This is a genomic window from Roseomonas aerilata DSM 19363, assembly GCF_000711725.1.
GTDB classification, from domain to species: domain Bacteria; phylum Pseudomonadota; class Alphaproteobacteria; order Acetobacterales; family Acetobacteraceae; genus Roseomonas; species Roseomonas aerilata.
The window spans coordinates 1-53464 of record NZ_JONP01000029.1 but is presented as its reverse complement, the minus strand read 5'-3'; the positions used below and the strand labels follow the sequence as shown (position 1 = coordinate 53464).

46 protein-coding genes, 1 rRNA gene and 2 pseudogenes are annotated in these 53464 nt (G+C 67.6%); 28 read left to right on the top strand and 21 right to left on the bottom strand.

Annotated elements, in window-relative coordinates; genetic code table 11:
- The first annotated feature begins 141 nt into the window (after positions 1-141).
- Together rrf and BO39_RS23150 are read left to right on the top strand one after the other, a co-directional pair.
- Positions 142-256 (top strand): 5S ribosomal RNA (rrf, locus tag BO39_RS23155).
- A 442-nt stretch (positions 257-698) separates the two neighbouring features.
- Positions 699-1661 carry an IS630 family transposase gene (locus BO39_RS23150; protein WP_043838001.1) on the top strand — a complete coding sequence of 321 codons (963 nt, stop codon included), beginning with the start codon at positions 699-701 and terminating at the stop codon, positions 1659-1661.
- Between the two features lie 267 nt (positions 1662-1928).
- Here BO39_RS23150 and BO39_RS23145 read toward each other — a convergent pair whose 3' ends face one another.
- The 3 genes from BO39_RS23145 to BO39_RS23135 form a co-directional block, all read right to left on the bottom strand.
- Positions 1929-2915 carry a Bug family tripartite tricarboxylate transporter substrate binding protein gene (locus BO39_RS23145; RefSeq protein ID WP_043837999.1) on the bottom strand — a complete coding sequence of 329 codons (987 nt, stop codon included), beginning with the start codon at positions 2913-2915 and terminating at the stop codon, positions 1929-1931.
- Positions 2916-3102: 187 nt separating this feature from the next.
- A complete protein-coding gene (locus BO39_RS23140) occupies positions 3103-4035 on the bottom strand; it encodes a dihydrodipicolinate synthase family protein (RefSeq protein ID WP_043838029.1) in 933 nt (310 codons plus the stop codon).
- Between the two features lie 26 nt (positions 4036-4061).
- Positions 4062-4877 (bottom strand): NAD-dependent epimerase/dehydratase family protein, encoded by an 816-nt coding sequence (locus BO39_RS23135; RefSeq protein WP_043837997.1) that lies wholly within the window; start codon positions 4875-4877, stop codon positions 4062-4064.
- A 257-nt stretch (positions 4878-5134) separates the two neighbouring features.
- On the opposite strand from BO39_RS23135, the gene BO39_RS23130 reads away from it, so the two are divergent.
- A complete protein-coding gene (locus tag BO39_RS23130) occupies positions 5135-5851 on the top strand; it encodes a FadR/GntR family transcriptional regulator (protein ID WP_043838028.1) in 717 nt (238 codons plus the stop codon).
- 301 nt (positions 5852-6152) lie between these two features.
- Here the strand turns inward: BO39_RS23130 and BO39_RS23125 are convergent, their stop codons facing one another.
- The 4 genes from BO39_RS23125 to BO39_RS23110 are packed head-to-tail and all read right to left on the bottom strand — an operon-like array spanning position 6153 to position 11635.
- Positions 6153-7082 carry a CobW family GTP-binding protein gene (locus tag BO39_RS23125; protein WP_043837995.1) on the bottom strand — a complete coding sequence of 310 codons (930 nt, stop codon included), beginning with the start codon at positions 7080-7082 and terminating at the stop codon, positions 6153-6155.
- Positions 7082-8557: an amidohydrolase family protein gene (locus BO39_RS23120; RefSeq protein ID WP_043837992.1), complete on the bottom strand. Its 1476-nt coding sequence runs from the start codon at positions 8555-8557 to the stop codon at positions 7082-7084. The genes BO39_RS23125 and BO39_RS23120 overlap by 1 nt, the downstream gene beginning before the upstream one ends.
- Before the next feature lie 4 nt (positions 8558-8561).
- A complete protein-coding gene (locus tag BO39_RS23115) occupies positions 8562-10148 on the bottom strand; it encodes an ABC transporter substrate-binding protein (RefSeq protein ID WP_043837990.1) in 1587 nt (528 codons plus the stop codon).
- Entirely contained in the window at positions 10145-11635 is a 1491-nt protein-coding gene (locus tag BO39_RS23110) for a M81 family metallopeptidase (protein WP_043838027.1), read from the bottom strand. The genes BO39_RS23115 and BO39_RS23110 overlap by 4 nt, the downstream gene beginning before the upstream one ends.
- A 104-nt stretch (positions 11636-11739) precedes the next feature.
- Here BO39_RS23110 and BO39_RS23105 point away from each other — a divergent pair, with 104 nt between their 5' ends.
- The 3 genes from BO39_RS23105 to BO39_RS23095 all read left to right on the top strand — a co-directional run bounded on the left by BO39_RS23105 (position 11740) and on the right by BO39_RS23095 (position 14856).
- On the top strand, positions 11740-12390 hold the full coding sequence (locus tag BO39_RS23105) for a helix-turn-helix domain-containing protein (RefSeq protein ID WP_043837988.1): 651 nt from the start codon (positions 11740-11742) through the stop codon (positions 12388-12390).
- A gap of 40 nt (positions 12391-12430) precedes the next feature.
- Entirely contained in the window at positions 12431-13675 is a 1245-nt protein-coding gene (locus tag BO39_RS23100; protein ID WP_043837987.1) for an NAD(P)/FAD-dependent oxidoreductase, read from the top strand.
- Positions 13676-13767: 92 nt separating this feature from the next.
- The gene (locus BO39_RS23095; protein WP_043837984.1) at positions 13768-14856 is read left to right on the top strand and encodes an alpha/beta hydrolase; all 1089 of its coding nucleotides are present in this window, start codon (positions 13768-13770) and stop codon (positions 14854-14856) included.
- Positions 14857-15113: 257 nt separating this feature from the next.
- Here the strand turns inward: BO39_RS23095 and ggt are convergent, their stop codons facing one another.
- The 6 genes from ggt to BO39_RS23065 form a co-directional block, all read right to left on the bottom strand.
- Positions 15114-16712 carry a gamma-glutamyltransferase gene (gene ggt, locus BO39_RS23090; RefSeq protein WP_245615353.1) on the bottom strand — a complete coding sequence of 533 codons (1599 nt, stop codon included), beginning with the start codon at positions 16710-16712 and terminating at the stop codon, positions 15114-15116.
- A gap of 11 nt (positions 16713-16723) precedes the next feature.
- Complete coding sequence (locus BO39_RS23085; RefSeq protein WP_043837980.1) at positions 16724-17572, bottom strand: alpha/beta hydrolase; 849 nt, start codon at positions 17570-17572, stop codon at positions 16724-16726.
- A gap of 5 nt (positions 17573-17577) precedes the next feature.
- Complete coding sequence (locus tag BO39_RS23080; protein ID WP_245615351.1) at positions 17578-19173, bottom strand: ABC transporter substrate-binding protein; 1596 nt, start codon at positions 19171-19173, stop codon at positions 17578-17580.
- 254 nt (positions 19174-19427) lie between these two features.
- A complete protein-coding gene (locus BO39_RS23075; RefSeq protein WP_052402502.1) occupies positions 19428-20279 on the bottom strand; it encodes an alpha/beta hydrolase in 852 nt (283 codons plus the stop codon).
- 369 nt (positions 20280-20648) lie between these two features.
- A complete protein-coding gene (locus tag BO39_RS23070) occupies positions 20649-22121 on the bottom strand; it encodes a sensor histidine kinase (protein WP_052402501.1) in 1473 nt (490 codons plus the stop codon).
- 963 nt (positions 22122-23084) lie between these two features.
- The gene (locus BO39_RS23065; protein WP_052402500.1) at positions 23085-23633 is read right to left on the bottom strand and encodes a helix-turn-helix transcriptional regulator; all 549 of its coding nucleotides are present in this window, start codon (positions 23631-23633) and stop codon (positions 23085-23087) included.
- A 140-nt stretch (positions 23634-23773) separates the two neighbouring features.
- Between BO39_RS23065 and BO39_RS23060 the strand changes: the two genes are divergently transcribed.
- Entirely contained in the window at positions 23774-23995 is a 222-nt protein-coding gene (locus BO39_RS23060; protein ID WP_052402499.1) for a LuxR C-terminal-related transcriptional regulator, read from the top strand.
- 392 nt (positions 23996-24387) lie between these two features.
- Here the strand turns inward: BO39_RS23060 and BO39_RS23055 are convergent, their stop codons facing one another.
- A complete protein-coding gene (locus BO39_RS23055; protein WP_043837978.1) occupies positions 24388-28443 on the bottom strand; it encodes an ATP-binding sensor histidine kinase in 4056 nt (1351 codons plus the stop codon).
- A complete protein-coding gene (locus tag BO39_RS23050; protein ID WP_043837976.1) occupies positions 28440-28811 on the bottom strand; it encodes a response regulator transcription factor in 372 nt (123 codons plus the stop codon). Before BO39_RS23050 ends, BO39_RS23055 begins: the two co-directional genes overlap by 4 nt.
- A 268-nt stretch (positions 28812-29079) precedes the next feature.
- Here BO39_RS23050 and BO39_RS23045 point away from each other — a divergent pair, with 268 nt between their 5' ends.
- The 6 genes from BO39_RS23045 to BO39_RS23020 all read left to right on the top strand — a co-directional run bounded on the left by BO39_RS23045 (position 29080) and on the right by BO39_RS23020 (position 35074).
- Positions 29080-30045: an alpha/beta fold hydrolase gene (locus BO39_RS23045; protein WP_478212682.1), complete on the top strand. Its 966-nt coding sequence runs from the start codon at positions 29080-29082 to the stop codon at positions 30043-30045.
- A 136-nt stretch (positions 30046-30181) separates the two neighbouring features.
- The gene (locus tag BO39_RS23040) at positions 30182-30832 is read left to right on the top strand and encodes a hydrolase (protein WP_156963836.1); all 651 of its coding nucleotides are present in this window, start codon (positions 30182-30184) and stop codon (positions 30830-30832) included.
- Between the two features lie 51 nt (positions 30833-30883).
- A complete protein-coding gene (locus BO39_RS23035; protein ID WP_043837972.1) occupies positions 30884-31144 on the top strand; it encodes a DUF1427 family protein in 261 nt (86 codons plus the stop codon).
- Positions 31144-33099: an amidohydrolase gene (locus BO39_RS23030; protein WP_084698405.1), complete on the top strand. Its 1956-nt coding sequence runs from the start codon at positions 31144-31146 to the stop codon at positions 33097-33099. Before BO39_RS23035 ends, BO39_RS23030 begins: the two co-directional genes overlap by 1 nt.
- Before the next feature lie 2 nt (positions 33100-33101).
- Complete coding sequence (locus BO39_RS23025; RefSeq protein ID WP_043837970.1) at positions 33102-33491, top strand: DoxX family protein; 390 nt, start codon at positions 33102-33104, stop codon at positions 33489-33491.
- Positions 33488-35074 (top strand): MFS transporter, encoded by a 1587-nt coding sequence (locus BO39_RS23020; protein ID WP_043837968.1) that lies wholly within the window; start codon positions 33488-33490, stop codon positions 35072-35074. Before BO39_RS23025 ends, BO39_RS23020 begins: the two co-directional genes overlap by 4 nt.
- Here the strand turns inward: BO39_RS23020 and BO39_RS23015 are convergent.
- Positions 35055-35975 carry a LysR family transcriptional regulator gene (locus BO39_RS23015; protein ID WP_043837966.1) on the bottom strand — a complete coding sequence of 307 codons (921 nt, stop codon included), beginning with the start codon at positions 35973-35975 and terminating at the stop codon, positions 35055-35057. The two genes, BO39_RS23020 and BO39_RS23015, sit on opposite strands and share 20 nt — an antisense overlap.
- A gap of 76 nt (positions 35976-36051) precedes the next feature.
- A complete protein-coding gene (locus tag BO39_RS23010; RefSeq protein WP_043837964.1) occupies positions 36052-36483 on the bottom strand; it encodes a DoxX family protein in 432 nt (143 codons plus the stop codon).
- Between the two features lie 188 nt (positions 36484-36671).
- Here BO39_RS23010 and BO39_RS23005 point away from each other — a divergent pair, with 188 nt between their 5' ends.
- From BO39_RS23005 to BO39_RS22995, 3 genes are all read left to right on the top strand, one after another.
- Entirely contained in the window at positions 36672-37595 is a 924-nt protein-coding gene (locus tag BO39_RS23005) for a ring-cleaving dioxygenase (protein ID WP_043837962.1), read from the top strand.
- A 48-nt stretch (positions 37596-37643) separates the two neighbouring features.
- Positions 37644-38258 (top strand): alpha/beta hydrolase, encoded by a 615-nt coding sequence (locus tag BO39_RS23000; protein ID WP_043837960.1) that lies wholly within the window; start codon positions 37644-37646, stop codon positions 38256-38258.
- A gap of 142 nt (positions 38259-38400) precedes the next feature.
- A complete protein-coding gene (locus BO39_RS22995) occupies positions 38401-39054 on the top strand; it encodes a response regulator transcription factor (protein ID WP_052402497.1) in 654 nt (217 codons plus the stop codon).
- A gap of 399 nt (positions 39055-39453) precedes the next feature.
- Here BO39_RS22995 and BO39_RS30355 read toward each other — a convergent pair whose 3' ends face one another.
- A complete protein-coding gene (locus BO39_RS30355; protein ID WP_052402496.1) occupies positions 39454-42444 on the bottom strand; it encodes a bifunctional diguanylate cyclase/phosphodiesterase in 2991 nt (996 codons plus the stop codon).
- A gap of 487 nt (positions 42445-42931) precedes the next feature.
- Here BO39_RS30355 and BO39_RS22985 point away from each other — a divergent pair.
- Positions 42932-43186, top strand: a pseudogene (locus BO39_RS22985) (transposase); the annotation flags it as partial.
- Positions 43187-43269: 83 nt separating this feature from the next.
- On the opposite strand, the gene BO39_RS22980 reads toward BO39_RS22985, so the two are convergent.
- Positions 43270-44214, bottom strand: coding sequence for a LysR family transcriptional regulator (locus tag BO39_RS22980; RefSeq protein ID WP_211257531.1), 945 nt, complete (start codon positions 44212-44214; stop codon positions 43270-43272).
- 93 nt (positions 44215-44307) lie between these two features.
- Between BO39_RS22980 and BO39_RS22975 the strand changes: the two genes are divergently transcribed.
- From BO39_RS22975 to BO39_RS22930, 10 genes are all read left to right on the top strand, one after another.
- Positions 44308-45066 carry an SDR family oxidoreductase gene (locus BO39_RS22975; RefSeq protein ID WP_043837958.1) on the top strand — a complete coding sequence of 253 codons (759 nt, stop codon included), beginning with the start codon at positions 44308-44310 and terminating at the stop codon, positions 45064-45066.
- Positions 45067-45101: 35 nt separating this feature from the next.
- Entirely contained in the window at positions 45102-45704 is a 603-nt protein-coding gene (locus BO39_RS22970; protein WP_043837956.1) for an NADPH-dependent F420 reductase, read from the top strand.
- Positions 45705-45735: 31 nt separating this feature from the next.
- Positions 45736-46638, top strand: a complete 903-nt coding sequence (locus BO39_RS22965; RefSeq protein WP_043837954.1) for a LysR family transcriptional regulator — start codon at positions 45736-45738, stop codon at positions 46636-46638.
- A gap of 181 nt (positions 46639-46819) precedes the next feature.
- A complete protein-coding gene (locus tag BO39_RS22960) occupies positions 46820-47398 on the top strand; it encodes an isochorismatase family protein (protein ID WP_169742812.1) in 579 nt (192 codons plus the stop codon).
- Between the two features lie 25 nt (positions 47399-47423).
- The gene (locus BO39_RS22955) at positions 47424-47792 is read left to right on the top strand and encodes a nuclear transport factor 2 family protein (protein ID WP_043837952.1); all 369 of its coding nucleotides are present in this window, start codon (positions 47424-47426) and stop codon (positions 47790-47792) included.
- A 124-nt stretch (positions 47793-47916) separates the two neighbouring features.
- Positions 47917-48744 (top strand): alpha/beta fold hydrolase, encoded by an 828-nt coding sequence (locus BO39_RS22950; RefSeq protein ID WP_043837950.1) that lies wholly within the window; start codon positions 47917-47919, stop codon positions 48742-48744.
- A 102-nt stretch (positions 48745-48846) separates the two neighbouring features.
- Complete coding sequence (locus BO39_RS22945; RefSeq protein WP_084698403.1) at positions 48847-49284, top strand: DUF305 domain-containing protein; 438 nt, start codon at positions 48847-48849, stop codon at positions 49282-49284.
- A 10-nt stretch (positions 49285-49294) separates the two neighbouring features.
- Entirely contained in the window at positions 49295-50752 is a 1458-nt protein-coding gene (locus BO39_RS22940; RefSeq protein ID WP_043837948.1) for a YncE family protein, read from the top strand.
- Positions 50753-50821: 69 nt separating this feature from the next.
- Positions 50822-51340, top strand: a complete 519-nt coding sequence (locus BO39_RS22935) for an RNA polymerase sigma factor (RefSeq protein WP_342666340.1) — start codon at positions 50822-50824, stop codon at positions 51338-51340.
- Positions 51337-52122, top strand: a complete 786-nt coding sequence (locus BO39_RS22930; RefSeq protein WP_043837944.1) for an anti-sigma factor family protein — start codon at positions 51337-51339, stop codon at positions 52120-52122. Before BO39_RS22935 ends, BO39_RS22930 begins: the two co-directional genes overlap by 4 nt.
- A gap of 202 nt (positions 52123-52324) precedes the next feature.
- Here the strand turns inward: BO39_RS22930 and BO39_RS32820 are convergent, their stop codons facing one another.
- Entirely contained in the window at positions 52325-52558 is a 234-nt protein-coding gene (locus tag BO39_RS32820) for a hypothetical protein (protein WP_156963835.1), read from the bottom strand.
- A 388-nt stretch (positions 52559-52946) separates the two neighbouring features.
- On the opposite strand from BO39_RS32820, the pseudogene BO39_RS35335 reads away from it, so the two are divergent.
- Positions 52947-53135 (top strand): annotated as a pseudogene (locus tag BO39_RS35335) (IS630 family transposase); the annotation flags it as partial.
- Positions 53136-53151: 16 nt separating this feature from the next.
- Here the strand turns inward: BO39_RS35335 and BO39_RS22925 are convergent.
- On the bottom strand, positions 53152-53464 hold a 313-nt coding region (locus BO39_RS22925), incomplete at its 5' end, for a transposase (protein ID WP_043837942.1).

Below are 53464 nucleotides of genomic sequence, written 5' to 3'. Positions count from 1 at the left end.
CTAATCGCCCGATCGAACTCATCCCCCACACCGCGTGAGGCCTAAAGCCTCGCCGCACGCAGCACCAACACGCAACCCTCACCAAACCATCCCCCCCTCCCCATAAAGGAGGAAAAACTATCAGACGTTCTGGCCCGGTGGCCTGGTGCCTATAGCGAGTGTGACACACCCGATCCCATCCCGAACTCGGCCGTGAAACCACCCCGCGCCTATGGTACTGTGTCCTAAGACACGGGAGAGTCGGTCGGCGCCAGACCACCAGACCAGAACGTCACATCATACCCCACCCACCTATAAGGTCGGTGGGGTTCGTGCTTGCAGGTCCAGGGAGTGCTGCCTCCCACCTATGGCCGAGTGAACCATCGAACTGCATAACTGATGCCGTTCGCGTTAGGCTCAGGACTTATGGATGCTGCCCTGGTCAATCCGCCCTGAGGCGATTCGGCGCTAATCATCACGGCACCCCCGTCGCGGGACCGGCGCAAGCGTCTGGCTCCGGCTATCAAGAGGGCGTCTCGGCACGAGTGTCAGCAGTTTGGTTTGCCGTCAGCGCATCACGCGGCGCTCAAGCTTGTGCAACGGGTGTCCGGAACCGGCAGCGTGACCTAGAGCATGATCCGAGCATTCGGATTTGAATGTTCTTGCCCGACGCGGTGGCATCTTATTCACCCTCCTGGCTGGTAGGGAGGCCAGCATGGATGGGTCGGACCTTATCGGAGGATCGTCGCAGCCGCGTTGTCGGGGCAGTGGAGGGCGGGCTTTCGCGCCGCGCGGTGGCTGAGCGCTTCGGGGTCGGAGTGGCCACGGCCATCCGCTGGGTTCGGGTGTTCCACACGACGGGCGCGACGAGAGCCAAGCCAAAGGGCGGCGACCAGCGCTCGCGGCGGATCGAGGCCTATCGTGCCGCGATCCTCGGTGCGGTGGAGGCCAAGGTGGACATCACGCTGGTCGAGCTGGCGGGAATGCTCCGGCGTGAGCACGGCGCGCACTTCACCCCGAGCACGATCTGGCGCTTCCTGGACCGCCACGCCATGACCCTCCAAAAAACGGCGCACGCCAGCGAGCAGGACAGGCCCGACGTCGCGGCCAAGCGCCGCGCCTGGTTCAATGCGCAGCCTGACCTCGACCCTGAGCGCTTGGTCTTCATCGGCGAGACTGGCGCCTCGACCAAGAAGGCCCGCCTGCGTGGACGGGCCAGACGTGGCCAGCGCTGCCGTGCCCCGGTCCCGCACGGCCATTGGAAGACCACCACCTTCACCGGCGCCCTGCGGCTGTCAGGCATGACCGCGCCCATGGTGCTCGACGGGCCCATGAACCGGGTCGCCTTCGCCGCCTACATCGACCAGGTGCTGGTGCCGACACTCCGGTCCGGTGACATCGTCATCATGGACAACCTGCCTGCCCATAAGGGCCAGCACACCCGCGCCGCCATCGAGGCCACGGGCGCCACCCTCCGCTACCTGCCGCCCTACTCGCCCGACCTTCGAGGCAGTGCCTCAAAGCCCAACGAGAACGCCTTCGCCAAGCTCAAGGCCGTCCTGCGAAAAGCCGCCGCCCGCAGCCTCGACGACCTCCGGATCGTCATCGGGACCGCACTCCCCCAGTTCTCACCAGCCGAGTGCGCCAACCTCTTCACAGCCGCACGCTGTGAGCCCGGATGAATGGAGTCTGCTCTGGTGCTTTGGCAAGATCGTTGTGGCGCGACAGCCCGATTTGGCCTTTGAGCATCCAAACTCAGAGAGCGGCAGCCAGCGAGGGTAGGGGCATGGGCAAGCAGAGAAGATCAAGACCCTGGCAGTCCCCCAGATGACGGCACGTCTGGTTTGGAGGCTGCCGACTGAGGTGCCGGCGGCTCTGGCTGGTAGGTGTTCAGTCTGGCAGCGCGGCCGCGCCGATGCACATGCAGGGTCTGCGAGCCGAATCGGAGGCTACTCGACGCGGATATCGCGGGCACGAATTACGTCGCGCCATTTGGCACTCTCAGCCGCCAGGTAGGCTGGGAACGCCTCCGGGGTGCCACCGACCGCGTCGATCGAGAGGCCCTGCAGCCGCTCGCGCAGGTCGGGTGTGCGCAGGCCTTCAATGACCGCCTCCGAAATGCGGCGGATGATTGGCTGGGGCGTGTTGGCGGGAGCGAACATGGCAAAGTCGCTGGACGCGTTGAGGCCTGGCGTACCGGACTCGGCCAAGGTGGGCACGTCCGGCGCTTGGGCAGAGCGCTGCTCCGAGCTCACCGCCAGCGCCCGCAAGTCGCCCGAGCGCATGAACGGTAGTGCCACGCCCGTGTCCACGAAGGACATCGGGATCTCGCCGCTTATCACAGCCTGCATGGCCGGGCCGCTGCCGCGGTAGGGCACGTGCTGGAGCTTAACGCCATTGGCGGCGGCAAACATCTCCGGGGCGAGGTGGTTAGCCGAACCGATGCCGCCCGAGCCGAAGCTGATCGTGTCAGGCGCCGCCCTAGCCGCCGCCACGAAGTCGGCTACCGTGCGGAACGGTGAATCGCCGCGCACGCACAGAAAAAACCCGTTCTGGACCAGCAACCCGATCGGCGCGAAGTCGCGCTCCTGATTGTAGGGCAGGCTGCTGTAAAGATGGGGATTGATGGCATAGGTGCTGTTGGGGGTGACCAGCAGGGTGTAGCCATCGGGGCGGGCGCGGGCCACGAAGCCGCTGCCCACCGCGCCGTTGGCACCGGCTCTGTTATCTACCACGAATTGCTGGTTCAGGCGCGCCGATAGCGGCTGTGCGATCAGCCGTGCGATGAGGTCGGTTGAGCCGCCGGCGGCAAAGGGGGCCACGATGGTCACCGTGCGCGTCGGGTATGCCGGCGCCTGGGCGGCAGCCGGTCGGGCCCCCGTGGCCGCAGCGGCCATCAGGCCCAGGGCTGAGATACCGAGTTCGCGTCGGTGCATGATCTTTGTGTCCTGTTCTTGGAACGCTTGCTGATCGTCCGGCCACGCGATGCGGCCGGACGCGTCGAGATGAGGGCCGAACGGTCCCGGCCGATACCATGGTATTCGTTCGGCCTAGCCGCCCTGGCGTCGGCCGCGCTAACGAGGGGCCGCCGCGCCGCGCGGCGGCCGGTTCTGACGCCGGGCCTCAGCCCGTGACCGCGTGCGGCGTGGCGAGCAGACCCCATTCGCCGAGCCGGCGGCGAAGAGCCTTTGCCTGCCTCTCCGTTAGCGGCCAAGCTCCGGGCGGGCGCACATGGCCGCAGTCATTGCCCATCATGGCGAGCGCACTCTTCACGACCGTCACGTTGGTGCCGTTGCCCTCCTCTGCACGCAGCTCTTCGAACGCCCCCATCACGGCGATCAGTTCGTTCGCGCGAGCGTAGTCGCCTGCCGCCAGGGCAGCGTGGATCGCGACCGAGTGCTCCGGCCAGACATTGATCAGTCCGGACGTGAATCCGCGCGCGCCGACCGCGCAGAGGGGCGGTGCCCAGGTCTCGGCCAAGCCACCGACCCAGACGATCGAGGGGTCAGCGCGGCGGATCGCCTCCGCAAGGCGCAGCGGGGTCGGGCTGGCCCACTTCACCCCGGCCACCCCGGGGATGCGACAGAGCTGCTCGATCGCCTCCAGGCCTATGCCATCATTGCGGAGGTAGAGTACGATCGGCAGGCCCTGCGCGGCGTCAGCAATGCGCTGCACATAGCTGATGACACCGCGGGGTGCGACAAAGGGATCGGGCGGCTGGTGGACCATCAGCGCTGCGGCCCCCGCTACCCGCGAGGCGCGTGCGAGCGCCACGGCATCACCTATGCCGCGCCCGACACCGCCGATCAGCGGCACCCGCCCGTCGATCATCTCCGCGGCCGCATGAACCATCCGCTCCGCCTCGGCGGTGGTCAGGCCGTAGAACTCGCCCGTGTTGCCGTTGGCCGTCAGGATGTGCACGCCCGCCGCAATGGCGCGATCGATCACAGGGCGGAGCAGCGCCGGCGCGATCCGGTCATCCTTGTCGAAGGGTGTGACCAGGATGCCGGAGATGCCCGGCAGCGCGGTGAGAAAGTTGGGGTTCGGCGGCGGCATGGCCATTTCCTTGATGGTCGAAAGGTTCAGCGCGAGAGGGAGCGGCGGCGCTCCGGCGGCGTGTAGTCGAGACCGACGAAGCCGCCGCCCTGGAATTGCTGCCCCAAATCGTCCAGCGGGTTCGGCTTCGCCAGGATCTCGGCGGCGTAATCCTCGGCATTCTGGGTGGGGTAATACCCGAGCGTCTCGCAGGAGGTGGGGGTCCACCAACTGCGCGTGTTGGCGGAAACTCCCCAAGCAACCAGGAAGCCGACGGAAGGAGCTTCGATGCAGCGCAAGGTGAACTGGAGCAGGTCGTCGAGGCCGAACCAGGTGCTGAGATGGCGCGGCTCCGTCGGGCGCGGCAGGGCGGAGCCGATGCGGACGCAGACGCTCTCGATGCCATGCTTGTCCCAGTAGAGCCGAGCGAGCCCCTCGCCCCACATCTTGCTCAACCCGTAGAAGCCATCCGGCCGGAAGTCGCAGCCGAGCCCGAGTTTCTCCGTGGCCTCATGCATGCCGATCGCGTGGTTGGAGCTGGCGAAGACGATCCGTCGGACGCCGTGGCGGCGCGCCCCTTCGTAGACCGCATTGAGGCCGACGAGGTTGTTCTCGATGACCTCAGGCAGGGGGCGCTCGACGCTCGTGCCGGCCATGTGGATCAGCACGTCCACGCCCTCCAGCAGGCGGTCCACAACCGCTGAGTCGCGCAGATCCCCATGCATCACTTCCTCGCCGTGCCGCAGCGCTTCGAGGGGAGTGCGTCCACCGGCCGACCGAAGGTCGATACCCCGCTCGGAAAGGGCGGTGCGCAGGAAGCGGCCGATCTGCCCGCTGGCACCAGAGAGTGCGACCTTCGTCATGCGGGAGACCCACTCGCCATGCCGGGCAATCCGCGCTGGACTGTTGGCAAGCTTTGCGTCCAAGGCGCGTCATGGCAGTCCGGCATCGTCTCCCCCCTGGATAGCAGGCGCGGGGGCAACAATGCTCCCCGCTGGGCGCGAACTTGTCATTCAGACTGACAGCCTGTCAACATGTCTGACAAGATGACTGGTGCTGGATGGTGAATATCAGGCGTGCACGGCGCAACACGATCGCTGGTTGAACGATGGAGACGATCATGAGCGAGTTAAAGCTGGTTCGCCGGCAACGAGAGAGGCTCGGCGATCAGCTCTATGGTCAGATCCTGGAGCAGATCATCTCCGGGGCCTTGCGAGAGGGCGACAAGCTGCCCTCGGAGAACCAGATCTGCCAGGCATTCGCGGTCTCGCGCCCAACGGTGCGGGAGGCGCTCATGCGCCTGCATGCCGACGGGCTGGTGATCACCCGCCAGGGTTCGGGCACCTTCGTGCAAAAAAGACCATCCGATCAGCTTACGCGCCTCGTCAAGGTCTCGGACATAGCTGGGATGCTGCGCTGCCTCGAGGTGCGTATCGGGCTTGAGGGGCAGGCTGCTTCACTGGCGGCACAACGGCGTAGCGCCCAGGAAATGGAGCGCATCTTAGATGCGCTGACCGCTCTGCGGGCGAGCTTCGCAGGTGAGGCGGTTCCGGCCCGCACCGACTATGCCTTCCATCGGGCCGTTGCGAAGGCCAGCGGCAACGCCTTTTTCGCCGAGTTGCTGGAGATGCTGAGCGATCCAATCCAGAGTGCCATGACGGTGGCGCTTGGCCTGACCCGCGCCGGCTCGAAGGAGCGCGCCCGGCGAGTGGTCGAAGAACACGAGGCCATCGCCGAAGCAATTCAGGCGGGTGATGCCGAGGCCGCCGGCCTGGCCATGCGCTACCATCTGCATCGTTCACGTCAGCGCGTCACAGATGGGCAGCGGGACGTTTAGGAAAGCGCTGACATGTTAAGCGTATTGCCACCAACTTGGATTTTGTAAATTCGTCTGGCAGGTGGGTAGGGGCGTTCTACGAGGCTGGAGTTCCCAGGCGTGTGGAACAAATGGGCTCTGGCCGCAGCAGGAACTTGCCCTGCTGACGGTACTGGCAAGTTGTTCACCAAAGGTGCGAGCTTGGCCGCCTGACGGAGACGGCAGCAGTATCAGAAAGCTAGTGGACACACGTTTCCTGTCGACCTCGGTGTCTGCTGCGGCGGTACGAATTCCCCGCCCGGAGATCCAAATGGCGGCTGCCTCAGATGCGGCATTCATCGAGCAGTGCATGCACAAGTTCAGGCTGAAGTCGTCCAATCTCGGCAATCAACACGAGCCGCACCGCCGGTGCGTCGAACAAAGGGGAGGGGGCCGCACCGAATGTGGCGCGCTGCCCGACCATCTGGAACAACACCGGACGCTCCTGACCTTCGAAGTGTATGATGCCTTTGGCCCTCACGAGGAACGGTCCCAAGCGGCTGATCGTAAACTGGAACTGCGGCAGCGAGATGGGGCGGTCCGCCGTCCAGCTGACGCTTTCAAAGCCTGGAGTTGCGAAGCGGCTGGCTGTGGGCATCGCCCGATCCGGGAAGACGTTCAGGTCCTCCGAAAACAAGAGGCTGGCCGGCACGCCACCCCACTGGGCTTCCAGAACAGTTCGGCCCGGGAGCAGAGCCGCAAGCCGGTCGCGGATGCCCGCCAGCTGCTCGGCCGGCACGGCATCGGTCTTGTTCAGCGCGATGACGTCGCCCGCCCGGAGCTGGGAGAGCAGCAGCGTGTCCTCTAACGTTTGCGGCCGCTCGGTGAGCGCCTGCGCGTCGGCCACGCAGAGTACGGTGTCGAGCGCGGCTTCCCTCCAGACCACGGGGTCGAGCAGGCTGCGTACGATCTCGGCGGGGTCGGAGATGCCGCTGGTCTCGATCACGATACCATCCAGCGCCGCATCGCGCCGCAGGAGGAGCGAGAGGGTTCGCAGCAAGTCACCCTGCAGGGTGCAGCAGATGCAGCCGTTCTGCAGCGCCACCATTCCCTCGGCGCTTCCGGCCAGCAGCTCCGCGTCGATGTTGATCGCGCCGAAGTCGTTCACCACTGCCGCGAGCCGTTTGCCATGGGGCGCGGTCAGCAGGTGGTTGATCACCGTTGTCTTGCCCGCTCCCAAGAATCCGGTGACAAGCAGAACTGGAACGGCCATCAGCGGCGGACTGGCTTTCCAGGCCGGGCGGCAGTTCCAAGTTCTCCGTCGATGATGACCGCCTCGCCGTTCACCAGCACGTGGCGCATGCCCTTCGCGACAAGGTTCATGTGCCGGAAGTCGGCGCGATCGGTGAGGGCCTCCGCGTGGAAAACAACGATATCCGCGTCGCAACCCGGCTGCAGGCGCCCCTTGCGACGCATCTGCGGCGTGCTTTCCTCGAGTACCCGTGCGGGGATCAGCGTGCACTTGGCAATGCCATCCAGCAGCGACATCGTCCTCCGGTTCAGCACATATTGCCGGAGGAAGCGTGTGAAGGTGCCGGAAGATCGAGGGTGGGAGGATGCTTCCGCCGGCAGCGGCCACTCGTCACCCATGTACACGGAGGCGTCGGGCAGGGTCCAAGGCATGGCGTCCGATGCGATGGCACCACCGGGGTAGAGAACAGAAACGTCCAACAGGTCCCGGTGCCGCGGCTGCACCTCCACGTCGAGGAAGTGGAACAGCACGAGCGAGGCCGGCATTTCCTGCTGCGCTGCCAGAAGTTCGTCACGTGAGGTGAAGCGATGCCCGGTTGAGACCATCTGCACCGAACCGTAGTCACGGCCCGTGCGTTCGGAAAAGGCGGGATCGGTGAAGAAAGCCGCGCCGAGCACGGTGGAACCAGACCCGTAGGGATAGGCCTCCACCGTGATCTTCAGGCCGAGGGACTGCGCCTTCCGCACCAGCTCCGCCGCACGCTCCACATCCAGCAGGCTCGTGCTGTTGAAGTGACAGATGTGCATGTGCGCACCGGTCGAACCGGCATAGCCGACGAGGCGTGTATAGGCCTCGATGGAGCTTTTTGGGTCGACGTTCGACATGTAAGCGATGTGCGTGAAGGTCGGCACCCCGCGCTCCGCGGCGAGGCTGCAGACAAGTGACATCTCCTTCACGCCCGTTCCGGGGGCGTAGGCGCTGGGCAGGCCGATACCGATGCCGCCCTCGTCCAAGCCTTCGCGCACGCGGCGCAGCACTTCCGCCACCTCGCCGTCGGTTGCCACATCGTCCATCCAGCGGCGCTCGCGGGTGGCGCGTCCCATGAAGCCGAGTTCCGGCTCCGGCTCCATGCCCGCCATGGCGGCGATGCGAGCCGAAACCCAGGCGGCGGCCGTACCATAGTTCAGTACGCGACCTGCCTGCGCCTGGCGCTCATACCAGAGCCCGACCGGCAGCACGCCGACCTCCAGCTCCAGCGACGTGGTCACGCCGTCGAACGCCTGCATGCGGTCGGCAGGAATGGACTGACCGTGGGCGTGCAGGTCGATGAAGCCCGGCGCAACGACGAGCCCGGTTGCGTCGATCTCACGCCGCGCCGGTCCCTCCACTACGCCCACGGCGACGATCCGGTCGTCAACGACGGCGACATCGCCCGTGGAGTCCAGGCTCGTCTCCGGGTCAAGCAGGCGTCCGCCACGTATGATGAGGTCGTGCATGAGATCAGGCCTTCCGCAGGTTCCAGAACACCGGCGCGGTACCCGGCAGCACGTCCCGAAGAGTGTTCCGGTAGGCGGTCGGCTGCTGGATGGTCCCGATCGGCACATACGGCACAGTGGCGAAGGCCTGGCGCTCCATCTCCGCGGCCGCCACCTTCTGCGCCGCCTCGTCCCTCGCGCTGAACCAGTCGGCGCGCAGCGCCTCCAGCTTCTCGTCGGTGAACCAGCCGGCCCAGCCCGCCCTGCCGTTCCCGCGCAGCGCGAGGTGAGAGGCCGGGCTCATGAACTCCGGGGCCACGGCGGTCGTGTGGAAGATGTTCCAGCCGCCTTCCTCCGGCGGCTTCTGGGAGGCACGGCGGGCCAGCACCGTGCCCCAGTCGGTGGTCACGAGTTCCACGTTCATCCCGAGGCGCTTCAGAAGGTCCGCCGTGACGTCGCCCATGGGTGCCAGGAAGGGCATGTCGGTAGGGGAGATGACGACCACCTTGCGGCCATCATAGCCGCTGGCCCTCAGCATCTCACGTGCCTTGGCAAGGTTGGCTTCCATCGCCTCTCCGCCAGCGCCGGTCGAGAGCGGCGTGCCGCAGGGAAAGAAGGCCTTGCACTCGCTGAACAAGGACGGGTCGCCCACCATGGCCTGGAGGTAATCCGGCTGGCTCACCGCATGCAGCACGGCCTGACGCACACGCACGTTGTCGAAGGGCGGGAAGAGGTGATTGAATCGCAGCAGCACGTAAACGCCCAGCGGGTCGCGCGTGGTGATGGTGATGTCGCGTGAGCGGCGAAGGATCGGCAGCAGGTCCGTGGGAGCATTCTCGATCCAGTCCACCTGCCCGGTCGAGAGGGCGGAGACGGCGGTGGAGCTGTCGGGGATGACCTTCCACTCGACGCGGTCCACGTTGACGCGCTTCCCGCCGGCTGCGCCATCCGGTGCCTCCGCGCGCGGCACGTAGCCGTCGAACCTCGTGTAGACGGCCTGGCTGCCAGCCACCCATTGATCCCTGAGGAAGCGGAAGGGGCCGGAGCCCACGGCTTCCCGGATCTGCTCCTGCGGCGAGGTTTGGGCCAGCCGCTCCGGCATGATGAAGGGGACGGGGCTGGAGAGCTTGCCCAGTGCTTCCGCAAGAAGCGGGAAGGGCGCCTTCAGCCGGAAGCGCAACGTGCGGTCGTCCACGGCCGAAAGGTCGTCCGTCTGCGCCATGAGGGTCGCGCCGAAGCCGTCCCGCGCGGCCCAGCGGCGGATGCTCGCGACGCAGTCCCGCGCACGCACGGGCTCGCCGTCATGGAACTTCAGGCCATCGCGCAGGCGGATGGTCCAACTGCGGCCGTCATCCGCCACCTCATGGCCTTCGGCCATCTGGGGCTTCACCTGAAACCTGGCATCCATGCTGTATAGTGTGTCGTAAACCATGTAGGCGTGGTTCCGGACCACGTAGCCCGTCGTCCAGATCGGATCGAGCGCGGCGAGGTCGGATTGTGGCACGAAGCTCACAACCTTCGCCCCCTGCGCCAGCGCCGGGCGGCCCAGATTGGGCACGAGCGCCGTGGCGGCGGTTGCACCGAGGAGCGTGCGGCGGGTAGGGGCGTTCATGCGGCGGGCTCCTGGAGAGCGTTGGTCGGCGCGAAAGGGTCAGTCACGCGGGGCCAGTACGGGCGGGTGCGCTTGCTGAAGGGAATGTTCGCATAGTCCGGCGGAATGGCACCGGGTGCGGCCACGTAGCGGATCTCGCGCGCAACTGGCGCGAAGGCGGCGTGGAAGTGCTGGGTGGACTTGACGACGACAAGAGCCTTGTCCGCCAACGAGATGCCAAGGCCGGTGAAGGCGTCCGGCGCGAAGGTCTGCTGGCGCCTGCTGACGAGAACGATGTCGATGCCATCGGCGGAAACCCATGCGCTCGGCCCGAAGCTTGCGCGGCCGCCGCTCAGCCCCGTTTGGGTGAAGTCGGGATCGAGCCTCCGCACCGTGACCATCAGGTCCACAGGGTCGCCGGAGGAGGGGCCGCACTTGCCGCCGATCCGCAGGGGAAAGGTCGCGCCCTCGCCCGCCTCGACGCAGAAGGCGACCGCTTGCGGATCCCAGAAGCAGCCGATCACTGCGTCCTTCACGCCTCGGTCCACCAGCCGAGCAAGAATGGCGGTGTTGTCCGATGGTGCGCCGCCACCGGCGTTGTCCGCCACATCCGCTAAGACCACCGGCCCTCCCTGACCGGAAAGCGAGCGGTCGATCCCTTCGTCGATCGTGTCGTGCCGGGTGGAGGTAGCCTCTCGCATCGCCCAGATCTCGTCGCCCAGGCGCTTCGCCAGCGCTTCGGCCTTCAGCCTGTCGCCGTCGGCGATCACGACCATCTTGGCGCCCACCTCCTCCACGTCGCCCCAGGGAAAGCCGTGCCCAAAGGAGATGGAGAGGATGCCGTCCTTGCCTTCCAGGAGTTGCATGCGCTCGACGAAGGACCGCATCGGCTCCTGCGGCGTCCGCCACATGCTGATCATGCGGCAGTCGTGATAGGCCGTGACCGGGGTCACCTCGCCCCGCGCCGCGCGAGTGCAGAGCGCGTATAACTCCGCCGCACGCTCGGCCATGTCGATGTGCGGGTACTCCTTGTAGGTGATGATCGCGTCCGCGGATCGTCGCATCAGCTCCGTCAGATGGCAGTGCAGATCCAGCTCGATGCCGATCTTCGCCTGAGGGCCGACCACCTCACGAACATGGGCGAGCGTGTCCCCTTCGCAGTCGTCGTAGCCGTGAGCGACCATGGCGCCGTGCATGAAGAGCAACACGACGTCGATCGGCCCGGCCCGGCGAAGGTCGTCCAGCAGCATGTCCCGAAGGCCTTCGTAGACATGGCGTAGGGTGGTGCCGGCAGGCTGGGCAAAGGTGCAGAGGCTCTCGACGACTTCGTGCCCGTCGGCCTCTGCCAGGCGGCGCCAGGTGATCAGCGGCACGTTACCGGCGACGGGCGGCTGGCGGCTGCCGTCGTTGCGGAACCAGACTCGCTGCTCCTTGAAGCCTGACCATCCCGTGGGGATCGGGGAAAAGGTGTTGGTCTCGGTAGCAAGCCCCGCAATGAAGATCCGCACGAACCCGACCTCCGTCTTTCCGACTGGCATCCGCGTTGACGAACACCTACGATACGTCAAAATTTGACCGATAGTGAAAGTCGACGAGCAGGTATGTCAACATAATGGAGGTTCTCGACAACACCGCTGGCCGCCCCTCACTGGGAGAGTCCGTGCGTGCCGCCAGGCAGTCACAGGGCCTGACCTTGAAGGAGGTCAGTGCCCGCTCGGGCCTTGCCGTCTCGACGCTGTCGAAGGTCGAGAATGGCCAGATGTCGCTGACCTACGACAAGCTCCTTGCGCTTAGCGAAGGGCTGCGGGTGAACGTGGCCAAACTCTTTGAAACGCCAGGCGCGCCGCGGCAACCCGTTACCGCGCGCCGTGGCGTCAGTCGCGCCCGGCAGGGCCAGCGGGTTCAGACGGACTGCTACGACTATCTGTACCAATTCGCGGATATCGCGCGGAAACGCATGATCCCGATCGTCGCCGAGATGCACGCCCGCTCTCTCGCCGAATTCGGGCCCCTGATTCGGCACGCGGGCGAGGAATACTGCTACGTCCTCGAGGGACGCGTCGCGGTGCACACGGAATTCTACGCGCCGGACCTGCTGGATCCCGGCGACGGCATCTACCTGGATAGCAGTATGGGTCACGCTTACCTCAACGCGGGGGACGGCCCCGCCCGTGCCGTCGTCGTCTGCTCGGGCATTGATCCGGACCTGGACGCGGCGCTGATCGCGTTGCTGAGCGGACGCCGTAGCGCATCGGAACCATAGGCACGTCGATGCGTGCGCGGCGCGGATGGAGGGGCAAGGCATGACGCGATCGGCGATTGTGCTGGGGGCGGGGATGGTCGGCGTATCGACCGCGTTGCACCTGCGGCAGCGCGGATGGGATGTGGCGCTGATCGACCGGCGGCCGCCGGGGGAGGGGGCCTCCTTCGGCAATGCCGGCCTGATCCAACGGGAGGCGGTGCATCCCCATCCCTTTCCGCGGCGCATTGCGGAGCTCACGCGGATTGCCCGCAACCGCAGCGTGGATGCCGTGTACCATCCTTCGGCCCTGCCTGGTTTGGCTTCGCCCCTCCTGCGCTACTGGTGGCATTCGGCGCCGCGGCGCTACGAAGCTGTGTCCCGGGCCTATGCCCGCCTGATCGTCACCTGTTTGGACGAGCACATGGCGCTCGCGTCCGCGGCCGGCTCAGCAGAGCTTCTGCGGCCGATCGGCTGGATGCGCCTGTTCAGCAACGAGGCGCAGATGGACGCTGCCCGGCTAGAAGCTGACATGGCGCATCGCGACCATGGCGTGGGCTACCGCATGCTGGACGGTGACGCCCTGGCAGAGGCTGAGCCGCACCTGATGGTTCGGCGCGTTGGCGCGCTGCACTGGACGGATCCCTACTCGGTCAGCGATCCCCACGCGCTGACCACCTCGTATGCGCACCTGCTGGCGGCGAAGGGCGGCCGATTCTTCCTCGGTGATGCCACGACGCTGGAGCGGGCCGGCGCCGGCTGGCGTGTCCAGACGGCGGAGGGACCGGCCCACGCTGCCCACGCCGTCGTGGCGCTCGGTGCAATGGCCGGAACGGTGACGCGACGCTTCGGCTATTCTCCCCCTCTTTTCGGCAAGAGAGGCTACCACCGGCACTACGGCATGAGGGGCAACGCAGTCCTGAACCACCCCTTCATCGATGAGGTCAGCGGCTTCTGCCTCGTTCCGATGCGGGCCGGCATCCGACTGACGACCGGGGCCGAGTTCGCCCGCGCCGGTGCGCCAGAAACCCCGCTTCAGCTCGAGCGGGCCGAGCCAATCGCGCGGTCCCTCCTGCCTCTCGCGGAGAGGATCGAGGATCGGCCCTGGATGGGAGTGCGGCCCTGCACGCCGGACATGCTGCCCGTGATCGGGCGCATTCCAGGCCAGCACCAGCTCTGGGGTGCCTTCGGCCATGCCCATCAGGGCCTGACCCTGGGCCCCACGACAGGCCGCATGCTGGCAGAAATAATGACGGGGACGAGACCCTTCATCGACCCGGCGCCTTACGGAGCCGAGCGGTTTAACTGATCAATTTGCCGATCCGCGGCCCTCGCGGTGCCTCGTCATGGCCTCAGGCGGCGTGCAGATTGATGTACGCTACGTGGGAAGGGAGGCGGACGATGAGAAGAACGTTCCTGCAGGGGGCGGCAATGACCGTCGCGGCCGCGGCACTGCCAAAAGCCTCGGGGGCCCAGGGTACCGCACCAGGGAGGGCAGGGGTTGTCGCGCCGGTCCCGCCCGCGGCGCGTGCGCCGATTACCCTCGCTGACTTCGGCTCCTTCCATGTCGGCGGGCGCGACTTCGTCATCGCCGGGCAGCCGACGCGAGAAGTGCTCTTCTCGCCGGGTGGTCAGCCCGCGCGGGTCGATCCCAACGGTACTTACCTCATCGGCGGCATGTATGCGGGCTACATGATTCCTTCGCCCCAGCACGGCCGCTTCCCCCTGCTGATGTGGCATGGCGGTGGCCTGACCGGCGTGACCTGGGAGACCACGCCAGACGGGCGGGAGGGCTGGCAACACTTCTTCCTGCGCCGCGGCTGGCCCGTCTATGTTTCGGATGCAACCGAGCGCGGGCGCTCGGGCTGGACGATGATCCCGGAAGCGACCGGCGGACAGCCGGTCTTCCTGACGCAGGACAATCCTTATGAGCGTTTCCGCATCGGCGATGGGCCCGGCTCCCTCGCGCGCGGCACCGTCCTGCCCGGCAACCAGTTCCCGGCAGACAAGGACAGCTACCGCAACTTCATGCGGCAGAACGTGCCACGTTTTACCACAACGGACGAGCTGACGCTGGAGGCCTACGGCGCCCTGCTCGACCGTGTGGGCCCAAGCGTGGTGATGGTCCACAGCCAGGGAGGGTTCTTCGGCTGGCGCGCGGCTCAGGAACGGCCGGACAAGGTCCGTGCCCTCGTTCTCGTGGAGCCGGCCGCGGTAGGCGATATCTCAAAGGTCGCCGCACTCAAGAACATCCCGATGCTTGTCCTTTATGGCGACTACATCGACGGCGATGCGCGCTGGCCCGCCATTCGCGCGAATGGGATGCGCTTCGCTGAAGCGATCCGCGCCGCGGGCGGTAATGTGGACGTGGTGAACCTTCCGGAGCGCGGCATTCGTGGAAACAGCCACATGATCATGATGGACCGCAACAGCGACACCGTCGCTGAGCTCATCCAGGACTGGCTGGTGAGCAAGGGGATGTGGGCCTGACGTCGCTGTAGAACTGCCTCGATACCACGAAAGGCGGAGGAGCGAGGCAGGCGTGGCTGGCGGCGTGTGCTGGTCAAACCGGGCGCCACAATGAAGTTCAAGGCGACGCCACTTCCTTTGAAGGCGGTCTGCACGGGCACCAAGAAGGCAAGCCAGCGGCGGACGAGGTGACCGAAACACCTCCTTCGCCGACTCACGAAGCCAAAGACCGCACACTCAGCGCGGCCTTTACGATGGCTGCTACGGAATAGGCTGGGTCACGGCACCCGCAGCGCCATGCCGTCGCGCTGCGGGTCGGCACCGCCCTCAAGGCGTCCGTCGATGTTCTGGATGCCGTGAAGGGCGGCGAAGGGGTAGCTCATCGAGCTGCGCTTGATGTCGTAGCCTCGGGCGGCGAGTTCGTCGGTAACGTCGCGGCGGATACGGTTGGAGACGTCGATCGAGTCCGAGACGGCGACGATGCGCGGGGCGGCGACGGCGTCGGACATGGACATGCCGAAGTCCAGCACGTTGGAGATGCCCTGGGCGACGGCGGGCGCGATGTAGCTGCCGCCGGGCGCGCCGATGACGATACGCGGCTGGTCGCCCTTGAAGACGATGGTGGGGGCGGAGGAGGAGGCGCGGCGCTTGCCGGGGGCGATGGAACCGGCGCGGCCGGGGCGCGGGTCGAAGCGGCTCATGGAGCCGTTGTACATAAAGCCCAGCCCCTCGGTGATGACGCCGGAGGGGCTGCCGAGGGTGTGGGTCATGGTAACGCAGTTCCCCTCGCTATCCATCACCGAGACATGGGTGGTGTCGCGCTCGGTCTTGCGTTCGAGGCGGGTGACGCGGAGGCGGCCTCCGCGGCGGATGCCTTCGGCTACGCCTGCGGTGTAGTCGCGGGAGAGAAGTTGTTCGGTCGGCACCGGGACGAAGGCGGGGTCCGACATGTTGCGGTCCTTGTCGATGGTCATGCGCTTCATGGCCTCGGTGAGGATGCGGATGTGCTCGGTGCCGGAGTGGGTGAGCGCGCCGATGTCGAAGTGCTCCAGGATGTGCAGGACCTGGAGCATGGCGAAGCCGCTGCTGGGCGGCGGGTTGGTGGCGATGCGGTGACCGCGGTACTCGCCCCAGATCGGGTCCGCCAATGAGGTGCGGTAGGCGCGGAGGTCCTCCATGGTGATGAGGCCGCCATTCGCCTTGAAGTCGGCGGCCATCTCCTCGGCCATCTCGCCGGTGTAGAAGAGTTCGGGGCCGCCAGCGGCGAGGCGTTCGAGGCTGCGGGCCATGTCGGGGTTGTGGATCGTGTCGCCGAGGCGCTTGAGGGTGCCGTCCTCGCGGAAATAGACACGGCGGCCGGTGGCAGTGAGGCGGAGCTTGTCGATCGTGTTAACCTGACCGCTGGCGGACTGGTCCTGAGACCAGAACCAATGGACATGGGGGCGGACCATCCAACCCGCTCGCGCCTGGGCGATGGCGGGGGCGAAGACGTCGCGCCACTCCATCGTGCCCCAGTTGCGGAGCGCTTCCGCGTAGCCGGCGACGTTGCCAGGGGTGCAGACGGCGAGGTGGCCGGCCTCGCTGATGCCGCCTTCGAGCAGGAAGGCGAAGCCGTCGCGGGACTGGCCGACGAGCTTAGATTCCCACATCTCGGGCGTGGCGGCGAGCGGGGCGCGGGAGAAGAATTCGAGGACCTTGTGCACGCCGCGCCTCGGCAGGAAGACCTGCATGGAGCCGAAGCCGCCGATGCCGACCATTTGCGGGTCCACCACGCCTTGGACGAGGCCGCAGGCGATGGCGGCGTCCACCGCGTTGCCGCCGCGCTCGAGGACCCGGGCGCCGGCTTCCACGGCTTCCGGCTGGGGAGCGACGATCATGCCAGGCACTGTCAGGCGCTCCGCTTCTTCTTCAGGAGGTCGGCGAGGAAGTCCTGCACGCGGTCGATGACGAGCATGCGACTATGGGCGACGCCGGGGACGAGGTCGAACCGGACCTTCACGCCGGCGGATTCGAAGGATTGCTGCAGGGCGCGGAGGCGTTCGGGGCGGGTGCGGCCGGCGTCGTTGGCGCCCTCCATCCAGTAGGTGCCGCCGGGCTTGTGGGTGATCTCCCAGGTCTCGAGGTCGGCGTCGCCGACGAGCATCTGGACGGGGATCTGTGCCAGCGCCTCGCGGTCGAACTCGATGCCGAAGACATCCTGGAGGTTGCGGATGCCGACCCACCAGTCGCGGTTCGTGTCGAGGAGCGTGACGCTGCCGGAGGCACCGATGGAGGCGGCCCAGAGCTTGCGCGGGTGGAGGATGGCGAAGCGGTGGGTGAAGTGGCCGCCGCCGGAGAAGCCGAAGAGGGCGAACCTGTCCCAGTTGCGGCCGTACTTTCTCGCGACTTCATCCACCATGCCGAGGAGGACGCGGTCGTAGCGGATGTCGCCCTCCTGCATGTACTTGTAGCCGCTGCGCGCGCCGTCCCCGAGCGGGCCGATGGGGAAGATGGGGCAGAGGATGACGCAGTCGTTCCAGCGGCCGAACTCGGCGAAGCCGTCGCGGAAGTCGAGGAAGCTCGTGCGCGAGGTGCCGTGGACGCAGACGACGAGTTCCGTGTTCGGGCCGATGCTCGGCGGAACGTAGAGGCAATATTGGAAGCGCGGGTCGATCTTCGCGGAGTAGATGGCGGTCTTGCCGGTGTCGTAGGTGGCGCGCAGCAGCCTTGCCTGGGTGTCTTCGGTGGTGCTGGACACGGGGATCAGGATTCCTTCGTGACGCCGGTGGCGAGCGTGTACTGGTCGGCGCGGGTGACGTAGCCGAGGCCCTTCTTCGCCGCCCAGACGGAGACCTCGTGGTGGAGGGGGATGAGGGCGACGTCGCGGAAGGCGATGCCGCTGGCCTCCGCCAGCAGTGCGTTGCGGGCGGTGTCGTCCATGGTGCGGAGGGCACTCTTCAGGCGGCGGTCCACCTCGGGGTTGGAGTAGCGGCCGGCGTTTGAGATGCCGAAGCCGGCGGGGCGGTCCTCGGTGGCGACGAGGGCGGCCATGGGGTTGCTGGTCTCCCCGGTGTTCACGCCCCAGGCGCCGAGAAAGAGGGACTGCTCGGTGCGCTGACTGTTCTTCCCGGCATAGGTGGACCACGGCATCACCTCGGCCCGCGTCTCGATGCCGATGCGGGTGAGCATTCCGGCCACGGCCTGCACGATCTTGGCGTCGTTGATGTAGCGGTCGTTCGGGCCGTGCAGGGTGACGCGGAAGCCGCGGGGATAGCCGGCCTCGGCAAGCAGGACCCTGGCGCGGTTGGGGTCGAAGGGGGTGGGTTCGAGGCTCTGGTCGGTGCCGGGGCCGCCCGGAGGCAGGAACTGGGTGGCAGCAACGGCTTGGCCCTCCATCACGCGCTCCACGATCGCCTGGCGGCTGATGGCCATGGAGAGGGCCTGGCGGACGCGGTGGTCCTTGAAGGGGTTGCGGTCGAGCGGCTTGCCGTCGGGGCCGGTGACGAAGGGGGAGACGTCGTTCACCTGATCGAGGCCGATATAGACGAAGCGCGAGGAGACGCCGCTGATGAGGTGCAGGCGGGGGTCGACGCGGACGCGCTCGGCATTGCCGGAGGGAACGGCCTCGATGATGTCGAGGTCGCCGGCGAGGAGGGCGGCGAGGCGGGCGGCGTCGTCGGTCGCGACGCGCAGCTCCACGCGCTCCCATGGCGTGGGGCCGCCCCACCAGGCATCGTTGCGGTCGAGGGAGATGCGGTTGCCGGGGATGTATTCGCGCAGCTTGTAGGGGCCGGTGCCGATGGCGGCGCGGCCGGCGTTGAACTCGGCGCTGGGGGCGTCGGTAAGGCGGGCCTGGATGATGCGGACGCGGCCGATCGCGTTCAGCAGGAGGGGATCGGGCCCGTGCGTCTCGACCACTAGGCTGCGGGGGTCGGGCGCGGACATGGCCTTGATGCTGCGCGTGTAGGTGCGGAAGGAGGCGGCGCTGGGGATCTCGGTCGCGCGGCGTATGGAGGCGATGGCGTCGTTGGCGGTGAAGGGGGTGCCGTCGGTGAAGCGGGTGTCGCGCAGGCGGAAGACCCATTGGGTTTCATCCTTACGCGTCCAGGACTCCGCGAGGCCGGGGACGGAGCGCGAGGCATGGTCGTTCACCGTGAGGCTGTCGAAGATGTGGGTGGCCACCGCGTTGTTTGGGGCGTTGCTGAGCAGGTGAGGGTCGAGGGTGGTGTTCGGCGCGGCCATGCCGATCCGCAACACCCCAGCACTGCCCTGCGCTTTCGCCGCCCTCAGCAATCCCGGCCCCACCCAGGAGGCTCCGAGGCTAAGAGCGAGGGTAATAAGGTCGCGCCGTTGGTTCACAATCAAACCTCCTGGCCCGACTGCCATCGAGCCAATGAAAAAAACAGTTCGATTTCGCCCTCAAAGCGCAATGGTACTCTCCGGAAGTGGAGCCGGGAAGGCGCAGGGCGGGTAGTCCCATCTCCAGCAGCCGCTGGCGGCAGGCCGTCCGAGACAGCCGGATTCCTTATGGTTTGCAGTCCACGCAAGGCAGGTGCTGGGTGAACAGCGTCCTACTGGACGACTGTTACTCTGCCCCGAGTTCGGAGCTAGAGCTAGCTCGAGACGGCGTTGAGGACGGGGCTCCCGCCGGCGACGTACTGGTCAAGAATGCTGAAGTGATCATGGCCGGGGATCACCTGCACTGCAGGGTCGCCACCGTGTCGGCGCAGATGGTGCGAGTAGCGGAAGGTTTGATCGATCCAGCGCCACGGCTCCTTCCCGCCGACGAAAAGGCTTACCTGGGCACGTGTCCTCGGCGCGGCCCGTTCATAGTCGTGGCGTGCCACGATCTCCGGCGTGAGGCGCAAGTCCTCGTTGACTGTCGTCAGCATGGCCGGAGCAGGGTCATACACGCCGCTGATCATAGTTGCGGCCCTGAGGAAGGAGGGATCCAGGCCGCGCGCGGTCCAGTCCGTCGCCAGTGCTGCCGCACAGAGATGCGCCCCGGCGGAATGGCCGGAGAGACTGATGGAGGCGGGATCCCCACCATGGGCGTCGCCATTTCGCACAGCCCACTCGATGGCGGCGAGGGCGGAGTCGACAGTGCCGTCCAGCGTGGACCCGGGGCAGAGCTCGTAATTCGGGATCACGGCCATGAAGCCGCGCTGCACCAGGGCCTGGGCGACGAAGGCGAAGCCACTCTTGTCGTTTGCCCGCCAGTATCCGCCGTGGAAGAACACGTGCATCGGCGCGCGCGGACGGGCTGCGGGGTAAATGTCCAGGCGGCGGCGAGGGTGCCCGCCGTAGGCCAGGTCGGCGGTGTGGCGCAAGTTGCCGAGAGCGGCGTCGTTCATGGGTGCCCTTCGCGCCCGGTGCGTGGCGAAGTCGGGAAAGGCGCGCTGCGGGTTGTAGTGGAATTCGTGCTCCTCGGGGTCAGCCGGGGCCGAGGGTGCGGTCGTGGTCATGGGCGGTTCGTCCTCGGGATGATTCCTGACAGGGCGGCGCCCGTCCTCTCCGGAATCCTACAGCCGGCCTCGCTCGATCGGCCAGGGGCACACTGCCCGAGCGGCGAGGTAGGCTGCCCCTGCCGGAGGACGACGTCCTGGAGGCGGCCATAGAGCTGATTGCCGACCTGCCGCTACCGGCGGATCCATGCCTCCTGTCAGCCAAGGGGAGCGCTGCGGCCGTGAAGTGGTTCTTCTGCAAGGCGCCCAGCCTGCCGTACACGGACGACCCGTGCACGATCGGCGTCGACAAGAACCCGGCCTGTTGTCCCTCATCTTTGCAACACAACTGACCAGAACCCGCTGCGGAAGAGCATCTGCTCTCGTTCTTCACGGCTCACCGACAGCTGGCAAGGTGAAGTGGAAAACCGCACCCTCGCCGGGCGTGCTTTCCGCCCAGAGGCGGCCACCATGCGCCTCCACGCAATTCCGGCAAATGGCAAGGCCCATCCCCATACCGTCCGCCTTGGTCGAGAAGAAGGGTTCGAAGATGCGCGAGAGGCCATCTGCGTCGATGCCGGGGCCACGATCCCGCACTTCCACAGATACGCCGTCATTCGTTCGGGACAGGCGAACGATCAGGTCGTGCGGCCCGGGCTGGCCGGCCATGGCCTGCGCACCGTTCAGCATCAGGTTGACCAGAACCTGCTGGATCTGGACGGGATCTGCCATCACCAGGGGCAGATCTCCTCCCGTGTCGAAGTGAACGGATGCGCCACTTGAGCGTAGATCGCGCTCGACCAGGAGGATCGCCTCCCTCGTGAGGCGCGCAAGATCGACGGGCTCGGCGCGACGGACGGCGTTGCCGATGAAGGAGCGGAGGCGGGTCACCACCTCTCGCGCGCGGATGGAATCGCGCACCACGTGGTCCAGCGCCTCGCGCGCCTCAGCAAGGTCCGGATCGGGGCGAGCCAACCATCTGCGGCACGCCTCCGCATGGCCGACTATAGCCGCGAGCGGCGAGTTTACCTCGTGCGCAATCAAGGCGGTAAGCGTGCCGGCAGTGGTGACGCGGGCGCTGCGCGCGATCTCCGCCTCGGCCTGCAGCAGCCGCGCCTGGGTCACCTTGTAGGCGGTGACGTCGACCGCGGTAACGACGATGTCGCGGAACCCCTCCATCGTGTCGGGCAGGTCAGCCGCAAAGAGGCATTCGAGGTCGCTGCCGTCGGGTCGGGTGATGTGCGCCTCCGAGCGGTAAAGAGCTTCGCCGTTGGAGATTGCGACGAGCCACTGCATGAAGGTCTGGTCCGTATCCGGCAGGATGCGGTCCAGCGGGCCGATGAATGCCTCCTTGCCTGGGGCGCCCATCATCGTCGCGGTGAAGCGGTTCACATCCTTGATCTGCACTTGCCGGCGCAGCTGACGCGCCTGGTCGGGATGGGCAGCAAAATAGGCCTGCATGTCGTGGATGCCGGCCTGTCGCAGAGACAGGATCGCCTGAGCCACGGACGACCAGTCCTCGCGCCAAAGAGAGACACCTCCGCGCTCGAACAGCGTTACGTAGTCCGCCTCGGCCTTCAGTAGGCGCGCGAGGAGCCGTCCTCCTGTGAACAGGGCGCTGGCGGCGAGAAGGGCGGCGACCGGCCCCGCCCATGCCGTGTCTTGCAGGATGGCGACGGCAGCCGCGGCACCCCCACCCAAAGCGAGCAGGAGCGGGATCGATGCTGGCCCGGCGGCCGATAGCAGCAGCGCCAGCCGTTCGCTTCGGCTGACCCGACGGGCCCAGCGCGGAAGCGGGCCAGCAGAACTCTGCGGCGCATCCTGCGCATCCGGTGCCGGCCAAAGCGAGAACACCTGCGTCATCGGCGGACCTGGTGGATACTACGCTCGTTCATCGTCTCTCTCCGCGCGGGGGAAGGTGCCTGCGGTGGGGGCTGCTGAAAGACGCTACCGGGCGGCGGCGACCCGCGTGAATGGTCCAAATTTCGTGGCACCCACGCAAGCTACCCGACCGCCCCCTCGCCAGGTTGGCCTGCGGCGTTGTAGCGATGGCGGCGGCAACCATCATCCTTCCGCCGGAGATCGCCCCCGTCCAGCCTCAGATGGCTTCCAGGCGGGGCTTGTTGAGCGTGGGGCGGTGCTGGCTGGGATCGGAGACTGCATCGTCTGCCAAACTGCCCCGGGCCGGGCGCTCGCGACGCCTTTCGGAACGCTCGACGCCACCATCATCACGCCCGACGAGCCGGCGGGTTTCGGGCGGTGGTTGCCCGAAGCCTTCCGGCGAGCGGTGCGGGAAGGCGTGTCGCGCGACGGGCGCCATCTCTACCCCGCGCCGCAAGCTGGAGGGTCGAGGCGCTGACCTCCTATCTCCGCGCTCGGCTGGAGCAGCCACCCCATCTTCCGCTTCGAAGACGTGCCGGACAGCGTCGAGGATCACCTGCTGGGCCAGCCGAGCCAGCCCTTCTTCGGGGCCACAGAAGCACGGCAGGGACCGACCTCGGCGGCGCTCGCGAAAGCATTGGCGGATCCGATGGGGAAGCGGATAAGGGCATCTCAGCCCCTTGCGGGTGAGCCGCGCCATCGGTGCTTCATGAACGGCCCCGGCCGCGGCCTTAGCCGAGTTCGACGCCGAGCCGACCGCCTGGGCGGCGATGGTTGCGCCCGCCATGCTGCGGAGAGGCGACGTGGGCAGTGAAGGGTACGATCTCCGGTGCGACCGTTGAGCAAAGCTCGGCGGCGCGGGAGGCGGGCGCGAGTATCGGCGCGCTCGAGGCCAGCACTGCCAATGCGCGCGCGGCCGCGGGCGAGAACTACTCCTCCTTCCCCCTACTGCGCCGGCGCTTGCTGGTGCTGCCGGCGCCAGGCCAGCGGCGTGCTGCCCGTCAGGCGGCGGAACACGCGGGAGAAGTGCGCCTGGTCCGCGAGCCCGCATGCCAGGGCGATGTCGCACAGGGGCGCCTGGCTCTCCAGCATCAGGGCCTTGGCCCGCTCGATGCGGCGCTCCATCACATAGCTATGCGGAGATTTGCCGAAGCTCTGCTTGAAGGCGCGGCCGAAATAGCCGCAGCTCAGCCTGACCTGGGCGGCGAGGTGCTTGTGCAGGATCTGGCGCTCGAGATTAGCCTCGACGTAGCGGACGGTGCTGACAATCTGCCACCGTGCCAGCCCGCCCGGGATGGCATTCCGGTCGGCGTTGCCCGGCCGCACCGCGTCCATCAGTTGTGTGGCGCGGGCCAAGTTGACCGCTGCCGCGCCACGGTCGCTGTCGAGCAGGTCGAGCGCATCCCGTAGGAGGCGGTGGATCGCCCCCGCCTCACCTCGCCTCCGGGAGTCCTCATGACCACCAGCCCTGATGGCATGCTGGCTAGAGATCATCGATCTGCTCCGTTGTCCGTCGGTTTCTGCTGACGGGAGAGTGAGGGAGCAGCGGGGCGATCGCCATTCAGCACAGGTTCGGGCCGGTAAGCTGTTCGGCCCGTGGAAGCTATACCTTCGTATAGGGGAACCGGGAGACGATGGGCGGCCGGCCCCCAGGTCCTGCGATCCAAGCCGCCATCACTGCCGACGCCGCAGGGCTACAGGAGCGCCGGAGGCTGGCCGCGGTGCGGCAGGCCGATAATGACCTTTCGGCGCGCGAGCGCGAAGTGATGTCGCTCATGGTCGATGGCTTGATGAACAAGCAGATTGCCGGTTGGCTGGACGTCTCGGAGCCGACCGTTAAGGGGAACCGCTTTTAAATCATGCGCAAGATGGGCGTCCGCAGCTTCGCAGACCTCGTCCGCGCCGCCGCCCTGATGGATCCGGGTCGGGGCTCCGCAGGGTGGAGCGCAGGCCAGCCGAGTTCTTGTTCCGCCAGGACCGGAATGGGACCGTCCTTCAGTCGTCGCCCGCTCCCGACGGTTCTCACGGGAGCGGCCTACCTCACTTTCCTGGACATGCCTGACAGCGTAGTGCCCCCGCCCCAATGGGGGACAGGGCGGGGGCAGGAGCCGCCTCAGCCCGGGGGAACGGGGGAGGCTGAAGATGGGCGGATCCCGACCGGCCCCGCGCACGGGCACGGCCGGCGCGGAGGCTGCGGCCATCGCGCTTGTCGGTCTTGTCCGATCCCGCCGGGATCCGCCCTGACGCCTCACGCCGAAGCGGGCAGGCGGATCAGGAAGCGGCTTCCGGAAGGACCCGTTGCGACGCATTCCAGCCACCCGTCATGCGCCTCCATGATGGATCGGCAAATGGGAAGCCCCATACCCAGGCCGGTGGACTTCGTCGTGAAAAAGGGATCGAAGATCCTGGCGAGGTCGGCAGCGGCGATTCCCGGCCCGGTATCCTCGACCGTGAACTCGACCGCGCCGGCCGCAGCGTGGTGGCTGGAGGCAATGACGATGCGGCGCGGGAGGCCGGGTCTGGCCTCGATCGCTTCCGCGGCGTTAAGGATGAGGTTGAGGAAAACCTGCTCCAACTGGACAGGATCGGCGAGGACGCTGGCATCCGGCGCACCTAGCACCTGCTCGAGCGCCACACCCTTCAGCTCAATCTCAGCCGAGACGAGGCCGGCCACCCTTCGGACCAACGCGTCCACCGCGACCTGGCGGCGCTCCGGCGCGGCCTGGCGGGCGAGCGCGCGCAGCGAGCGGACTATGTCGCTCGCCCGCTGCCCGTCATGGAGGATGTCGGCCAGCCCGGCCATGGCCTCCCCGATCTCGGGCGCCGGGCGGCTCAGCCAGCGCCCCACGGCCCCGGCTTGCGCGACGATGGTCGAGAGAGGCTGGTTGATCTCGTGCGCGATCGATGCGGCAAGCTCCCCCATGGTGGCCGCCTGGGCCGCCTGGGCCAGCTCTGTCCGGGCGCGGCGCAGGGCCGCCTCAGTTGCGCGGCGCTCTGTCACGTCAGCGAGGACACCGACGAAAACCTCCGGCTCCGCCGATCCGATCATAAGCTCCACATGCCGCGCCGCGCCGTCCGCAGCAGGGTCGAGAATGCGGAACGCGTGTGGACCGGTTACCCCACCACCCCAGGGCTGCATCATCACTGCCTCGAGGCGCGCTCTGTCCTCGGGGTGCGTGCGCGTTCGCATCTCGTCGAGCGACAGCGGGTTGCCCGAGGGGGCCGCGCCCCAGAGGTGGAACAGCCCCTCGGACCAGCTGTGCTCGTCTCTCGCGCGGTTCCAGCGGAAGCTGCCGGAGCGGCTGATGCGCTGACTGAGGGTAAGAAAGGCCTCGCTCGTCCGTAGCGCGGCGTAGAGGCGGGCATTCTCCAGCGAGATGGCCGCTTGGCTGGCGATGATCTCCAGCAGCACTTGGCGGGATCCGTCAAAGGCATGGGCGGCAACCTCGTTCTCCAGGTGCAGCACGCCGATGAGCGAGCCCTGCTTGATCAGCGGTAGCGCCAGGAGGGAGCGGGCGGGGTGGATGGCGAAGTAGCCGTCGAAGGCGTGTTCGTGCGGTCCGCGCAGATCAGGAATGGAAACCGCGATGCGGCGCTGGATTACCCCGTAAAGAATGGAGAGCGGAAGGTCGCTCACGGAGGGGCTGGTGCGGGCGAAGCGAACGGAGATGTCACCACTGCCGGGCGGACCGTCATCCACGTTGCCGAGCGCTTCCAGCACCGTGCGGCCCTCATCGATCATGACCAGGGCGGCGCGGCTTGCGCCCGCCACCGCCATCGCCTGTCCGAGCAGGCGCTCGACGAGGCGATCCGTGTCGATCTCACCCGAGAGGCTCTGCACGGCCGCCATGGCGGCGCCGAGATCCAGCCCGTCATGGCTCTGCGGGCCGTCGCGCCGTGCGGCCCGGGCGGGGGCTGGCAAAAAGGAGTGCCGGGCCGAGAGCCTTGCCATCCGTTGCACCGCGCCCCAGGCTTCGTACTGGGAATGGGCGCCGCGAAGATGGTGGCGGGCCGCGCCTTCCAGGCCGTGCGCGGCGTAGCATGCGGCGGCCCGTTCATGCGCGATGGCACGCACCTGCGGCCTGTCCGCAGCCGTGGCGGCCGCGACGGCCTCCTCGTACAGGGAGAGGGCGCGCAGCGTGGCGCCCTCAAGCCGCGCCGACTCCGCCTCCAGCAGAAGTGCCTTGTCACGGAAGTTCCCTGGGCTGAGCCCGGCCCAACCGCGCATCTTAGCAAGGTGAGGCGCGAGCCCCGCCGCATCGTCCCGAGCCGCGCGGATCAAGCCGGCAAAGAAGTGGATGCACATCACGTGGATATGCGCCGGCGTGGACCAGGCGAGCGCCCGCGCACGGTCCAGGCACTCCTCCGCCCCGTCCGGATCGTCCTCCGTGAAGGCAAGAATGCCGCGGAACATCCAGTACCAGCAGAGGAGCGGCGTCATTGCACTCCGAGGCGGCTCGGCCGGCAACGCCCCGGTCCCGCGGAGCGCGCCCACGAAGGCATGCTGCACGCCGAGGATGGCTTCCACATCCGCGAAATGGACCTGCCGCGCGAAGGCGAGCCCGCGCGCGATCTCCTCCTCCACCCGGATGAGAGGCACGCCCATCACGATGAGGTCGGAGACGATGTGGTTGCAGGCGTAGCAGGCCATGGCGCTGTCGCCGCTGTCCCTGCTCTCGGCCAGGGCGGCACGGGCGCAGCCGAGGGCGAAGTCGAACGGGCGGCTCCAGGCGCTTACCTGGTCCAGGGCGACAAGCGTGGCGCTTCGTATCTCGGCGCTTCCCGAAACCTCGGCAAGGCGCATACCCGCCTCTGCGAACTCCATCCCGCGCCCGTACTCGCCGAACCGGTGAGCGAGGGCGACGCCGAACCAGGCAATGCCCTGTGCCGAAGCGGGCGCGATCCCGTGCAGGACAGTGAGCCGCACCTGCTCGCAAAGCAGCACGAACATCAGCGCGTCATCGACGAAGTTGGCCGGAATCACGAGGCTTGCGAGCAGGTCCATCCCCTCCTGCAGGAGCGGATCGGTCATGGGTGGCAGATCGGGCAGTGAGGCCGGGCCTCGCGCGCCCAGCGTGGCACGCAGACAGCTGTAGGCAGCCTCGGTCTCGGGAACGCCGTGGCAGGCCGGGAGCCTTATGCCGAGCAGCGGCAGCGCCTCGGCTCCTGCCCGGATTGCGCCCGCGAAGTCTGAACGCAGGCTTCGCAGCCGGATGTCGAGACGGAGCGCGGCGAGGTGCTCCACCTCTCCCTTCGCTTCCTGCCGGAGGCGCGCGATCTCCACGGCGGCTTCCGGAAAGCGGCCTTCAAGGATCAGGCATTCTGCCTGCGATCGCATCCCAACCGAGTCCGATGGCAGGGCTCGCGAGGCGATGCCCCTGCGGGACACGGCGGGCACGGCGCCGTCCCCTGCCGCCTCGCCCGGCTCGAACGGCTCGATAGCCCCCCTCTCCTCCCAGGCCGAGAGGCAGCACCGCAAGTCGCGCTCCAGCGCGGAGGCGGAGGGATAGCGCCGTCCGGGCTCCTTCTCGATCAGCTTCAGCAGGATCGCGTCCAGCATCGCCGGCACTCCGGTGCGGAAGCGGCCGGGCGGGGGCGGCCGTCTCGCGGCGTGGGCGTGAATCCAGCTCAGCGGGTCCTGCGCCTCGAAGGGAAGGCGACCGGCCAGCAGCGCGTAGAGGGTCATGCCAAGCGCGTAGAGGTCGCTGCGGGCGCCGCTGGAGGGATCGGTCCGCCGCGCGCGCTCGGGCGGGGTGAAGGCCGGGTTGCCGAACCCGCTCTCGCCCGTCAGGAAGACTTCACCTTCCGCGAGTGTCAGGCCGAACCCGGCCAGCCGGACCACGCCGTCCGTCCCCTCGAACAGGCTGGCCGGCGTGAGGTCGCGATGGAGCAGCCCGGATGCATGGGCCTGGCCCAGCGCATGGGCCGTGCTGGCCGCAAGGCGGAGGAAGCCGGCGATGTCGCGCACCGCCCCATCCGGCGGTGGCCCACCCCCGTCGTCGCGCTGGATGAGGACCGGCCCGTCCAGGGTCGGAATCAGGTGCAGCGGCAGCACGGCCCAGTCGGGGGAGAGCACGTGTCGCAGCGCGAAGGCGCGGCGGAGCCGGGTTGCCGCAGTGGACTCCTCCGACACCATGGCTCGGGAGATCAGCCAGCTCCGGCCATCCTTCGGGCAGCGGGCGCGAAGGGTTTCGACCAATCCATCGGTCGCCAGGGGCTCGGTCGTGAGGGCCGCGAGCCACTTGGCATCGGGCGAGCGGTCCGTCGGCGTATCGGGCGTCGAGGGCAGCAGGTCCGTCCTCATGGGTCGTCCGCCTTCATCGCCTCCGCGAGCCGTGTGACGAGGAGGTTGGGGTCGCAGGGCTTCTCGAGGAAGAAGCGCGCCCCGCCGCTGATGGCGCGTTGTTGGATGCGCTCGTCGGGGTAGGCGGTGATCAGAATCACCGGCAGCTCGGCGCGGCGGGACCGCACCGCCTGAAGCAGGTCGAAGCCGGACAGCTTCGGCATCTGAATGTCGGAGACAACGCAGTCGAAGGGTGAAAGATCCTCCGCCAGGAATGCGTCCGCCGAGGCGTATGCCCTGGCCCTGAGCCCGGCGGACCGCGCGAGGCTTGTCAGCGCCACCCTGACGCTGTCGTCGTCATCCACGATGGCAATGAGGTGATCTCGCAAGCCGTCCGACCTTCCCGGGACCCCGCACGGGCACGACGGTCCGGTTCAGCTATACCGCGTCGGACCTCGACACGACACTATACGAAAGATCAGGCCTTATCTCCCTGTCCTGCCCTGCCGATTTCGCGCACCGGGCCGCTGACGATGTGCGGATCGTTCAAATCCGTCGATGCCTGACAAGAGGGCTACTACGCCAGCGCCTAGCCTCCGTCCTGTCCGAGCGAGAGCCCCGCGCGTCGTGGTGCCCGGGCACGGCAGGAGAAGCGGCATGGATGACAGATCACCCGCCGGCGCGGCTGCCCGCCGTGGCCTGGTCCTGGGCAGCATCGGCGCCGCGGCTCTCCCGACCCTTCCTGCCGGCGCGCAGACCGCGACGGCGCATCACACCCAACAGCTTCTGGAGCATCGCAGCATGTCCACCTTCACTACGCGGGACGGCACCTCGATCTACTACAAGGATTGGGGCAGCGGCACGCCAATCGTATTCAGCCACGGCTGGCCGCTGAGCAGCGATGCCTGGGAGGCGCAGATGATGCATCTCTCCTCCAACGGATTCCGCTGCATCGCCCATGACCGGCGCGGCCACGGGCGTTCTTCCCAGCCCTTTTCGGGCAACGACATGGACACCTACGCGGACGACCTCTACGCGCTGATGGAGCACCTCGACCTGCGCGGCGCGATGATGGTTGGCCATTCAACGGGCGGCGGCGAAGTGCTGCATGTGGCAGGGCGCCACGGCACATCCCGCATCACCAAGCTCGTGCTTGTCAGCGCGGTCGCGCCCCTCCTGGTGAAGAACGAGGCGAGCCCGGAGGGCGTGCCGCTGGAGGCGCTGGACGGGTTGCGCGCCAGCATGCTGAAGGACCGGTCCCAGCTTTTCCAGGATTTCACCACGGTGTTCTTCGGCGCGAACCGCTCTGGCGCCCAGGTGACGCAAGGCATGCGCGACAGCTTCTGGCTGCAGGGCATGATGGGCGGGCTGAAGAACGAGTACGACTGCATCAGGGCGTTCTCCGAGACGGACCTGACGGAGGACTTGAAAAAGCTGACCATCCCCGTGCTGGTCCTGCACGGCGATGACGACCAGGTGGTGCCGATCGCGGCCACCGGCATGCGCTCCGCGAAGCTTGCGCCACGGGCGACCCTGAAGGTCTATCCGGGTGTCGCCCACGCGCTGCCCGATACGGCGCGCGACCAGCTGAACGCCGACCTGCTCGCCTTCGCCAGGTCCTGAACGGGAAGGGCGCCCGTAGCGGCGCCCCGCGCCTCAATTGCGCGCATGCAATCCTCGTATTGCGGTCGCCGTCATGGCCTTGCGCCCGTTTCGCCGCAATCATCGCACCACACCAGCCACGATAGGGATGGCCGATATGCCCACCGCAACCCCAAGCCCTGGCAAGCTCCTGCTGAACCCTTCCGACCACACGCTCATCCTGATCGACTTCCAATCGCAGATGGCTTTCGCGACCAAGTCGATCGATCCGGTCACGCTGCGGAACAACGCAGCCCTCGTTTCCGCCGCTGCCGCCGGCTTCGGCGTCTCCACCATCCTTACAACGGTAGCCGAGAAGTCCTTCTCCGGTCCGATGTTCGAGGAGGTCACCGCGCCCTTCCCGAACCAGGCTCTGCTTGACCGCACCTCCATGAACACCTGGGAGGATGCGGCGGTGATCGAGGAGGTGAACCGCATCGGCAAGCACCGCATCGTGCTGGCCGGGCTCTGGACGGGCGTATGCATCGTCGGCCCGGCGCTTTCCGCGCTGGACCAGGGCTTCGAGGTCTACTTCATCGCCGATGCCTGCGGCGACGTCTCGACCGAGGCGCATGAGCGCGCGGTGGAGCGCATGATCCAGGCCGGCGCGCGGCCGATGACCGCGCTGCAATACCTACTGGAGCTGCAGCGTGACTGGGCCCGCACAGGAACCTACGACATGACCACCGGGATCGCGAAGAAGTACGGCGGTGGCTACGGCCTGGGCATCATCTACGCCAAGACGATGTTCAACGCCCACGAGGGCTGAGACGGCAACCGTGCGCCGGGACACAGCGCCCGGCGCCCCTCGGAAGTAGCGATGAAGCCCTACCTGCTATCCCTCGGCGCCGGCCTGCTCGTGGGCGCGGTGTACAGCCTGATGGGCGTCCGCTCTCCGGCACCGCCAGTGATCGCGCTGGTGGGCCTGCTCGGCATCCTGCTGGGCGAGCAGGTCGTGCCGGTGGCTCGGCGCCTGCTGGAAGGGCATTCCCCTTCCGCAGCGGTCTCGCAGGCCGGCTGCGCCCGGCACCTCTTCGGCCGGCTGCCCGGCCACGACGCCATCGCAAGGGACCACACGTGATGCCGAATCTCTCCCGCCGCAGCATCGCGGGCGGCCTGACCGCCTTTGGCCTGTCCACCCTTGAACGGAGCCCCGCCATGGCCGCATCCGCGCCCGACCTGATCCTGCACAACGGCGAGATCACCACGCTGGACCGGAGCAATCCGGCCCCGCAGGCTGTGGCGGTCACGAATGGCCGCTTCTCGGCAGTGGGTGACAGCGCGGCGATCCTGCCGACGGCAGGGCCTGGCACACGGGTGATCGACCTGAAGGGGCGGCGGCTTATTCCAGGGCTGATCGACAACCACCTGCACGTCATTCGCGGTGGCCTGAACTTCAACATGGAGCTGCGCTGGGACGGCGTGCGCAGCCTCGCCACCGCGATGGAGATGCTGCGCAAGCAGGTGGCTATCACGCCACCACCGCAATGGGTTCGCATCGTCGGCGGCTTCACCGAGCACCAGTTCGAGGAGAAGCGCCTGCCGACGCTGGAGGAGATCAACGCGCTCGCGCCCGACACGCCGGTCTTCATTCTCCATCTTTACGACCGCGCGCTGCTGAACGGCGCGGCGCTGCGGGCAGCGGGCTATACGAAGGACACGCCGAACCCGCCGGGCGGCGAGATCCAGCGCGCCCCGGACGGCACGCCGACCGGCCTGCTGCTGGCCAAGCCCAGCGCCACCGTTCTCTACGCCACGCTGGCCAAGGGACCGACGCTACCCTTCGACTACCAGCTGAACTCCACCCGCCACTTCCTGCGGGACCTGAACCGCCTGGGGGTGACGGGCGCGATAGACGCGGGCGGCGGCTACCAGAACTACCCGGACGATTACAAGGTGATCCAGAAGCTGGCCGAGGACGGCGAGCTGACGGTGCGCATCGCCTACAACCTGTTCACCCAGAAGCCGAAGCAGGAGAAGGAGGACTTCCTCCGCTGGACGGGCAGCGCGAAGTACCAGCAGGGCGACGACTATTTCCGCCTGAACGGCGCCGGCGAGATGCTCGTCTTCTCCGCCGCTGATTTCGAGGATTTCCGGGTAGAGCGGCCGGAGATGCCGCCAGAGATGGAGCCGGAGCTGGAGGCGGTGGTCCGTATCCTCATCCAGAACCGCTGGCCGTGGCGGCTGCATGCCACCTACGACCAGACCATCTCCCGCGCGCTCGACGTGTTCGAGAAGGTGAACGCCGAGATGCCCATCGGCGACCTGCACTGGATCTTCGACCACGCCGAGACCGTCACCGAACGCAACCTGGAGCGCATCGCCCGCCTGGGCGGCGGCGTGGCCGTGCAGCACCGCATGGCCTACCAGGGCGAGTACTTCGTGGAGCGCTACGGTGCCCGGGCGGCAGAGGCAACGCCACCGGTGGCGAAGATGCTGGAGATGGGTGTGAAGGTCTCCGCCGGCACGGACGCCACCAGGGTTTCATCCTACAATCCCTGGGTCGCTCTCTATTGGCTCACCCAGGGCAAGACCCTCGGCGGCCTTCGCATCACGCCGGAGCGCAACACGCTGGACCGCGAGACGGCGCTGCGGATGATGACAGAGAAGGTCACCTGGTTCTCGAACGAGGAGGGCAAGAAGGGCCGGATCGCGGAGGGCCAGCTTGCGGACCTCGCGGTGCTCGACCGGGACTACTTCAAGGTGCCAGGGAATGAGATTCAGGACGTCACCTCCATCCTTACCATCGTCGGCGGCAAGGTGGTGCACGGGGCAGGGGACTTTGCCTCCTTCGCGCCCGCCCTGCCGCCGGCCATGCCGGACTGGTCACCCGTGCGCCACTTCGGCGGCTACCAGAACCGCCGGGCGGAGAAGCCCGGGGCGGCCGGCGCCTTCGCCCGTGCCGTCGCCCGCTGCTGCGATGCTGCCTGCGGCGTGCATGGGCACGACCACGCCCGTGCCTGGGCAGCCTCCGGTCCGGCGGGCAACGACCAAGGGTTCTGGGGCGCCCTCGGCTGCTCCTGCTGGACCTTCTGAGGGTGAGTACGGCCACGCGCCGCGCACTAACGTTCCCCGGGCTTCTCGCGCTCTGCGCGGCCTACATCCAGGGCGGGGTGAACAAGCTGCTCGACTATCCTGGCGCGGTAGCGGAGGCAGCCCATTTCGGGCTGCCTCTGCCGCGCGCCACGGCCGCCGCCACCATCGCCCTGGAACTCGTGGCCAGCGCGATGGTCCTGGCGGGCCGGCATCGCTGGCTCGGCGCGCTGGGGCTGATGGCTTTCACGCTTGCCGCGGCCCTCATCGCGAACCGCTACTGGGAACTGCCGGGCGGCATGGAGCGATTCATGATGGCGAACTCGTTCTACGAGCATCTCGGCCTGGCCGGGGCCTTCCTCCTCGTCGCACTGTGGGATCGGAGGCCGGCATGAGTGGCACGCCCGGCTCCTTCGCCCCGCTGCGGCAGACCACCTTTGCGGTGGTCTGGGCGGCCACCGTCCTCGGCAACACCGGCAGCTTCATGCGGGATGTTGCCAGCTCCTGGCTGGTGACGGACCTCGCCGCCGGCCCCGCAGCCGTCTCGCTGATCCAGGCGGCGGGCACGCTGCCGATCTTCCTGCTGGCAATCCCGGCCGGCGTTCTTTCCGACATCCTGGACCGCCGGCGGTTCCTGATCGCCGTGCAGGTGCTGCTCGCCGCGGTAAGCGCGGCGCTGATGGTCCTGTCCTCGCTCGGGCTGATGACGGTCACGGCGCTCGTCGCGCTCACCTTCGTCGGCGGCATCGGTGCGGCCCTGATGGCGCCGACCTGGCAGGCCATCGTGCCGGAACTCGTGCCGGCGAAGGAGATGAAGGGGGCTGTCGCGCTCAACTCCCTTGGTATCAACATCGCCCGGGCCATCGGGCCGGCAGCGGGCGGGCTGCTGCTCTCGGCAGCCGGCGCTGCCGTCACCTACGGCGCGGACCTGGCGAGCTACGCCGTCGTGATCCTCGCCCTGCTCTGGTGGAAGCGCCCTGCGAAGGCGGAGGACGCCCTGGCCGAGAACTTCGGCGGCGCCTTCCGGGCCGGCATCCGCTACGCCCGCGCCAGCCGTGAGCTGCACGTGGTGCTGTTGCGGGCCGCCATCTTCTTCGCCTTCGCCAGCGCGGTCTGGGCGCTGCTGCCGCTGGTGGCGCGCAACCTGCTGGGCGGCGATGCCGAACTCTACGGGATCCTGTTGGGCGCGGTCGGGCTGGGGGCCATCGGCGGGGCGCTGCTGCTGCCTCGCCTGCGCACGGTGCTGGACGCGGACGGCCTGATGCTGGCGGCCAGCATCGCTGCGGCAGCTGTCATGGCCGCCCTGGCGCTCGCACCACCTACCTGGCTGGCGCTGCCTGCCCTGCTACTCCTCGGCATCGCCTGGATCGTGGCGCTGACCACCCTCAACGGCGCGGCGCAGGCCATACTGCCGAACTGGGTCCGCGGCCGGGCGCTGGCCGTCTACCTCACCGTGTTCAACGGGGCGATGGCGCTCGGAAGCCTCAGCTGGGGCCTCGTGGCGGAGGTGGCAGGGGTACCGGCCGCGCTACTTGCTGGGGCAGGGGGCCTCGTGCTGGTGTCCTTCGTGCTGCACCGCGTGAAATTGCCGGCCGGGGAGGCGGACCTCGTCCCCTCCAACCACTGGCCGGAGCCGCTGACGACCGACCCCGTGCCCCACGACCGCGGCCCCGTGCTGATCCTCATCGAGTACCGTGTCGCCAAGGCGGATCGCGGCCCATTTCTCCGCGCCGTGGAGGACCTCTCCACGGAGCGGCGGCGCGATGGCGCTTTCGATTGGGGGATCACCGAGGACGCGGCCGACCCGGAGAAAATAGTGGAATGGTTCATCGTGGAGAGTTGGGCCGAGCACCTTCGCCAGCACCACCGCGTCTCCCGCGCTGACGCCGACGTGCAGGGAGCCGTGCGCGGCTTCCACAGGGGGCCGGAGGCGCCGGTGGTCCGCCACTTCCTGACCATCATGCCGGGCCGGGGCTGAGGGGCGACGAGGCGCCTTCGATCAGCGGGCGCTTCGCCGCTATCGCCCCGGCCAGGTGATCCAGCAGCGCGCGTACCCGCGGCGTGTGCCGGAGGTCGGGATGGGTAAGGAGCCAGAGGTCGGAGGCATAGGCCGGGTCGGGCGGTGCGAGCCGCACCAGGCCCGGCCAGGCATCGCCAATGAAGCAGGGCAGGTGCCCGACCCCGATCCCAGCCGCCACCCCGTGAGCAAGCCCGAGCACCGTGTCGAAGCGCGCGGCCAGCCGCCCGGGGGCAACGATCGCCTGGGCGAAACGCACGACCCTCAACCCCGCCAGGTTGTCGCCAAGGCAGACCCAGCGTGCGCTCTCGGCCGGGTCTTGCGGGTGGTCCGCGCCGGCGGCGCCGTAGAGCGCCCAGGCGATGCGTGCGGCGCGCCGGCCCACCAGCGTGTCCGGCGGGTTGTCCGTCGCGCGCACCGCCACGTCCGCGTCGCGGCGGGAAAGGTTCAGCGCCGCGTTGCCGGTCACCACGTCCAGCCGGATCGCCGGGTTCGCTGCGCGGAAGGTGGTCAGCATCGGCAGCAGGAGATCCGACAGCAGGCTGTCGCTGGTGGCGACCCGCACCTCGCCTGAAGGCGCGACGGCCTGGCCGGCCAGGCGGCGCGTGACGGTCGTGATATCCTCGTCCACCCGCGCCGCCAGGGCCGCCATCTCCTCGCCCGCCGGCGTCAGCGTGTAGCCGCTGCGGTGCCGCTCGAAGAGCGACTGGCCGAGTGTCGCCTCGATCGCCTTCAGGCGCCGGAAGACGGTAGAGTGGTCCATGCCCAGCCGGGCGGCCGCCGCGGGCAGGTTGCGCGTGGCGGCCACCGCGTCGATCAGGCGGAAGTCGTCCCAGGCGAGGGTGCGGGCTGGTTCCTTCACGGCGGTGGTCCTGGCGCGCGAAGCCGGCGGCACGGAAAAACCGTGCCGCCGACGGGTTGCGATGATGCTAGGCCGTTCAGGCCGCAGCGGCGAGGGCCCGGCGGGAGGTCGGCACGGGCGTGGCCCGCAGCGCTAGCGCGCCGTCGCCGGCGAGAGCCTGCACCAGCGCGCCGACGATCAGGAAGGCTGGATACTCCCAGCCGCCGTTCGGCGCGTTGAACACCCAGCCGTTGCCGGCATGCACCATCAGCGCGCCGGACAGCACCGGCAGCAGGGCGAGTGAAACGGCACGGGCATAGAGGCCGAGAAGGAGGGCAAGGCCCCCGATTGCCTCCGCTACGATCACGGGCAGGGCAAGTGCGGGCGGGAAGCCGGCCTGGGCCATGAAGCCGGCGAAGCCGGGCACGGTGAACACCGCCACCTTGAGCCAGGCATGGGCGAGGAACATCACGCCGAGCGAGAGGCGCAGCAAGGTAAGGGCGTAGGGCGCGAGACGGGTATCGATCATCGGGGGATCTCCGTTGAGGCGGGTTGACTGCGCAGCAAGGTGGCAGGCCCGAAGTCGCAACGCCATCGCGCAGCCAGCAATGGCAGGATTGCGTCAGTGCAATCAACTTCCTCTGTCCACTTGGCCTTTGGCTGCACAATTGTGGGGCCACCGGAGCCACCGAGGTTCCACCCGACAGGAGACACGACATGAACCGCAACGGCATCCACCACGTCACTGCCATCGCCGGAAGCGCGCAGCGCAATCTCGACTTCTACACCCGCACCCTCGGGCTGCGGCTGGTGAAGAAGACCGTGAACTTCGACGACCCCGGCGCCTACCACTTCTACTACGGCGACGAGGCGGGCTCCCCCGGGACCATCCTCACCTTCTTCCCCTGGGAGCACGCCGCCCCGGGCCGCGCCGGCGCGGGCGAGCTGCAGGAGACGGTGTTCCGCGTTCCGCAATCCGCAACTGGCTACTGGATGCAGCGGCTGGTGAACCACGGCGTGGAGCGCGCCACCCGCTTCGGCGAGACGGTCCTGACCTTCCGAGACCCGGATGGGCTGCGCCTCGCCCTAGTCGGCCTTCCCGGCATCGAGGCGGAGCCGGCCTGGAGCGGCGTCGAGGTGCCCGTGGAGCACGCGCTCCGCGGCTTCCACAGCGTCAGCCTCATGCTGGACCGCACGGAGCGTACCGGCGCCATCCTCACGGATGTCTTCGGCTTCCGAGAGGTGGCGACGGAGGGTAACACCACCCGCTACGCCGTGGAGGGCACCGCCATCGGCGGCATCGTGGACCTGCAGGCAGTCGGCGGCTTTCTGCCGGCGCGGCTGGGCCGTGGCTCCGTCCACCACCTCGCCTTCCGCGCGGCTGACGACGCGGCAGAGATGGAAATGGTGCGCAAGCTCGCCGCCGATCACGGGCTGCACACCACCGAGCAGAAGAACCGCGATTACTTCCGGTCCGTCTACTTCCGCGAGCCCGGCCACGTGCTCTTTGAGATTGCGACCGACATCCCCGGCTTCGCCGTGGACGAGCCCACGACGGATCTCGGCACCGCACTGAAGCTGCCTGCCTTCTTGGATGGGCACCGCGAGGCCATCGAGGCCGCGCTTCCTGTCCTCGCCTGAAATTTCCAATGAGGGCCGCGCCCCTGGCGCGGCCCTGGAGCCACGGCCGTGAACCCTACCACTGACTTCGTTCATGTCTTCGACCCCGGCACGGACACGGCCCGTCCGCCCGTGCTGCTGCTGCACGGCACGGGGGGCGACGAGACGGACCTCCTCCCGCTCGGCCGCATGGTCGCGCCCGGCGCCGCCCTGCTCTCCCCACGCGGCCCGGTGCTGGAGAACGGCATGCCGCGCTTCTTCCGCCGCCTCGCCGAGGGTGTGTTCGACGAGGAGGACCTGCGCCGCCGCACCGACGACCTCGCGGACTTCATCCGGGGAGCGCAGGCTCGTCACGGGATCGCGGCCCCTGTCGCCCTCGGCTTCTCGAACGGCGCGAACATCGCGGCCAGCCTGCTGCTGCGGCATCCCGGCCTGTTGCGCGGCGCCGCCCTGCTGCGCGCGATGGTACCCTTCCGCGAGGCCACCGACGCGCGGCTGGACGGCACAAAGGTGCTGCTGCTCTCCGGTGCGGCCGATCCCATCGTGCCCCCCGCCAACAGCGAGCGGCTTGCCAGGGTCCTCGAGGACGCGGGCGCGGCCGTGAAGCATCACGTATTGCCGCTCGGGCACAGCCTGTCCCAAATGGATCTGGCCCTTACCCGAGACTGGATGGTGGCGCTTTAAGGGCCGCGCAGGTTGGCATGGCCGATCAACCCCGGGCACATTCTTTGTGCCCGGGCAACCGAGCGGTCCAGACGGTATTCACGTTGCTGTGGGCGAGGGCAAGCCGCTATGAACGCGCGCGGCATTTCCGGCGGGAGGTTGGATGGAGGAGGGCAGGAATCCGGATGATGAGCAGGAGCCCAAACCCCTCGTGCTTGTGGTGGACGACGACGTTCGGGTTCGCCACGCGATTGATAGCCTTCTCCGCTCTGTCGGCCATAGCACCCGCCTCTACGAGGTCGCTCACGAAATCCTCGATGCTCCCCTGCCGGAACAGGTTGGATGCATCATCATGGATGTGCGCATCCCCCGCATGAGCGGACTCGAGTTCCAGGCGCGTCTTTCCGAACGCGGAGAACACCCACCCATCATCTTCGTCACAGGCTATGGCGACGTGCCGATGAGCGTGCGCGCCATGAAGGCGGGAGCGGCCGATTTTCTCGTCAAGCCTTTCCGCGACCAGGATATGTTGGATGCGGTCGACGCGGCGTTGGAGAAGTACCGTGAGCGACGCCGCAGTCTCGAGGTGGCCGCCGCTGTTCGGTCGCGCTATGCCACTCTTACTCCCCGCGAGGCGCAGGTCATGGCTCTCGTCGTAGGAGGGTTTATGAACAAGCAGGTTGCCGCCGAACTTGGCCTGAGCGAGATAACGGTGAAGCTCCACCGCGCGAGCGTTATGCGGAAGATGGATGTAAGGACCCTCGCCGACTTGGTGCGAGCGGCGGAGTTGGCCGGGCGGAACCTGCAACGTAGCTAGCCGCATGGTTGTAAGACCTCCTCGGCGTCCTCACCGATAAGGCGTCCGCAGGCGATTTTGTCTGGCCCGGCACGCCATTCGGGTGTGTCGGATTCGGCGCGCCGGCTCCCATCGCGCCCAGAGGCGCTTCTTGACCACTTGATCGGGCGCCTTGCCAGTGAGGACGCGCTGGCGCTGGGAATTGCAGGCGGCGTTGAAGCCCCTTAGCAGCTGCTCGGACTAGGCATGCGACCAGGTGGTGATGCCGAGCACCTAACTGCCCATCCGGCCGCTGCAGCTCTCAACCAAACTCGCCGTCGAGTTGTTGAGAACGGCGGAGGGTGAGTTATCCAATCGCGCGGCCGCTTAGTGCTTTGAGGGTTGGGCTTTCGTCGCGCGCCAGACTGCGGGCTTGCCGGCTCATGTAGCCGCCAAGGTGGCCTGATCGCGTTCAGCTGCGGCAGCCTCGATGCGTGCCAATATAGTCGGAACTTCATCTGCAACGCAGGGCCTGCTGAACAGGAAACCCTGGGCCTCTGTGCAGCCGTTGCGCGCCAGCGCCTGGAACTGCTCCTCCGTCTCGATACCTTCGGCGGTGGTGCTCATATTGAGGCCAGCGCACAATCTGGTCACCGCGCCTACGATGACCTCGCTTTGGCGCGAGTGGTCGAGCCCGTAGGTGAAGCAGCGATCGATCTTGATCTTGTCGAACGGAAAGCGCTGAAGGTAGCTGAGCGAAGAGTAACCGGTCCCGAAATCGTCCATGGCGATCCGGACGCCCAGCGCTTTCAGCCGATGCAGGGTGGCCAGCGTTGCCTCAGTATCCTGCAGCATCACCGTTTCGGTAATTTCGAGTTCCAGCCGCTCCGGGGACAAGCCCGAATCCTCCAATGCCGCTGCGACCGCCTCGACCAAGCCACGATTGGCGAACTGGACGGGCGAAAGGTTGACGGCGATCTTGGGTGCGCCGCGCCAGGTCACCGCCTCAGCACAGGCCTGGGCCAACACCCATTCACCGAGCGGCACAATAAGGCCAATCTCCTCGCAAAGCGGGATGAACGAGTCCGGCGGCACCGAGCCGCGCGCCGGGTGGCGCCAACGCACCAGCGCCTCAAGACCACTGACCCGACGGGAGCCGACGTTGACGATGGGCTGATAGTGCACCTCGAACTCGCCTAGGGCCAGGGCCCGGCGCAGGTCGGTTTCCAGGGCGCGGCGCATCTGCATGCGGGCGTCCATCCCGGGCTCGAAGAAGCGCCACCGCCCACGTCCTTCGGCTTTGGCGGAGTAGAGCGCCATGTCAGCGGCCTTGAGCAGGACATCGGCATCGAGCGAGTCATCGGGCGCGGTCGCGACGCCGATGCTCGTCCCGATCACGAGGTGATGGCCCTCGATGTCGAACGGCTCGCCGAGCACCTCGACCAGCCTGCGCGCGAGCGAGGTGGCCGCGCCTGGCTGATCGACGTTCGCCTGTATGACGGCGAACTCGTCGCCGCCCAGCCGGGCGAGCGTGTCGACTGCTCGGACAGCTGACTGAAGCCTCTCGCTGACAGCACGCAGCAGTGCGTCGCCGATCGGATGGCCAAGGGAGTCGTTCACCTCCTTGAAGCGATCGAGGTCGAGGCAGAGCACGGCAAAGCCCTCGCCCCGCCGTGCCCGCGCCAATGCGGCATCCAACCGGTCGCGGAGCAGTACCCGGTTCGGCAGGCCGGTCAGGGCATCATGGTAAGCGAGGTGGGCTATGCGAGCCTCTGCCTCGCGCCGCTCGGTCAGATCGATGATAACCCCCACTGCCGAGAGCGGACTTCCCTCCCGATCGTATTCCAGGCGTACCCGCGCCTCGACATGGCGGATCCCGGCGTCCGACGGGCGCCGGATGCGGTACTCAACGGCGCCCTCTGGTTCGCGGGCGTCAATCGCACGGCCGATCGCGATCCGGAGCCCCTCTGTGTCCTCCGGCAGCACCGGGTCGAACCATTGCTTCGCGGTGATGGTCTTCTCGCAGGAGGGCAGGCCTAGCATGGCGCAAGTTTCCGGCCCGGGCGTGACCGTGTCGCTGGCAAAATCGTGGCGGAAGCTCCCGATCCGGCCCACCTCCAGGCTCAGCCGCAGCAGTGCCTCAGCCTCGTGCCGCTCGGTGAGGTCCTGCACGATTGACACGAGACGGACTGGGGCGCCCGTCGCGTCGCGCGCCACGACGGCGACGCTGAGGCGCGCCCAGACTGTGGTGCCATCCGGGCGGAGGTAGCGCGTCTCGGCTTCCCAGTTGTCGCGGTTGCGAGCGTGCTCCCATTTATGCCTCATCGTGTCACGGGCGTCCGGGTGGACAACGTCCATCGGGCCCAGCCCGCCGAGAAATTCTGCCTCGCTCCGGCCCGTAATCTCGCAGTAACGTCGGTTGACCCGGACGAAGCATCCCAGGGCGGCGTCGATCTCGGCGAGACCGGCCGTCCCGTTATCGAAGATGGCGCGCAGCGAGGCCTCGCGGTCGGCGAGCACTTGGGCATCGCGAGCATGCGCCTCGGCGATGCTCATTCTCATCTCGGCCTCCTTGCGAGCGTCCTGCAGGCGGCGCACGGCCGCTCGCTGCCGGGCCTGGCGGTTCGTCAGCAGCACGCCAACAAGGATCAGGACGTCCAGCAACACCGCGCCAACGCCCACGCGCCGTGCCTCACGTTGCCAATGCTGTAAGACCTCATCTGTCGCGCGGCTTGCCACCACAACGAGTGGGTAGGAATCGAGAGCTCGCACCCCGAAAATGCGCTCTTCGCCGTCGACACTGCTGCGACTGCGAAGAGTGCCGTTGCTGGCTCTGGGTAGAAGCGTCGTGAACACCTCGCTCCGGGCATTGGACATGCCGATGAGGTGCTCCGGCCAGGGATGACGCGCCAGGAGAATGCCATCCCGGCGCATGAGGGTTACCGAGCTACCGGCTCCGAGCGCCAGCCTGGCGAAGAGGCTCTCGAAGTAGGAAAGATCGATGCCGGCGGCAACAACGCCGAGGAAGCGGCCATCCGGAGTCCGGAGACGCTGGGCGACAAAGATGCTCCACTGCCCATCGACCTGGTTGTGCGAAGGCGCGCTAAGAAAGGTATCGGGCCCGGTCTCCCCGCGCAGCGCGTCGAAGTAGTCGCGGCCTACCGAGTTGATCCCGGGCGCAGGGTACGAGAAGGTGTTCGCTGTGTTACGCCCCTCGTGATCGACCAGGAAGAAGCGGCTTACCCGCGGCAGCGCCGCGACGCGGCCGCGTAGCATATCATGCACCTCCCGCTTCGAGAGCCGGGCGTAGAACTCCGAGGGGTTGTCAACTCTTTCGGCACGCACCCAGTCCGCTATGCCTGCTTCAAGTTGCTCGATCGTGCGGAACCCGTCGCCGATCCAATTGGACAGCGTCAGGGAGAGGTTCTGCATCTCGCGTTCTGCATCACGCAACACCGCCTCTCGCTGGCTGCTCAGGAACCCTGCCGTCCCGATGATGACAGCTATGCATAGAAGGTAGCCGAGGGCTGCCCGCCTGAACGCTGCTTGGCGATCGCCCGTGCCATCCAGCGTCGCCGGACCAGACCTGCCGAGTTTAGCCCGTCTGATCTTTGTGAGAGCAGCGGAAGCAAGGGAGAGCATCGAGCGGATCTGACCCCCAGCATATGACGCTCTCTCCCATAAGGGGCTGGCGCCAAGCAGATCAGCACCGGCTTCGACGGCGGTGCTGAGGCTTACCTACGCCAGCTTGGATGAACGAAGGGTAAGTCTGACTGGTCCCTATTTGTTGTAAGATTTTTGGAAAGATTGCTCTTGAGAGGAGGGATCCTGCGCCGCCTTGGATTTAGGCTCAGGACCCGTTGATTAGGACTAGCGGCTGATCTGGACGGCTGATTCCATAGCCGCCGGAGGTGCTGTCATATCTGACCTGTCCTGGCGCACGAGGGCGCAGATCCGACGGATGGCGCCCCACTCCCCGCTCTCGCACGGGGTGCCCTGCGTCGACGATCAGCGGGTGGTCAGCGGCATTCTCCATGCGATCCGCAACGTGCTGTGCTGGCGTGCTGCCCCGACCGAATACTGGCCGCGCAAGACGCTGTGGAACCGCTTCGTGCGCTGGAGCCGCCTCGGGGTGCTCAACCGCATCTTCGCTAGTCTCGCGGGCCGGGCGGGCAGGCGGTGACAAAGGCCTGTTCCACCTGGAGGGCGGGCGGTGTCCCGATGCATCCCACATGTTTGTGGAGCATGGCGGAATACCTAACCAAAGCTCCCGGCGAAGCGCTCGGCTAGCTGCTGCTTTCCGAAAGCATCGGTCACCCAGTCCACGAAAGCGCGCGTCTTGCCGGGCAACAGGGTCCGCGACGCGTAGTAGATCGAGATCGCTCCCGCATCGGCGTACCAGCGAGGCACGAGCCGCATGAGGGCGCCGCTTTCCAGCGCGGGCACCGCGTCCGCCATCGCCAGCATCGCCACGCCCAGGCCGAGCAGCGCGGCCTCACGCATCGCGACGGGATCGTTGACCACAATGCTTTCTGGCAGGAGCACGGGCAACTCGTGCCCTGTGGCATCGCGCATGGTCCAGTGGCGGACCCTGTTGGTTCGGGTCGAGCGCATCACCACTCCCGCCAGGGACTGAAGCCCGGAGGGATCGGTAGGTCCCACCCGTCCGGCCATGTATGCGGGCGACGCCACGGCAACGATGTGCGCCGGCGCCAGCGCTCGCGCGACGATCCCGGGCGACAAATCGAACCCTCCTCCGATGGCCGCATCGTAGCCCTCCGCCACGAGGTCAACCTGTCGGCTCTCGAAATGCCACTCCGGCCGGATGCGCGGGTAGCGCTCGAGCAGGCCGGGCAGAAGAGGCAGGATGTAGGAGAGACCCAGGGTTGGAGGGAGACTCACCCTCAGCGTGCCGGCTGGCTCCGTACTGCCGGTCGCGGCCTCCGCGATCGCGGCCTGGATCCCGTCCAGCCGGTCTCCCAATCCCAGGCGGAACGCCTCGCCGGCTTCGGTCAGGGTAAGCCGCCGCGTCGAGCGATGGAACAGCCTGATACCGAGATTGCGCTCCAGCATCGCGACGTTGCGGCTGACCGCGGCGGGAGTCAGGGACATCCGCCGCCCGGCCTCGGAAAAGCTGCCATGCTCCGCCGCGCGAACGAAGGATTCCAGATTGGCCAGGGTTTCCACGACCAGAACCTTCAAGTGATCGTTGAAAGACTACCAATCTCAATCCACCTAATCGATAGGGAATGGCGCGCGCATCTTCACTCCCACGAACGCCACGGAGTGAAGACCATGACCAGCCTGCCCCTTCCCCTCGCCGGCAAGGCCGCCCTTGTGACCGGAGGTTCGCGCGGTATCGGCGCGGCGATCGTCCGCCGCCTCGCGCGGGACGGTGCGGATGTCGCTTTCAGCTACGCCGCGTCCCGCGGGCAGGCCGACCAGGTTGCCGCCGAGGTCGAGGCGCTGGGCCGCCGCGCCTTCGCCATCCAGGCAGACCAGGCGGACCCCGCCGCGGTGACCGCTCTCGTGCGCGACGCGCACGCCGAGCTGGGCCGGTTGGACATCCTCGTCAACTCCGCCGGCGTCTTCGTCACCGGCATGGTCGATGACCCGCAAGCCGATCTCGCCGCCTTCGACCGCCAGCTCGCGGTCAACGTGAAGGGCGTGGCCAACGCGGTGCGCGCCGCCGTGCCGCTGATGGCTGATGGCGGCCGCATCGTCTCGATCGGCACGACCGGTGCGGTGCACGTCCCCTTTCCCGGCGCCGCCGACTACATCGCTACCAAGGCGGCGGTCGCGGCCTATACCCGCGGCTGGGCACGCGACCTCGGGCCACGAGGCATCACGGTGAACCTCGTCCAGCCCGGCGCCATCAACACCGAGATGAACCCGGATGACGGACCCTTTGCGGCGACGCTGAAAAGCCTCGCCGCGCTCGGCCGCTACGGCCAGCCCGAGGACATCGCCGCGGCGGTCGCGTTCCTCGCCGGACCCGACGCCGGATACGTCACCGGTGCGACGCTGAACGTCGATGGCGGCCAGTCCGCCTGATCCGCCACAGCTATTCGAAGAAAGGGAACACCACCATGCCCAGCATCGGCATCATCGGCGCCGGCAACATCGGCCGCGCCATCGCGGGCGCGCTCGCCCGCAACGGCATTGCCGCCACTCTCTCGAACAGTCGCGGCCCGGATAGCCTGCGGGACACTGTCTCCGCGATAGGGCCGACGATCCTGGCCGGTACGCGGGAGGAGGCGGCGGCGAAGGACATCGTCTTCGTCGCGGTCAACTGGTCCAAGCTACCCGCGGCCCTCGCCGGTCTGCCGGATTTCGGCGGGCGCATCGTCGTCGACGCCAACAACCCGATTGAGGCACCGCTGTTCCGGCCTGCCGAGTTGGGCGGCCGCGCCTCTTCCGAAATCGTGGCTGAATTCGTGCCTGGCGCCCGGCTGGTGAAGGCGTTCAACCACCTCCAGCCGCCGCTCGTGGCCGGCGATCCTGCCGCGGAGGGCGGGCGGCGCGTGCTGTTCCTCTCCGGTGACGACGCCGGGGCGAAGGCGCAGGTCGGCGCCCTGATCGACCGGCTGGGCTTCTTCGGGATCGATCTCGGGCCGCTCGCGGTCGGCGCCCGGCTCGTCCAGTTCCCGGGCGGCCCGCTCCCGGCTCTCAACCTGGTCCGCTTCGCCTGACGGTAGCTGGCTGCGGGCGGAAGGAGACCCGATGTTCGACCTGGAGGACCTGAGAAGCTTCCTGGAGGTCGCCGCGGCCGGCGGTGTATCGCCCGCTGCCGCGCGGCTTGGCGTTTCGAAGTCGATCGTGAGCCGCAGGCTGCTCCGGCTGGAGGCACAGCTCGGTACCCAGTTGCTCGCGCGCACCACGCGAGGCTCCTCGCTCACCGAGGCCGGCATTACCTTCCGCGAGCATGCCGCGCGGGCCTACGCGGAGATGGAACTTGCGCGGGACCTTCTTAGGCCGGACGGCGAGGTTCGCGGCCGGCTCCGCCTTGCCCTGCCCGTTACCTTCGGCATGACGCATGTCGCGCCGGTCCTGGCTGAATTGGGAAGGCAGCATCCGCTGCTGCAGATACACGCCTCCTATAGCGATGCCTTCGTGGACGTCGTCGGCGGGGGCTTCGATGCCGCGGTGCGCGTGGGACACCTGCGGGATTCCAGCCTCGTGACCCGTCAGATCGCCCCGGTCCAGGGGAAGGTCGTCGCCAGTCCCGGCTATGTCGAACGGCACGGGGCGCCGCGGAGCCCGGCGGACTTGGCCGATCACGAAGCGCTTATGCAGGGCTCCGAGACGTGGCGGCTGCTCGACGGCCAACGAACCGTGGCGGTCCACCCGCGCGGCCGGTTCAAGGCGGACAGCGCGTCGGCGCTGGTGGCGGCGGCCTGTGCCGGGCTCGGCCTGGCCTATCTTCCGGACTTCGTCACCGATCCCTTTGTGGCATCGGGCGCCCTGGTTCCCGTCATGACGCGACACCCCGTTCCCCAGGCCGGTCTTTACGTGGTCAGGCCACCGGGGTCCTACCCGTCGCGCAACGTCCAGGCACTGATCGATGCCATGGTGAGGGCCTTCGGTGAGGCCCGCCCCTTCGCCTCGCTCGATGCAGCCGCGTGAAATTCCGGACGGTCAGCCAGCAAAGCGTTCCCGGTTCCGGGACACAGTTCTCCGACTGGCGCGGCTACCCGGACGCGCCTTTGAATGACCCCATGGCGGCGGACCGGGCGTTCCCGGGCAAACGGCATGGAGCGGTGAGATGGTGGGACAAGGCGTCTTCAGGTACGAGGAAACCGCCCTGGTGGTGATCGACTACCAGCAGGAAATGTTCGACCAGATCAGGTCCGAGACGCCGGCGAGCCTGATCGACCTGAACATCCGCTATCTCATCAGGACGGCCAGGGCCTTCGACATGCCCATCGTGCTCTCCACGGTCGGCGTCGAGCTTGGGGTGAACGGGCCGACCCGGGCCTCCGTCCTCGCCGAGCTGCCCGGGGCACGGGAGATCGACCGCTCCTCCATGAACGCCTGGGAGGATGCGGCCTTTCGCGACGCGGTGCGCGCGACCGGGCGCAAGCGGTTGATCGTCGGCGCACTGTTCACCGAGATCTGCCTTGCGTTCCCCACCGTTGAGCTGCTGCGGGACGGCTATGACGTGGCGTTCCCCGTGGATGCTGTCGGCGGCCTGTCGCAGCTCGCGCACGCGACGGCGATCCAGCGCCTCGTGCAGGCCGGGGCCGTGCCCACCACCGCTCTCGCATTCACCACGGAGTTGTTCCGGGACTGGAAGTCGCCGCTGGCGGACAAGGCTCGCGAGCTGGTCAAGGGCTATCTGGCCGACCTACCCGGCGTCACGAGCTCCCATGTCGAGGGGGCCTGATCGCCACCACGAGGAGAAAGCCCGCATGGTCCATAGCGTTGCGACACTTCTGACCCGCAACCTCCACGAGGTCTTCGGCGAGGACGACCCTGAGCGCCGCCGGGCTGCCATCGACGAGATATTCACCGAGGACGCCGTGTTCTATGAGCCGGAGGGTGTCCATCATGGGCGTGAGGCGATCGACCGGGTCGCGGGTGCGATCCGGACAGCCCAGCCCGGCCTCCGGTATTCGCCTCTTCGTCCGCCTGAGGAGATGCACGGCCTGGCCGGACGCATCCAGTGGGTAGCAGCCCATTCGCGCGAGGCCCCGGCCCATGCGGGCACGGACGTCATCCTTGTCCGCGACGGGCGGATTTCAGCGATCTACCTTTTCTTCGATCCCGTTCCTGCCTGAGTGACCCTGTCCACCTGCGCGATAGGGCTGGAAGGATCACCGCCGGCCGGTAGCAGCAAAACCGGTTCCGGCCGGCGTACAGGCGATCCTCTCCCGCTCTCCCCAGCACCGAGGAACCCTCTACATGAGCTTCATCACCACCACGGATGACACCCGCATCTTCTTCAAGGACTGGGGATCGAAGGACGCCCAGCCGGTCGTGTTCTCGCATGGCTGGCCGCTGTGCTCGGATGCCTGGGATGGCCAGATGCTATTCCTGCTGCAGCACGGCTTTCGCGTCGTCGCGCATGACCGGCGTGGCCATGGTCGTTCCGACCAGCCGGGTCAGGGCAACGACATGGACACCTATGCCGATGATCTCGCGGCGGTGATGGAGGCCCTCGACCTCCGCGACGCCGTCATGGTCGGGCATTCCACCGGCGGCGGTGAGGTCGCCCATTACATCGGCCGGCACGGCACGGGACGTGTCGCCAAGGTTGTACTGCTCAGCGCGGTGACGCCGATCATGGTGTCCACGCCGCGGTGGCCAGGCGGGCTCGACACCTCGGTGTTCGACAGCATCCGTAAGGGCGTGTTCGACAACCGCTCGAACTTCTATCTCGACCTCGCACTGCCCTTCTTCGGCATGAACCGCCCTGGCGTCGCGGTGAACGAGGGGCTGCGCCACACCTTCTGGAACCAGGGCATGATGGGTTCGGTCCTCGGCCACTACGCCTGCATCCGCGAGTTCTCCGAGGTGGACTATACCGTCGACCTCGAAAGGATCGACGTGCCCACCTTGGTGATCCACGGCGACGACGACCAGATCGTGCCGGTAACCCACGCGGGCGCACTGGCTGCAAGGGTGATCCGGGGCGCGACGCTGAAGATCTACGAAGGTGCACCGCACGGTCTCGCTTCGACTCACCAGGTTCGGCTGAACAGCGATCTGCTTGCCTTTGCCCGCGCCTGAACACCTTCGCGGTCCTGGCAGAATTTTTTGGAGCAGGAGGGAATAAGCGGGCGCGGCCGGTGTCTTCCTCATCAGAGCAGGCAGCAAAGGACCAGTGCCGCGATGGAGAACTGGGCATTTGGGCGCTGCCTCGGCGCCGCGGTGGTGGTGCTGGCAGGGCTCGTGGGCGCGCCGGCACTGGCGCATGAGGGACATCATCACCCTGAACCGTCATCGGCCGTCCCCACCCTTGCGGGCGAGGCAGCCTTCCTTGGCGAGAACGAGGCAGCCATGACGAGAATGATGGAGGCCATGGCCGTCCCTCCCACGGGCGACATCGACCGTGACTTCGTCGCGATGATGACCCCGCACCACCAGGGAGCCATGGACATGGCCGTCATCTATCTTCGCCACGGCAGGAACGTGCAGCTGCGGCGCCTGGCGCAGGAAATCGTCGTCACCCAGCAGCAGGAGATCGCGGCCATGCAACTCGCCCTCGGCGAGGCGCCGCCTCCTGCAGCGCCCGCGCCTACCCAGGCCACCCCCCTCCCGATCCGCTAGGACGCCCCTCATGAAATCCCTTCTTCTGGCCACCGCCTGCTTCGGCGGCAGCCTTCTCTCGGCCGTTGCCTGGGCCGGTCAGGCCCCCGATGCCGCATCGGCCCCCGATCGCCCGGTCTCCCACCAGGACCGCGTCTACGCGGCCGAGCAGTTCTCCAACACCGTCTCCGTTACCGATCCCGCGAGCAACACGCTGCTTGGCGTGATCCGGCTCGGCGACCCGCAGCCGGGCAATCTCAGCCCGCTCTACCGCGGCCAGGTGCTCGTGCACGGCATGGGCTTCTCGCCCGACCACCGCACTCTGGCCGTGGTCTCGATCGGCAGCAACTCCGTCACCTTCATCGACACCGCCACCAATGCGGTGAAGCACACGACCTATGTCGGCCGCTCCCCGCACGAGGCCTTCTTCACGCCCGACGGTTCCGAGGTCTGGGTCACCGTGCGCGGGGAGGACTACGTCTCCGTGCTCGACGCGACGAGCTACGCGGAGAAGATGCGTATCCGCGTGCCGGCCGGGCCGGGCATGACGATCTTCTCACCCGATGGGGTCTACGGCTATGTCTGCTCCTCGTTCAATCCGGAGACGGTGGTGATCGCGACCGCCAGCCACGAGATCGTCGGCCATGTGAAGCAGGAGAGCCCCTTCTGCCCGAACATCGCGGCGACACCGGACGGCACCCAGGTCTGGATGACGCTGAAGGATGTCGGTCGGACCATGGTGTTCAACGCCCGCCCGCCGTTCAACGTCATCCACACGGTGGAGACCGGCCCGATCACCAACCACGTCAACTTCGCCAGGACGCAGCGGGGCACCTTCGCTTACATCACGGTGGGTGGGTTGAACGAGGTGAAGGTGCTGCGGACGGATGACTTCTCCATGGTCGCCACTATTCCAGTCGGCAAGCTGCCACACGGGCTCTGGCCGTCCGGCGATGGCAGCCGGATCTATGTCGGCCTGGAGAACGCGGACGCGCTCGCGGTCATCGACACGGCGACGAACACGGTGATCGGCAACGTGCCGATCGGGCAGGCACCGCAGGCGCTGGCCTATGTGCCGGATGCGGTGCCGGAAGGGGAGGGCAGGGCCAACCTTCAGCCCCTGGGCCTGGCCGGCCAGACCGCTCACATCGCCTTGGGCGAGCCGGACAAGACCGGCATGCCGACGAGCGTCTCGCTTTTCGACCAGGGGCTGACGCAGGTGTTGCAGGCTGCCGTGACGGGGCTCGAGCCCCGCAAGGCCTACACGCTGGCCCTGGCGGATCATCCGGACGGGCGCGGCACGCTGCAGCCGCTCGCTGACTTCATGACCAACCCCGCGGGCTCAGCCATCGTCAACACGGTGGGCCCGATCCGCCAGGTGCTGGGGAGCAGCGCGGGGCAAGACGCGCAAGCGACGCGCCGCTACCTGGTCATCGCCCCGAGCAGCGCGGGTGGCCTGGGCGCCCCCGTGCAGGTGCAGCAGCACTGATGCGGCGGGCCCGTCCGATCACCACCGGGTGGGCCCTCGCTCTGGTGGGGCCACCTCTCCATGAATGACATGGCGCAGCTGGTCGAGCCGCTGATCCCCGCCCTGCGTCGCTACGCCCGTGCCCTGCTGCGCGACCGCGTTGCCGCTGACGACCTCGTGCAGGACGGGCTGGAGCGCGCCATCGGTCGCTGGCACCAGCGACAGGCCGACGGCAACGCGCGCAGCTGGCTCTTCGCCATCGTGCACAACCTCGCCCTCAACCGGATGCGCCAATCCGGCCGGCGCGGCCCACACCTGCCGCTGGAGGCCGCCGACGGCGTCAGCTTCGGCACTCCCGCCCAGGAGCAGGGATTGCAGCACAGGGACCTGGTGCGCGCGCTCCAGACGCTGCCAGAGGAGCAGCGCAGCGTCGTTCTCCTTGTCTCCGTCGAGGATCTTTCCTACGCCGAGGTGGCCGAGGTGTTGAAGATCCCCATCGGCACGGTGATGTCGCGGTTGTCCCGGGGGCGGGAGAGGCTGCGGCTGGCCATGGAGGGCGCCGCCGCGGCCGAAGCTGCCGGCGTCCCGCATCTCCGGAGGGTCAAATGAGCACGCGCCCGGTCACCGAGGACGATCTGCACGGGCTGGTGGACCTGCGGCTCGATGCATCGCGGCAGGCGGAGGTTGAGGCTTATCTCACCCTGCATCCCGAAGTGGCGGCGCGTGTTGCCAGCTATGGCAGCCAGCGCGCGGCCCTGCGCGAAGCCCTCGCGCCCATCGCTGAGGAGCCACTGCCGCCCGGGATGCAGATCGGGCATCTGGTCGCGGCGCGCCGCCGCCCCGCCCTGGCCGGTTGGCGCGCGGCTGCGGCCGCCCTGCTGATGCTCGGTGTCGGGGGCGCAGGAGGCTGGGGCCTGCATGGGCTGGCAACGCCGGTAGTCCAGGAGCGAGCCCAGGGCATAGCGGCGCTGTCCCAGCAGGCGGCCGACAGCTACGCCACCTACGCTGCCGATCGCGAGCGCCCGGTTGAACTGCGTGCGGACAGCCGCGCCGAGCTTGTTACCTGGGCCTCGGACCGGCTCGGCCGGCCGGTCACTCCGCCTGACCTCTCCGCCTCCGGCTATCGGCTCATGGGTGGGCGGGTAATTCCAACGCCGCAGGGCCCGGCCGCGATGTTCATGTTCGACGACGACCGCGGCACGCGGCTGGTGCTCCTCACGCGCGGCATGGCGGTGGATCGGGATACCTCCATGGCCCACCATGCCCGCGGCGCGATCGATGCCTTCACCTGGTCGTCCGAGGGGAACGGCTACAGCTTGGTGGGCGCGCTGCCACCGACGGCACTGCACCCGTTGGCCGACGAGGTCCGCCGACAGATGGGGCGGGTCTGAGCGGCCTGTCTCGTGCAATGGCAACCGGTGGCAGTCTGTGATCGCCGCCCCAGCCTGAGACGCCTCAAGACCGTGCTGGTCCGGCCGATATTGTCCGCGCGTACTTCATCGTTGAAGCCGTAAGGAGGGTCAAAACCGAACGGTTAGACGCGTGAAGCGCCGTGTAAGGCAGTCCACCTTTCCTGGCTCGCCCGTATCAAAGCTAGCTTGTGAAGTAATATTTCTCGGCCCAGGTCCATGGAGGATCCGTCTGAGCCACCGTGGCGTCGTGTTGCTGAGATATGGCGGGGTTCGTATGTTCGCCGGCGAAAGGATATTGGGTGGCGCTAGCCAATGTAATAAGTGGCCCCGCGAACAATGCCAGCTGGCCAAGCATTAAAAATCCCGTCCTGCCGAAGCTGCGCAGATCATTGATCAATGGCTTGCTCGTCATCATCAGGTGCCCCTTCGTCGTTTCCGTCGGGGTTTAGACACCAGAGCAATACGCTTATTCCCTCACTCCCCGGAAAAGAGTGCCGGGAGGCTCCAAGAGCATATCGGCGCTCTTCCGTCTTGGAAGAATAGCGATCAATCCACTCAGCCGACCATCGACCGGGAGCATCGCGGAGCCGTGCACAAGAGCCCACAATGCTGTCGATTGAGCTGCCGGGAATGCGCTTCATCCAGGACGACTGCTCTCCCGGACGCGGTACCCCTCTACCTGAACCAGGTCAGCTTCTGAGCGGGTCCGTACAGGTAGAGCGGTTTCCCGCGTGGCTGGTTCACCAGTGATCCACGAGGTCGTGGAGAGGTGATTCAGTGTTCCTGGCGAGTAGGTCAGGGATGTGTCGAAGGCGCTGTCGGTGAATCTGCGCGAGCGTGTGGTGGCGGCGATTACCGCTGGTGCGTCATAACGACAGACGGCAGCCCGGTGCGGGGTGAGCGCTTCGGGCGCAATCCGTTGGGCCACGTTAGCGCGAAAAGTGGGCTCGGTCGCCGCATCTCGACGAAGGGTGCCCCGACCGTGTGGCGGTCTAGAGCTTTTCCACCTTACTCGAACGCGTAGCCTGAGTTGACGAGGTAGTTCCGGCATTCAGTTGGGGTGAAGGTCTCGAGCAGGTGGCCGATGGTGGTCCAGAGGGCCTCTCGGGTGCGGGCCGTGGCTTTGCGGAGCAGCGCCTTCAGCTTGGCAAAGGCTTGCTCAATGGGGTTTAGGTCCGGACTGTAGGGCGGCAGGTAGAGGAGACTGGCGCCGGTGGCCCTGATCGCCTCGGACACACCGGCGACCTTGTGGGCGGGTAGGTTGTCGAGGACCACCACGTCGCCCTTGGACAGGACGGGCGCGAGGAACTGCCCCACATAG

Bases quoted from the DNA above. Each gene is read 5' to 3' on its own strand.
- BO39_RS23150 (WP_043838001.1), top strand. From the start codon at position 699: ATGGGTCGGACCTTATCGGAGGATCGTCGCAGCCGCGTTGTCGGGGCA.
- BO39_RS23145 (WP_043837999.1), bottom strand. From the start codon at position 2,915: ATGCACCGACGCGAACTCGGTATCTCAGCCCTGGGCCTGATGGCCGCT.
- BO39_RS23140 (WP_043838029.1), bottom strand. From the start codon at position 4,035: ATGCCGCCGCCGAACCCCAACTTTCTCACCGCGCTGCCGGGCATCTCC.
- BO39_RS23135 (WP_043837997.1), bottom strand. From the start codon at position 4,877: ATGACGAAGGTCGCACTCTCTGGTGCCAGCGGGCAGATCGGCCGCTTC.
- BO39_RS23130 (WP_043838028.1), top strand. From the start codon at position 5,135: ATGAGCGAGTTAAAGCTGGTTCGCCGGCAACGAGAGAGGCTCGGCGAT.
- BO39_RS23125 (WP_043837995.1), bottom strand. From the start codon at position 7,082: ATGGCCGTTCCAGTTCTGCTTGTCACCGGATTCTTGGGAGCGGGCAAG.
- BO39_RS23120 (WP_043837992.1), bottom strand. From the start codon at position 8,557: ATGCACGACCTCATCATACGTGGCGGACGCCTGCTTGACCCGGAGACG.
- BO39_RS23115 (WP_043837990.1), bottom strand. From the start codon at position 10,148: ATGAACGCCCCTACCCGCCGCACGCTCCTCGGTGCAACCGCCGCCACG.
- BO39_RS23105 (WP_043837988.1), top strand. From the start codon at position 11,740: ATGGAGGTTCTCGACAACACCGCTGGCCGCCCCTCACTGGGAGAGTCC.
- BO39_RS23100 (WP_043837987.1), top strand. From the start codon at position 12,431: ATGACGCGATCGGCGATTGTGCTGGGGGCGGGGATGGTCGGCGTATCG.
- BO39_RS23095 (WP_043837984.1), top strand. From the start codon at position 13,768: ATGAGAAGAACGTTCCTGCAGGGGGCGGCAATGACCGTCGCGGCCGCG.
- ggt (WP_245615353.1), bottom strand. From the start codon at position 16,712: ATGATCGTCGCTCCCCAGCCGGAAGCCGTGGAAGCCGGCGCCCGGGTC.
- BO39_RS23075 (WP_052402502.1), bottom strand. From the start codon at position 20,279: ATGACCACGACCGCACCCTCGGCCCCGGCTGACCCCGAGGAGCACGAA.
- BO39_RS23070 (WP_052402501.1), bottom strand. From the start codon at position 22,121: ATGACGCAGGTGTTCTCGCTTTGGCCGGCACCGGATGCGCAGGATGCG.
- BO39_RS23065 (WP_052402500.1), bottom strand. From the start codon at position 23,633: ATGATCTCTAGCCAGCATGCCATCAGGGCTGGTGGTCATGAGGACTCC.
- BO39_RS23060 (WP_052402499.1), top strand. From the start codon at position 23,774: ATGGGCGGCCGGCCCCCAGGTCCTGCGATCCAAGCCGCCATCACTGCC.
- BO39_RS23055 (WP_043837978.1), bottom strand. From the start codon at position 28,443: ATGAGGACGGACCTGCTGCCCTCGACGCCCGATACGCCGACGGACCGC.
- BO39_RS23045 (WP_478212682.1), top strand. From the start codon at position 29,080: ATGGATGACAGATCACCCGCCGGCGCGGCTGCCCGCCGTGGCCTGGTC.
- BO39_RS23040 (WP_156963836.1), top strand. From the start codon at position 30,182: ATGCCCACCGCAACCCCAAGCCCTGGCAAGCTCCTGCTGAACCCTTCC.
- BO39_RS23035 (WP_043837972.1), top strand. From the start codon at position 30,884: ATGAAGCCCTACCTGCTATCCCTCGGCGCCGGCCTGCTCGTGGGCGCG.
- BO39_RS23030 (WP_084698405.1), top strand. From the start codon at position 31,144: ATGCCGAATCTCTCCCGCCGCAGCATCGCGGGCGGCCTGACCGCCTTT.
- BO39_RS23020 (WP_043837968.1), top strand. From the start codon at position 33,488: ATGAGTGGCACGCCCGGCTCCTTCGCCCCGCTGCGGCAGACCACCTTT.
- BO39_RS23010 (WP_043837964.1), bottom strand. From the start codon at position 36,483: ATGATCGATACCCGTCTCGCGCCCTACGCCCTTACCTTGCTGCGCCTC.
- BO39_RS23005 (WP_043837962.1), top strand. From the start codon at position 36,672: ATGAACCGCAACGGCATCCACCACGTCACTGCCATCGCCGGAAGCGCG.
- BO39_RS22995 (WP_052402497.1), top strand. From the start codon at position 38,401: ATGGAGGAGGGCAGGAATCCGGATGATGAGCAGGAGCCCAAACCCCTC.
- BO39_RS30355 (WP_052402496.1), bottom strand. From the start codon at position 42,444: ATGCAGAACCTCTCCCTGACGCTGTCCAATTGGATCGGCGACGGGTTC.
- BO39_RS22975 (WP_043837958.1), top strand. From the start codon at position 44,308: ATGACCAGCCTGCCCCTTCCCCTCGCCGGCAAGGCCGCCCTTGTGACC.
- BO39_RS22970 (WP_043837956.1), top strand. From the start codon at position 45,102: ATGCCCAGCATCGGCATCATCGGCGCCGGCAACATCGGCCGCGCCATC.
- BO39_RS22965 (WP_043837954.1), top strand. From the start codon at position 45,736: ATGTTCGACCTGGAGGACCTGAGAAGCTTCCTGGAGGTCGCCGCGGCC.
- BO39_RS22955 (WP_043837952.1), top strand. From the start codon at position 47,424: ATGGTCCATAGCGTTGCGACACTTCTGACCCGCAACCTCCACGAGGTC.
- BO39_RS22950 (WP_043837950.1), top strand. From the start codon at position 47,917: ATGAGCTTCATCACCACCACGGATGACACCCGCATCTTCTTCAAGGAC.
- BO39_RS22945 (WP_084698403.1), top strand. From the start codon at position 48,847: ATGGAGAACTGGGCATTTGGGCGCTGCCTCGGCGCCGCGGTGGTGGTG.
- BO39_RS22940 (WP_043837948.1), top strand. From the start codon at position 49,295: ATGAAATCCCTTCTTCTGGCCACCGCCTGCTTCGGCGGCAGCCTTCTC.
- BO39_RS22935 (WP_342666340.1), top strand. From the start codon at position 50,822: ATGGCGCAGCTGGTCGAGCCGCTGATCCCCGCCCTGCGTCGCTACGCC.
- BO39_RS22930 (WP_043837944.1), top strand. From the start codon at position 51,337: ATGAGCACGCGCCCGGTCACCGAGGACGATCTGCACGGGCTGGTGGAC.
- BO39_RS32820 (WP_156963835.1), bottom strand. From the start codon at position 52,558: ATGATGACGAGCAAGCCATTGATCAATGATCTGCGCAGCTTCGGCAGG.